Annotated in this window: 58 protein-coding genes and 3 tRNA genes; 34 read left to right on the plus strand and 27 right to left on the minus strand. The window is 38.6% G+C overall.

Features of this window, described 5'->3' with window-relative positions; all coding sequences use genetic code 11:
- A partial coding sequence (locus L1283_RS22335) for a redoxin domain-containing protein (protein ID WP_429626463.1) occupies positions 1–1,321 on the plus strand: 1,321 nt, incomplete at its 5' end.
- 124 nt (positions 1,322–1,445) lie between these two features.
- Here L1283_RS22335 and L1283_RS22340 read toward each other — a convergent pair.
- The 4 genes from L1283_RS22340 to L1283_RS22355 all read right to left on the minus strand — a co-directional run bounded on the left by L1283_RS22340 (position 1,446) and on the right by L1283_RS22355 (position 3,480).
- A complete protein-coding gene (locus L1283_RS22340) occupies positions 1,446–2,075 on the minus strand; it encodes a GNAT family N-acetyltransferase (RefSeq protein ID WP_286848219.1) in 630 nt (209 codons plus the stop codon).
- Positions 2,072–2,617 carry a hypothetical protein gene (locus L1283_RS22345; protein WP_088161565.1) on the minus strand — a complete coding sequence of 182 codons (546 nt, stop codon included), beginning with the start codon at positions 2,615–2,617 and terminating at the stop codon, positions 2,072–2,074. The genes L1283_RS22340 and L1283_RS22345 overlap by 4 nt, the downstream gene beginning before the upstream one ends.
- Positions 2,618–2,619: 2 nt before the next feature.
- Positions 2,620–2,832, minus strand: a complete 213-nt coding sequence (locus L1283_RS22350; protein WP_075992629.1) for a hypothetical protein — start codon at positions 2,830–2,832, stop codon at positions 2,620–2,622.
- Positions 2,833–3,392: 560 nt separating this feature from the next.
- Positions 3,393–3,480, minus strand: a tRNA-Ser gene (locus tag L1283_RS22355).
- A 114-nt stretch (positions 3,481–3,594) separates the two neighbouring features.
- Here L1283_RS22355 and L1283_RS22360 point away from each other — a divergent pair.
- A complete protein-coding gene (locus tag L1283_RS22360) occupies positions 3,595–4,095 on the plus strand; it encodes a GreA/GreB family elongation factor (protein ID WP_088161564.1) in 501 nt (166 codons plus the stop codon).
- Between the two features lie 35 nt (positions 4,096–4,130).
- On the plus strand, positions 4,131–4,682 hold the full coding sequence (locus L1283_RS22365; RefSeq protein WP_157698454.1) for a BON domain-containing protein: 552 nt from the start codon (positions 4,131–4,133) through the stop codon (positions 4,680–4,682).
- 74 nt (positions 4,683–4,756) lie between these two features.
- Here L1283_RS22365 and L1283_RS22370 read toward each other — a convergent pair whose 3' ends face one another.
- The 6 genes from L1283_RS22370 to L1283_RS22395 all read right to left on the minus strand — a co-directional run bounded on the left by L1283_RS22370 (position 4,757) and on the right by L1283_RS22395 (position 11,805).
- Complete coding sequence (locus tag L1283_RS22370; RefSeq protein ID WP_075992627.1) at positions 4,757–5,482, minus strand: tRNA threonylcarbamoyladenosine dehydratase; 726 nt, start codon at positions 5,480–5,482, stop codon at positions 4,757–4,759.
- A gap of 77 nt (positions 5,483–5,559) precedes the next feature.
- Positions 5,560–6,225, minus strand: a complete 666-nt coding sequence (locus tag L1283_RS22375; RefSeq protein ID WP_286848223.1) for a TatD family hydrolase — start codon at positions 6,223–6,225, stop codon at positions 5,560–5,562.
- Positions 6,226–6,287: 62 nt separating this feature from the next.
- Complete coding sequence (locus L1283_RS22380; RefSeq protein ID WP_145330056.1) at positions 6,288–7,574, minus strand: anthranilate synthase component I family protein; 1,287 nt, start codon at positions 7,572–7,574, stop codon at positions 6,288–6,290.
- 3 nt (positions 7,575–7,577) lie between these two features.
- Entirely contained in the window at positions 7,578–8,855 is a 1,278-nt protein-coding gene (locus tag L1283_RS22385) for an adenylosuccinate synthase (RefSeq protein WP_070564133.1), read from the minus strand.
- A 128-nt stretch (positions 8,856–8,983) separates the two neighbouring features.
- Positions 8,984–9,475: a Fur family transcriptional regulator gene (locus L1283_RS22390; RefSeq protein ID WP_075992626.1), complete on the minus strand. Its 492-nt coding sequence runs from the start codon at positions 9,473–9,475 to the stop codon at positions 8,984–8,986.
- Between the two features lie 110 nt (positions 9,476–9,585).
- The gene (locus L1283_RS22395; RefSeq protein ID WP_070564136.1) at positions 9,586–11,805 is read right to left on the minus strand and encodes a RelA/SpoT family protein; all 2,220 of its coding nucleotides are present in this window, start codon (positions 11,803–11,805) and stop codon (positions 9,586–9,588) included.
- A 151-nt stretch (positions 11,806–11,956) separates the two neighbouring features.
- Between L1283_RS22395 and L1283_RS22400 the strand changes: the two genes are divergently transcribed.
- The 3 genes from L1283_RS22400 (at position 11,957) to bshB1 (ending at position 14,006) form a co-directional block, all read left to right on the plus strand.
- Positions 11,957–12,589, plus strand: coding sequence for a DUF4294 domain-containing protein (locus L1283_RS22400; RefSeq protein WP_088161561.1), 633 nt, complete (start codon positions 11,957–11,959; stop codon positions 12,587–12,589).
- A 19-nt stretch (positions 12,590–12,608) separates the two neighbouring features.
- Entirely contained in the window at positions 12,609–13,100 is a 492-nt protein-coding gene (locus L1283_RS22405; RefSeq protein ID WP_075992623.1) for a glutathione peroxidase, read from the plus strand.
- A gap of 174 nt (positions 13,101–13,274) precedes the next feature.
- Positions 13,275–14,006: a bacillithiol biosynthesis deacetylase BshB1 gene (gene bshB1, locus L1283_RS22410; protein ID WP_088161560.1), complete on the plus strand. Its 732-nt coding sequence runs from the start codon at positions 13,275–13,277 to the stop codon at positions 14,004–14,006.
- Between the two features lie 305 nt (positions 14,007–14,311).
- On the opposite strand, the gene L1283_RS22415 is transcribed toward bshB1, so the two are convergent.
- The 4 genes from L1283_RS22415 to L1283_RS22430 are packed head-to-tail and all read right to left on the minus strand — an operon-like array spanning position 14,312 to position 17,738.
- Positions 14,312–15,121: a phosphate ABC transporter ATP-binding protein gene (locus L1283_RS22415; RefSeq protein ID WP_075992621.1), complete on the minus strand. Its 810-nt coding sequence runs from the start codon at positions 15,119–15,121 to the stop codon at positions 14,312–14,314.
- Entirely contained in the window at positions 15,079–15,930 is an 852-nt protein-coding gene (locus tag L1283_RS22420; protein WP_075992620.1) for a PstA family ABC transporter permease, read from the minus strand. Before L1283_RS22420 ends, L1283_RS22415 begins: the two co-directional genes overlap by 43 nt.
- Complete coding sequence (gene pstC / locus L1283_RS22425) at positions 15,923–16,819, minus strand: phosphate ABC transporter permease subunit PstC (protein ID WP_075992619.1); 897 nt, start codon at positions 16,817–16,819, stop codon at positions 15,923–15,925. Before pstC ends, L1283_RS22420 begins: the two co-directional genes overlap by 8 nt.
- 1 nt (position 16,820) lies before the next feature.
- Positions 16,821–17,738 carry a PstS family phosphate ABC transporter substrate-binding protein gene (locus tag L1283_RS22430; protein WP_429626464.1) on the minus strand — a complete coding sequence of 306 codons (918 nt, stop codon included), beginning with the start codon at positions 17,736–17,738 and terminating at the stop codon, positions 16,821–16,823.
- Positions 17,739–17,937: 199 nt separating this feature from the next.
- Between L1283_RS22430 and L1283_RS22435 the strand changes: the two genes are divergently transcribed.
- The 9 genes from L1283_RS22435 (at position 17,938) to L1283_RS22475 (ending at position 26,908) form a co-directional block, all read left to right on the plus strand.
- Complete coding sequence (locus L1283_RS22435) at positions 17,938–20,043, plus strand: HEPN domain-containing protein (protein WP_088161558.1); 2,106 nt, start codon at positions 17,938–17,940, stop codon at positions 20,041–20,043.
- A gap of 12 nt (positions 20,044–20,055) precedes the next feature.
- On the plus strand, positions 20,056–20,814 hold the full coding sequence (gene cobA, locus L1283_RS22440; protein WP_088161557.1) for a uroporphyrinogen-III C-methyltransferase: 759 nt from the start codon (positions 20,056–20,058) through the stop codon (positions 20,812–20,814).
- Between the two features lie 2 nt (positions 20,815–20,816).
- Complete coding sequence (locus tag L1283_RS22445; protein ID WP_088161556.1) at positions 20,817–21,395, plus strand: precorrin-2 dehydrogenase/sirohydrochlorin ferrochelatase family protein; 579 nt, start codon at positions 20,817–20,819, stop codon at positions 21,393–21,395.
- Positions 21,385–22,080, plus strand: coding sequence for a phosphoadenylyl-sulfate reductase (locus tag L1283_RS22450; RefSeq protein WP_286849452.1), 696 nt, complete (start codon positions 21,385–21,387; stop codon positions 22,078–22,080). Before L1283_RS22445 ends, L1283_RS22450 begins: the two co-directional genes overlap by 11 nt.
- Before the next feature lie 59 nt (positions 22,081–22,139).
- Positions 22,140–23,030 carry a sulfate adenylyltransferase subunit CysD gene (gene cysD / locus L1283_RS22455; protein WP_088161554.1) on the plus strand — a complete coding sequence of 297 codons (891 nt, stop codon included), beginning with the start codon at positions 22,140–22,142 and terminating at the stop codon, positions 23,028–23,030.
- A 29-nt stretch (positions 23,031–23,059) separates the two neighbouring features.
- On the plus strand, positions 23,060–24,304 hold the full coding sequence (locus tag L1283_RS22460; RefSeq protein WP_145330062.1) for a sulfate adenylyltransferase subunit 1: 1,245 nt from the start codon (positions 23,060–23,062) through the stop codon (positions 24,302–24,304).
- A gap of 581 nt (positions 24,305–24,885) precedes the next feature.
- The gene (gene gdhA / locus L1283_RS22465; protein WP_075992613.1) at positions 24,886–26,217 is read left to right on the plus strand and encodes an NADP-specific glutamate dehydrogenase; all 1,332 of its coding nucleotides are present in this window, start codon (positions 24,886–24,888) and stop codon (positions 26,215–26,217) included.
- A gap of 102 nt (positions 26,218–26,319) precedes the next feature.
- The gene (locus L1283_RS22470) at positions 26,320–26,565 is read left to right on the plus strand and encodes a hypothetical protein (protein WP_075992612.1); all 246 of its coding nucleotides are present in this window, start codon (positions 26,320–26,322) and stop codon (positions 26,563–26,565) included.
- Positions 26,543–26,908 carry a hypothetical protein gene (locus L1283_RS22475; RefSeq protein ID WP_232475781.1) on the plus strand — a complete coding sequence of 122 codons (366 nt, stop codon included), beginning with the start codon at positions 26,543–26,545 and terminating at the stop codon, positions 26,906–26,908. Before L1283_RS22470 ends, L1283_RS22475 begins: the two co-directional genes overlap by 23 nt.
- Before the next feature lie 28 nt (positions 26,909–26,936).
- Here L1283_RS22475 and L1283_RS22480 read toward each other — a convergent pair whose 3' ends face one another.
- From L1283_RS22480 to L1283_RS22490, 3 genes are all read right to left on the minus strand, one after another.
- Positions 26,937–27,593, minus strand: a complete 657-nt coding sequence (locus tag L1283_RS22480) for an MgtC/SapB family protein (protein WP_075994794.1) — start codon at positions 27,591–27,593, stop codon at positions 26,937–26,939.
- A 63-nt stretch (positions 27,594–27,656) separates the two neighbouring features.
- Complete coding sequence (locus L1283_RS22485; protein ID WP_286849497.1) at positions 27,657–30,026, minus strand: endonuclease MutS2; 2,370 nt, start codon at positions 30,024–30,026, stop codon at positions 27,657–27,659.
- A 21-nt stretch (positions 30,027–30,047) separates the two neighbouring features.
- Positions 30,048–30,818 carry a DUF4296 domain-containing protein gene (locus tag L1283_RS22490; RefSeq protein ID WP_088161551.1) on the minus strand — a complete coding sequence of 257 codons (771 nt, stop codon included), beginning with the start codon at positions 30,816–30,818 and terminating at the stop codon, positions 30,048–30,050.
- Positions 30,819–30,891: 73 nt separating this feature from the next.
- Here L1283_RS22490 and L1283_RS22495 point away from each other — a divergent pair, with 73 nt between their 5' ends.
- The 10 genes from L1283_RS22495 (at position 30,892) to L1283_RS22540 (ending at position 38,832) form a co-directional block, all read left to right on the plus strand.
- On the plus strand, positions 30,892–31,584 hold the full coding sequence (locus tag L1283_RS22495; RefSeq protein WP_145330066.1) for a YggS family pyridoxal phosphate-dependent enzyme: 693 nt from the start codon (positions 30,892–30,894) through the stop codon (positions 31,582–31,584).
- Positions 31,577–32,029 (plus strand): GNAT family N-acetyltransferase, encoded by a 453-nt coding sequence (locus L1283_RS22500; RefSeq protein WP_145330068.1) that lies wholly within the window; start codon positions 31,577–31,579, stop codon positions 32,027–32,029. Before L1283_RS22495 ends, L1283_RS22500 begins: the two co-directional genes overlap by 8 nt.
- Before the next feature lie 63 nt (positions 32,030–32,092).
- Positions 32,093–32,842 (plus strand): DUF3298 and DUF4163 domain-containing protein, encoded by a 750-nt coding sequence (locus tag L1283_RS22505; RefSeq protein ID WP_158638952.1) that lies wholly within the window; start codon positions 32,093–32,095, stop codon positions 32,840–32,842.
- Positions 32,843–32,865: 23 nt separating this feature from the next.
- A complete protein-coding gene (locus tag L1283_RS22510; RefSeq protein ID WP_286849501.1) occupies positions 32,866–34,128 on the plus strand; it encodes an aspartate kinase in 1,263 nt (420 codons plus the stop codon).
- Complete coding sequence (locus L1283_RS22515) at positions 34,129–35,316, plus strand: THUMP-like domain-containing protein (RefSeq protein ID WP_145330074.1); 1,188 nt, start codon at positions 34,129–34,131, stop codon at positions 35,314–35,316.
- 46 nt (positions 35,317–35,362) lie between these two features.
- Entirely contained in the window at positions 35,363–36,352 is a 990-nt protein-coding gene (locus L1283_RS22520; RefSeq protein ID WP_286849503.1) for an LLM class flavin-dependent oxidoreductase, read from the plus strand.
- A 58-nt stretch (positions 36,353–36,410) separates the two neighbouring features.
- Positions 36,411–37,223 carry a hypothetical protein gene (locus tag L1283_RS22525; protein WP_145330076.1) on the plus strand — a complete coding sequence of 271 codons (813 nt, stop codon included), beginning with the start codon at positions 36,411–36,413 and terminating at the stop codon, positions 37,221–37,223.
- 11 nt (positions 37,224–37,234) lie between these two features.
- Positions 37,235–37,891, plus strand: coding sequence for a DUF1345 domain-containing protein (locus tag L1283_RS22530; RefSeq protein ID WP_088161543.1), 657 nt, complete (start codon positions 37,235–37,237; stop codon positions 37,889–37,891).
- A gap of 43 nt (positions 37,892–37,934) precedes the next feature.
- Positions 37,935–38,321, plus strand: coding sequence for a hypothetical protein (locus L1283_RS22535; RefSeq protein ID WP_088161542.1), 387 nt, complete (start codon positions 37,935–37,937; stop codon positions 38,319–38,321).
- Between the two features lie 91 nt (positions 38,322–38,412).
- The gene (locus tag L1283_RS22540; protein ID WP_120335886.1) at positions 38,413–38,832 is read left to right on the plus strand and encodes a c-type cytochrome; all 420 of its coding nucleotides are present in this window, start codon (positions 38,413–38,415) and stop codon (positions 38,830–38,832) included.
- A gap of 207 nt (positions 38,833–39,039) precedes the next feature.
- On the opposite strand, the gene L1283_RS22545 is transcribed toward L1283_RS22540, so the two are convergent.
- Positions 39,040–39,119, minus strand: a tRNA-Leu gene (locus L1283_RS22545).
- A 182-nt stretch (positions 39,120–39,301) separates the two neighbouring features.
- Here L1283_RS22545 and L1283_RS22550 point away from each other — a divergent pair.
- A complete protein-coding gene (locus L1283_RS22550) occupies positions 39,302–40,255 on the plus strand; it encodes an aldo/keto reductase (protein WP_286849507.1) in 954 nt (317 codons plus the stop codon).
- A gap of 244 nt (positions 40,256–40,499) precedes the next feature.
- Here the strand turns inward: L1283_RS22550 and coaD are convergent, their stop codons facing one another.
- The 3 genes from coaD to L1283_RS22565 are packed head-to-tail and all read right to left on the minus strand — an operon-like array spanning position 40,500 to position 42,305.
- Positions 40,500–40,976: a pantetheine-phosphate adenylyltransferase gene (gene coaD / locus L1283_RS22555; protein ID WP_075992599.1), complete on the minus strand. Its 477-nt coding sequence runs from the start codon at positions 40,974–40,976 to the stop codon at positions 40,500–40,502.
- A gap of 1 nt (position 40,977) precedes the next feature.
- Positions 40,978–41,517, minus strand: coding sequence for a 16S rRNA (guanine(966)-N(2))-methyltransferase RsmD (gene rsmD, locus L1283_RS22560; RefSeq protein ID WP_088161540.1), 540 nt, complete (start codon positions 41,515–41,517; stop codon positions 40,978–40,980).
- The gene (locus tag L1283_RS22565) at positions 41,508–42,305 is read right to left on the minus strand and encodes a DUF3822 family protein (RefSeq protein ID WP_088161539.1); all 798 of its coding nucleotides are present in this window, start codon (positions 42,303–42,305) and stop codon (positions 41,508–41,510) included. Before L1283_RS22565 ends, rsmD begins: the two co-directional genes overlap by 10 nt.
- 85 nt (positions 42,306–42,390) lie before the next feature.
- Here L1283_RS22565 and L1283_RS22570 point away from each other — a divergent pair, with 85 nt between their 5' ends.
- From L1283_RS22570 to L1283_RS22580, 3 genes are all read left to right on the plus strand, one after another.
- On the plus strand, positions 42,391–43,815 hold the full coding sequence (locus L1283_RS22570; protein WP_145330083.1) for an ATP-dependent DNA helicase: 1,425 nt from the start codon (positions 42,391–42,393) through the stop codon (positions 43,813–43,815).
- 87 nt (positions 43,816–43,902) lie between these two features.
- Positions 43,903–46,389, plus strand: a complete 2,487-nt coding sequence (locus L1283_RS22575; protein ID WP_312352869.1) for a S9 family peptidase — start codon at positions 43,903–43,905, stop codon at positions 46,387–46,389.
- 7 nt (positions 46,390–46,396) lie between these two features.
- Positions 46,397–46,939 carry a hypothetical protein gene (locus L1283_RS22580; protein ID WP_145330087.1) on the plus strand — a complete coding sequence of 181 codons (543 nt, stop codon included), beginning with the start codon at positions 46,397–46,399 and terminating at the stop codon, positions 46,937–46,939.
- 20 nt (positions 46,940–46,959) lie between these two features.
- Here the strand turns inward: L1283_RS22580 and ruvB are convergent, their stop codons facing one another.
- The 5 genes from ruvB to pdxH all read right to left on the minus strand — a co-directional run bounded on the left by ruvB (position 46,960) and on the right by pdxH (position 51,443).
- Positions 46,960–47,982, minus strand: a complete 1,023-nt coding sequence (gene ruvB / locus L1283_RS22585; protein WP_075992593.1) for a Holliday junction branch migration DNA helicase RuvB — start codon at positions 47,980–47,982, stop codon at positions 46,960–46,962.
- An 11-nt stretch (positions 47,983–47,993) separates the two neighbouring features.
- Positions 47,994–48,731, minus strand: coding sequence for a polyprenol monophosphomannose synthase (locus L1283_RS22590; RefSeq protein ID WP_075994792.1), 738 nt, complete (start codon positions 48,729–48,731; stop codon positions 47,994–47,996).
- Between the two features lie 365 nt (positions 48,732–49,096).
- The gene (locus L1283_RS22595; protein WP_088161534.1) at positions 49,097–50,293 is read right to left on the minus strand and encodes an NADH-quinone oxidoreductase subunit D; all 1,197 of its coding nucleotides are present in this window, start codon (positions 50,291–50,293) and stop codon (positions 49,097–49,099) included.
- Between the two features lie 5 nt (positions 50,294–50,298).
- Positions 50,299–50,787, minus strand: coding sequence for an NADH-quinone oxidoreductase subunit C (locus L1283_RS22600; RefSeq protein ID WP_088161533.1), 489 nt, complete (start codon positions 50,785–50,787; stop codon positions 50,299–50,301).
- 2 nt (positions 50,788–50,789) lie between these two features.
- Positions 50,790–51,443, minus strand: coding sequence for a pyridoxamine 5'-phosphate oxidase (gene pdxH, locus L1283_RS22605; protein ID WP_145330089.1), 654 nt, complete (start codon positions 51,441–51,443; stop codon positions 50,790–50,792).
- Between the two features lie 152 nt (positions 51,444–51,595).
- On the opposite strand from pdxH, the gene L1283_RS22610 reads away from it, so the two are divergent.
- From L1283_RS22610 to L1283_RS22620, 3 genes are all read left to right on the plus strand, one after another.
- Entirely contained in the window at positions 51,596–52,159 is a 564-nt protein-coding gene (locus L1283_RS22610; RefSeq protein ID WP_088161531.1) for a YqgE/AlgH family protein, read from the plus strand.
- A gap of 171 nt (positions 52,160–52,330) precedes the next feature.
- A complete protein-coding gene (htpG, locus tag L1283_RS22615) occupies positions 52,331–54,220 on the plus strand; it encodes a molecular chaperone HtpG (RefSeq protein ID WP_120335893.1) in 1,890 nt (629 codons plus the stop codon).
- A 248-nt stretch (positions 54,221–54,468) separates the two neighbouring features.
- Positions 54,469–54,542 (plus strand) — tRNA-His (locus L1283_RS22620).
- 147 nt (positions 54,543–54,689) lie between these two features.
- Here the strand turns inward: L1283_RS22620 and L1283_RS22625 are convergent.
- Positions 54,690–55,841: a glycoside hydrolase family 130 protein gene (locus L1283_RS22625; protein WP_145330091.1), complete on the minus strand. Its 1,152-nt coding sequence runs from the start codon at positions 55,839–55,841 to the stop codon at positions 54,690–54,692.
- 294 nt (positions 55,842–56,135) lie between these two features.
- Between L1283_RS22625 and L1283_RS22630 the strand changes: the two genes are divergently transcribed.
- Both L1283_RS22630 and rpiA read left to right on the plus strand, forming a co-directional pair.
- Positions 56,136–56,888, plus strand: a complete 753-nt coding sequence (locus tag L1283_RS22630; protein WP_088161529.1) for a DeoR/GlpR family DNA-binding transcription regulator — start codon at positions 56,136–56,138, stop codon at positions 56,886–56,888.
- Between the two features lie 11 nt (positions 56,889–56,899).
- A complete protein-coding gene (gene rpiA / locus L1283_RS22635) occupies positions 56,900–57,631 on the plus strand; it encodes a ribose 5-phosphate isomerase A (protein WP_088161528.1) in 732 nt (243 codons plus the stop codon).
- Positions 57,632–57,671 lie beyond the last annotated feature (40 nt).

The following is a 57,671-nucleotide window of genomic DNA, read 5'->3' on the forward strand; positions in this document are numbered from 1 at the left end:
TAGCATACTTTTGGACTGGATTGTGTATTTATTAGTGCCGAAAATGCTGCACTCCAACTTACCAATTATGCTGCATTCTTATTTACCATTTACAAACGGGCTCAGAACAGAGAAATTGCGTATATTTATGATAGTAAATTACCAGGAAATAGGCTATATTATGAAAATATGGACAGGATTGCTATTAATAGCGGTTTTTATACTTCCTTTCCTCGCTTGTGGACAAAATCCCTATCAGATCAATGGGGTAATACCTCAATTGAAGGACGGTTCCAAAGTATTTTTGATCTACGAAATAGAAGGTAAGTCTGTTGTTGATTCCACTAATTCAAGAGGTGGAAATTTTTCGTTTTCTGGGACGGTAGACTATCCTGTTTCATCGTCGCTATATCTCGATAAAAATCCTTATGTAAATAGACCCTCTCGCAATGAGCAAATGGATTTTTTTCGTTTTTACCTTGAGCCTGTCACTATGCAAATGCAAGCAAGCGACTCCTTGAAAAATATAACGATCAGTGGATCTCAAATTAATCTCGACCAAGATGCTTTTAAAAAGATGCGTAGCTCCGTAGATGATAACTTTACAGCACTTAATAAAGAATTTTATGCACTTTCAGCCAATCAACAAAACGATCCTAAAGTACGGAAGGCTTATATTGATCGGGAAAAAGGATTAATGGATGACCTATATCGTGTTCATTTAGCATTTGCTCGTCAGCATCCATCGTCCTACCTTAGTTTAATCAGTTTATCCTCTGTTGCTGGACAGGAGAAATTTATAGACGAGGTTAAAAGGATATATGCCGATTTAGCTGAGAAGCTCAAAAGCTATCCTTTGGCCAAAGAGATACCCATGCAGTTAGAATCGTCAATCAGGACCAAAGTTGGACAGGTTGCCCCCGATCTCGAACTTCAAACTCAAATGGGTACAAGTCTAAAATTATCTGAATTCCGAGGAAAGTATCTATTGGTAGACTTTTGGGCTAGTTGGTGTGGACCATGCCGCGAAGAAAATCCAAATCTAGTAGCGCTTTACAATAAATACAAAGATTCGGGATTCGAAATCTTAGGAATATCTTTGGATAAAGTAGCTCAACGCGAACAATGGGTCAAAGCAATTGCAGATGATAAGCTGAGCTGGCCACAAGTATCTGATTTAAAAGGTTGGGATAGCCAAGCAGCAAAACGTTATGGCATCAATTCCATACCAGAAAGCTTTTTGTTGGATCCTACAGGAAAAATTGTGTACCGCAACCTCAGGGGGAAAGATTTAGAAGAGAAATTACAGGCGATCTTTTCAGATAAAAGCGATCCTAAATAGCCAGTTTAGTAATATATACAATAAGCTCTATTTAGATTGGGATATTCTTGTTAGGGTCGCGAAACCTAAGTGTGAAACCGACTGAGGGGGGCTGGTAATAAAAATAGACTGATCAAATCGCTCATTAATCTAATCTATAAATAAATTCCTCAATTTCGATTTGGCTTGCATTAGCAAAACCGCGATCTGTACCAACCCTAACAAAACCACAATTTTCCAATACTTTTTGGGAACCGAGATTATCGAAAGCGACGCGCCCATACATAGGGCGGTTTGTTTCAATTGAAAGAAACGCTTTAAGTGCCTTTGTTGCAATTCCACGTCCCCAGAATTTTCGGTCAATCCAATAAGTGATCTCAGCATCACCTTCAATAACAAACTTCGCAATACTTCCTACAATTGTCCCATCAATCAGAATCGTTTGATTGTTTATACTTGGCTCATTGAGAAATTTAGCATACTTCTCAAGGTAAACTTTCTTATCTGAAGAACTACTTGAGGTAAAAGCCGCGAGATAATTTGCTTCTTCATCAAGCTGAAACTGATAATGTATTTCTAAATCCGTGTATACTGTCGGTCTAAGAGTAAGTTGAAAGTTGAGGTCATCCATGCTTTTTATATTCGGTTTATCCCCAAATATAGTAATAAATACTTTTCCTTTAGTCTTCATCGAAGTCAACCGACGACAACTTGAGGAAAAGCCGAACAGTGCTCGAACAAAGATAGAATTTAAGCCAATGTGATGTTCTTTCATTGAGCCCATATGGGGAGATGTGTAGATACCTCGATCTCTGAAACAGCATCCTGGTATTTAAACACAGTTTCAGGTACCATGTCGTTTTCGCTTATATCGACCCCCTTAACAGAGGAAAAGAGATTTAGATGCCTTTTCACAAGCGGAATGGTATGAATATATAAATGAGTTATTTTGTCCGTGCTGGAGTCACAACTAGTACTTTTCTTAGCCTTAGACCTCGCATGGCATATATGCATATTATCGGTGTAAAAAAAGATCATTTCAATCTTATTTTCAGGGTACAAGGCTTTAATATCTTGTAGCATTTGAAGATGCGTCTTATTAACGATATTGATCTCCACAGCAAAATCTTCATCGTTACTTAACAGCAACAACAGTTGTTCCTCAAATCTCCTATATCCATATTTTAAACCAAGTGCAGCATAGCTTTGAACAAAGAGATTAGGGTCAAGTATCTTGATCCCTTCGGGAATGAAATACTGCCCACAAGTACTTTTCCCAATATGAGGAGGACCAGTTATCACATATATTGTTGCCATGATCAGATACTTTGAATTGTCCCATCGCTATGCTCTTCAACCATTTGGCCATCCTTGCTATAAACCAACGGCTGTTCACGGGAAAACAAGTAGGAGCGAATGCTCGTTTGTAATTCTTGCCTCCATTGAATCTTTTCATCCGCAGACATAGTGAATGGGTCTTTTTTCATCTTTCCAGTTTTGACAAGTTGTTCTTCTTGAATTATCCTTTTCATTTAAAAATTAATTAACATTAGCTTATACGATCAATTAAATATAAACATATATTAATATAATATAAAAAAATATTAACACAAAATACGCAGGAAATTTGATAGACCGACTTTAAATTGGCAACATAATCCATTATAAAAATTAACAGACGCTGTATATTCTTTTTATCAAGAAAGTATACAAAAGAATTATACAGTTGATTGTTTAAGTTATATACTGATTTGAATTTTTTAGGGGCTGAAGTCAAAATTTAGACAACTAACTCAGAAAACCGACAAGGTATAAAAAAGTACTTTTCACTCGGGCAACTATTTCGTTTTCTTGAAGATCGTGAACTCAGTTTATTTCTGCATCCTTGGAGAACGTAAAACTTTTTTAAACTCATTAAGCTACCTCAGAATTTCGTATTCATAAACGACTCCCCAGATTTGGCTCTTATTATACGTGGGATTTTGTAAGATGAAATTCTAATAGAACGTTTCCTCCTTTAGTTTGATTTTGGTGCTGGTATAACACTTAAAACAGAAAAACCGTTTTTAACAGTGCTAAAGACGGTTTTTTGCGGAAAGGGAGGGATTCGAACCCTCGATACAGTCATCCCGTATACAGTCTTTCCAGGACTGCTCATTCGACCACTCTGACACCTTTCCGTGTTTCAGTGCACAAATGTAGCAATTTTTTAATTTATTGCAACCTTGTTCGTGTTATTTACCATCGGATTTGTTATATTCTATTGAGAATAAGCGTATTGTTTTTATTTTTTAATGAATAAAACTTATTCCTTATTTTTCGGAATGACAAATAATTATTTCGACATAAAAGGGGCGATCCTCGACATGGCACTAAAACGTACTCAGGAACGTATCACAATGATAGCATCTGCTTTAGAAACAGCAAGAGATTCAAGTAATGACGATACCAAAAGTAGTGCTGGAGACAAATATGAAACTTCGCGTGAAATGATTCAACAGGACATCAATCGCTACCAGAAACAACTCCTGGAAGCCAATAAAGATCTACAGCAGCTAATCAGTATAGAATCATTACCAAATGATGTAATGGATGTAGCCAGATTAGGAACGCTTGTTCAAACCAGTGTTGGTCTATATTTGATCGCCACAAGTATTGGAGCTGTAAAAATAGGGACCAATAATATCTTCGTCATTTCGCCTGCATCTCCAATTGGACAACTACTTATCGGAAAAAAAATAGGTGATAGTTTTGTTTTTAACAACGTTAATCAGAAAGTTATTGCAATCTACTAAGTGATGAAAATACCGAAAAATTAAACAATATGTCGATGCATCTGTTCTTATTTAGTACAGAAACGAAGAATGACATGAAATTGAATAATTTACTTTTAATCTTCTTACTTGGCGCTTTACTGTTTATTCACTCTTGTAGATCGCCCGAATCGGACGAAAAACTAAGATCAAAAATCGAGGCAGCGTTGGAAACTACTGCAGGCATCGAAGTAGATGTCGAGGAAGGGAATGTAACGTTGGATGGACAGATCGGTTCGGATTCGCTCAAGCAGGATATAGAAAACAGAACAAAATTAGCGGGGGGAGAGGGTATCAAATCCATTCACAACAATATCATTGTAAATCTTCCTGAACCAGAAGATGCCCGTGAAAAATATCATGAAATTATGGGCGGCGCGATAGATTCTACCTTAACGAGAGACGTCAATCTTGTTCTGGAAGATTTTCCAACCATTACGGCTCAGGTGAAGGAAGGAATTATAATTGCGACAGGTAATCTTGAAAAATCAAAAATCGATACACTAAAGAAAAGATTAGAGCATATCAAGCCCAAAGGTATTGATATGAAAGGTGTCACCAGTCGCTAAACAACGAAAAGAAGCTATCCATCGATTAACGGGTAGCTTCCTTCATTTGTTCATATGTTTATTTAATACCTAAGTTAAGCATTTTCTATTAGATCTCGTATAGCAACAGAAGCTATTGCCCCACCAAAGGCTGCTGGTAGATATGACATGGTACCATAAGCAGACTTTTTAAAGTTACTCCCATCAGTATATAATAATGAATCCTTGTTTGGAAGTTCAGTTGAAAATGCCACTTTCACTCCATCACGTATACCATGTTTACGCAATTTCTTACGGATATGCTGGGCCAACTTACAATTATAAGATTTACCGATATCAGCAATTTTTATTTTTGTAGGATCAACTTTGCCACCGGCGCCCATTGAACTGACAAATGGTATATTGGCTTCTAATGCTCTCCGAATAAAAAATAGTTTAGGTGTAATACTATCAATAGCTTCCACACAATAATCTGGCGCTAAATCTAGCAAAGCTGGTATTTTTTCCGGAATAATAAAATCCTGTATCACAGTTAAATCTAATTCCGGATTGATCGCCATTAATCTTTCTCGCATAATCTCAGCTTTTGCTTCACCATGATTAGTTGCCAAGGCAGGTAGCTGCCTATTACGATTGGATGGATCTACGGTGTCTCCATCAATAATGGTCATTTTTCCAACACCTGCTCGGCATATAAATTCGGCAGCAAATGATCCAACACCGCCTAATCCCAAAACCATCACATGCGAATTTGCCAATTTTTCAACCGCTGATCGACCTATCAATGCTTCGGTACGTGACAGCCAACTTAAATCTTTCATTTATCTAAATTTGTTTTTTATATTATAATGAAACCTTATAGCTATCCGACAACGTGAATAAACAGACTATGATGGCCTCATTTATTAAATACATTCTTATAATTTTGGTATAAAACCCGCTTTAACTCTTCCAATTCGATCGATCTGATCTGAGCAACGTATCGGTAAAGTGTAGCAATTTCTACGGTCGTATCTGTATCCGTTTCTAGAAACAAATGACTGAGTGAAATATTTTCTAAAAGTTCGTCTTGACTTCCGTTTAAACAATGTTTTCCTATGGAAAGATAATACCCTTGATCGATTAACTGTTGAGCCAAGGTCCAGTTCTTACGATATCCATGAAAAACAACAGCTTCGCTAAAATTCACTTTTTTCAAACAACCAACAATCTCCTGAAAAGCTCGAACACAATGAATGATCAAAGGCTTCCTATACGTTTTAGCCAAGCGAACCTGTTGATCAAACACAAGCTGTTGGTCGGCGAGGGGAGTGGCGATATTTTTGTCCATACCACATTCACCTATGGCTAAAACCTGACTCAGCGCTAATGCATCCACCATGAGTCCCAAATCATGTTCGGTATTCCCATTGATATACCATGGGTGCAAACCTACTGAACAATCCGCTTCAGAAATTATTTCCGAATGGTTCAAAGTGATATTCTTAATGGAAAGAGTAGCACCTTCTTTCACCGGATAATTCCGATGCGTATGTAGATCGATATAGGGAATCTGTGTAGCCAACGAGACAAAGGTCGAAAAAATACTTGAAGCAAAAAATATTCTCTACAAAATTAGTATAGTTTTTATTCTCCCAAGCTAGCATCTAAAGCTTCAAGAATACCAGAAGCCTTCAAAAGACATTCTTGATACTCCTGATCGGCAGCTGCCTGATTGGTAACTGCTCCACCTGTATGAAAGGAAAGGTACCTTTTTTGCTTATTGTAAAGCAATGAACGGATAACGACGTTAAAATCGAATTCATCGCGCATGGTGTCAAAGTAACCGATAGATCCTGCATAGATACCTCTCTTTCGAGCTTCAAGCTGATCGCAAATTTGCATAGCTGCAATTTTGGGAGCACCTGTCATCGAACCTGCAGGAAAGGTATTTCTAAACACATCCACATTGGTGACTTTTGGGTCTTGCATGCAGGTAATAGTTGAAATCATTTGATGCACTTGTTCGAAGGATTGAATCTCAAAAAGGCGAGTAGCCTCAACCGTTCCGGGAAGAGCACTTCGTGTCAAATCATTGCGAACCAAATCAACGATCATCACATTTTCGGCGATCTCTTTTTTTGACCTCAACATATCAGCTATAATCTGTTGGTCCTCTGTTGAATTTGTCCCCCTTTTGGCCGTCCCTTTAATTGGCTGAGAAATTAACTTTCCTTTTCTTTTCGCTAAAAATCGTTCCGGAGAAGCACTCATGATAAAATGATGTCCTACCTTGAAAAATGAACTAAAGGGAGTAGGTGATATGGTATTTAACCGGTGATAAACTTCCATAGGAGCGATATCAGCATCATCAGCAAAAAATTCCTGACAAAGGTTCACTTCATAGATGTCTCCACGCTGAATATGTGCCTGTACATTTTCAAAAGCTTTGACATATTCACACTTTGTCCAACGCGACTTTACCTGTACAGAAATTGGGGTTATCGCAGGAATCTGAGTATCCAAAATGGCCTGATAGATTTTAACAGGATCCTCGGCTTCTATATGCACTTGATCTGCCGTCCATCGAAGCGTAATTGCTGGCACAAAGAAATAAGCTTCTGGAAATTCGAGCTGATCCTTTCCTGTTGTCTTTAATTCTTCTATCTCATTCTTAAGGTCGTAAGATAGAAATCCGGGGATAAACTGAGATTGATGTAATCTCAAAAAAGTGTCGAGCTGGTCAAATACATTTTCATTTGCACGGAAAGAGAATAATGCCTTGACAGCCAGTATCTGTTCAAATTTGCCCCATTGATCCGACATCCCATTACTATTAAAGAAAGAAATTTCATCAAATTGCCCCGACCAATGCAGGGCTTTCTGATGAAATTTATCTTTAGAATCGAGAAGATCAAAACTTTCGATCCGCATAGTTTATTTTGATAAAGCTAATGTTTGTTTACGATCAGGACCTACCGATAGGATCGTGATAGGTACTTCAAGAGCTTTCTCTAAATAAGAAATATAATTTTTTAATGCTTCAGGTATTTCTTGTTCAGACGTTATACCCGTCAAATCTTGTTTCCACCCATCAATTTCTTCTAAGATAGGTTCTGCTTGATGCGTGATGATTTCATAAGGCATATAATCAATCACTTCACCATTATATTTATAATGTGTACATGCGTAGATTTTGTCGAAGGTGTCCAAAACGTCAGCCTTCATCATAATCAAATCTGTCACGCCATTCAGCATAATAGCATATTTTAAAGCCGGAATATCGATCCATCCGGTACGACGAGCACGCCCTGTAGTCGCTCCAAATTCATGACCTAATTGACGTAATTTTTCGCCAGTTTCATCGTGAAGTTCAGTAGGGAAGGGACCGCCACCTACGCGAGTAGCATATGCTTTAAAGATACCATATACCTTACCTATTTTATTTGGTGCGATACCCAGGCCTGTACAAGCTCCGGCTGTTGTGGTATTAGATGAAGTAACAAATGGATAAGAACCAAAATCAACATCCAAAAGCGTACCTTGAGCCCCCTCAGCTAACACACGTTTGCCTTCTTTCAGATATTGATTCACCAAATGCTCTGAATCCACATGCGGGATAGATTTAATGAATTCGATTGCATCTAAAAATGCTTTCTCTTTTTCACTGAAATCAGGTATTTCACCATAGTGCGAAAGAATACTTAGATGTTTTTCTTTCAACTTTTGGTAACGCTCTTGAAAATCTGGAAGTGTTGTATCACCTACACGCAAACCATTTCTACCGGTTTTATCCATGTAAGTTGGACCAATACCTTTCAGAGTGGATCCAATTTTTCCTGCACCCATTTTTGATTCTGAGGCAGCATCCAATAATTGGTGTGTCGGCAGAATAAGGTGTGCTTTACGCGCTAAAACCAAATTGCCTTTACCCACCGGATCAAAACCAGCTGTCTTAAGGTTGTCTAACTCTCTTTTTAAGATAATCGGATCGATAACGACACCATTACCAATAAGATTTAGTGTACCTTCATTGAAGATACCAGATGGAATTGTGTTGAGTACGAATTTCTTGTTATCGAATTCCAACGTGTGTCCGGCGTTAGGGCCGCCTTGGAAACGAGCGATTAAATCGTATTTTGGACAAAATACGTCTACGATTTTACCTTTACCCTCGTCACCCCATTGTAAGCCCAAAAGCACATCAACTTGCATAGCTTTTAAAGTATAGTAATTAAAATGTTATTAATAAAAATAGACTCTATTTAAAAATAAAATGTTCAGGAATTTTTCCCCTGAACATTCCTGAACAAATGTACTATTATATTTAAGAAAATATAAGATTAATTTGAAATAGCTTCGTGAGCGACGGCCTCTTCTTTTTTGTTCTTAAGTTGACAGTCTTGACATACACCATACAAATTGAGTGAGTGGTGCTTAATGTCAAATTTTAAAAGATCTCCCATGAGACTCTGAATTTGGTTGATACGTGGATCACAGAATTCAACAACCTTATTACATTCAATACAGATCACGTGATCGTGTTGTTTGAACCCGTAAGACTTCTCAAATTGTGCCATGTTCCTTCCAAATTGGTGTTTTGTAACCAAATCACAAGAGACCAAAAGTTCTAGGGTATTATAAACTGTAGCACGACTGACACGATATTTCTTGTTCTTCATATGAATATACAAAGACTCTACATCAAAGTGATCAGTACGTGAATAAATCTCTTCCAAAATCGCATAGCGCTCTGGTGTTTTTCTTAGATTTTTATTTTCTAAGTAGGCTTCAAAGATTTTTTTTACAGTTGCAAAATTTTCAGCTTGATTCATAGTAAAAATATTCTTGTACAAATTTACCAATTAAGATTGATATTTCCTCTATTAAAAATAGTGCTTAATAGTAGTCGCCTTAGCGAAATTTTCAATCCAACACTTGGTTATTAATTTTCCGATTCATATCGATTGACACCTGTTATCCCTCTGACTTGCTTTAAATTTCTCATCAAACTTTCAAGCTGAGCAGTATCATTCACATAGACCATAATATTACCATCAAAAATACCTTCGTTACTTGAAATTGACAAGGACCGAATATTAACAGCAAATTCTTGCGAAATAACAGTTGTAAGCTTATTTACTAATCCAACATCATCTATGCCAACGATATGTAAACCTGTCAAAAATGCAGAATCTTTTGTAGAAGCCCAACGTGCTTTTAAAATTCTATAGCCATAATTTGCCATCAGCTTGGAAGCATTTGGACAGCTCGTACGGTGAATTTTTATACCATCATTTACGGTCAAAAATCCAAAGACATCATCACCAGGGATAGGATTACAACAGGGCGCTAGGGTATAATCGACTTTCTGCATATCGTCCCCGATTAAGATCGTGTCGAATTCCTTCTTATTTATCTTTTCAACTAGTCCACCTATGTGGGTATTAAATTGATTTCCTGATGAAGAACTTACATTAATTTCAACTGCTTTTTCATGCGCGACATATTCTCTCAGTTGCCTGATATCAACAATTCCCTTAGCAACATTGTAGAAAAGATCCTGCGAACTGGGGTATTTTAAAAAATTGGCAATTTTGTTAATATTATCCGTATTATAGGTAACTTTTAGCGATTTCAACTTACGTTCCAAAATCTCTTTCCCATCCTCCGCAACTCTTCTCTTTTCCTCTTTTAGAGAAGATCTGATTTTGGATTTGGCTTTTGCAGTCACAACAAAATTCAACCAATCCTCCTTAGGTGACTGCTTGCTTGATGTAATAATCTCTACCTGATCCCCATTTTGCAAAATATGACTTAAAGGAACGAGTTTGTGATTTACTTTGGCGCCAATACAACTTGCCCCAATATCAGAGTGGATCTCAAAGGCAAAATCTAAAGCAGTGGCATTGTTGGGTAGTTGAATCAGTGTTCCTTTGGGAGTGAATATAAAAATCTCATCGGAGAAAAGATTCATCTTAAAATCATCCACAAAATCCATCGCATTCTGATCCGGACTACTTAAGACATCGCGCACCTTTTTGATCCATTGATCCAGGCCGGAATCGGAATTTGATTCTTTATACTTCCAATGTGCTGCGAACCCTTTTTCCGCAATTTCATTCATCCGTTTAGTTCGAATCTGAACTTCGACCCATTGCCCTTTAGGCCCCATTACCGTAGTATGTAAAGACTCATAACCATTCCCTTTTGGAGACGAAATCCAATCCCGAAGACGGTCGGGGTTAGGGCGATACAAATCTGTGACAATAGAATAGACTTTCCAACATTCGGTCTTTTCTTTCTCATCCACAGCATCTATTACAATACGTATAGCAAACAAATCATAAACCTCCTCAAAAGGAATCGATTTTTTTCGCATCTTATTCCAAATAGAGTGGATTGATTTAGGTCGTCCAAATACGGACGCCTTAATACCCTGTTCCTCCAATATCTCTTTGATGGGACCAATAAAATCGCCTATAAATTTTTCGCGCTCGGCTTTTTTCTCATTCAGTTTTCGAGCGATAAATTTATAGGTATCCGGATCGGTAAATTTCATCGAGAGATCTTCCAATTCAGATTTTATCGCATACAGCCCAAGACGATGCGCTAATGGTGCATAAAGGTAACTTGTCTCCGAAGCAATCTTCAACTGCTTATCCCTGGCCATAAATTCCATGGTGCGCATATTGTGCAACCGATCTGCCAATTTAATGAGAATTACACGAACATCGTCAGCCAGTGTGAGCAACATTTTCCTGAAATTCTCCGCTTGCATGGAACTATTTGGATCAAAAATCCCTGAAATCTTGGTAAGCCCATCGATAATTCGGCGAACTTTCTTACCAAACATTTCTTCAATTTCATCCAATGTAACATTGGTATCTTCAACTACATCATGGAGCAAGGCGCATACAATAGATGTTGTTCCTAAGCCAATCTCTTCAGCAGCAATCTGGGCAACAGCAATAGGGTGATAGATATAAGGCTCTCCTGATTTGCGTCGCATCTCTTTATGACTATCCAATGCTAAATCAAATGCCTTTCGGATCTCCTGCTTGTCTCCGCGTTGTAAAGTTGGCTTACAAGCGCGCAACAATGCACGGTAACGTTTCCTAATCTCTTTGTTTTCTGCTTCAATATCAATCACATAATCTTTCATAAACGTTGCAGGTAAATGATGTTTTTTGAGTAAATTTGTGTAATTTAGTTAATGTATTCTTGAATACTATTTTCAAGCTAACTTATTTTGTAATAAATCTACCAAAATATTATAGCATTGACAAATTAAAAAGCGTTATATAATTGCCCAAATGAAGACAATATTATTTTGTTTGCTTTTCCTCACAGGGACTTTGTCCGTATGGGCACAGTCTCAATCACTCACTCTTCCTTTATACGGAGAAGGTGCGCAGGAGACCGTAAACAGTTATATGACAACAACCTTGGCAAACGGAGAGGTGTTACCCTGGTTTCCGATTCCAGAGGTCACTGTCGTGGCCAAAAGAACCTGGTCAAGTGAAGAAGCACGAAGAGAATATCTCCGCTTTAGAAGAAATGTTCTAAAGGTTCTTCCTTATGCGATATATGCGCAAAAAAGATATGATCAGCTAGACAGAGATCTCGCGCTGACTTCGGATAAAAAGGAACATAAAGCATTGGTTGAAAAATGTGAAAGTGACGTAAAACAGATGTTTGACCGAGAAATCAAAAATATGACTATTTCACAAGGCAAAATACTCATTAAATTGATCGATCGTTATACGGGACATACTGGCTATGAAATGGTAAAGGAAATGAAAGGTGGGATTTCCGCTTTTTTCTATCAGGGAGTTGCGAAAATATTCGGTCACAACCTAAAGTCAACTTATGACCCAAAAGAAGACTTTGCCATTGAAAATATCATTAGGGAATTCGAAAAGTCGAGACCTCAACCTGTCATGTGACCAATCAAACCAAAACCAGATGAAAACAGTATACGACTTTGACGCACTTCAGTTTAACGGTAAAAAAAAATCCCTCGCTGACTTTGAAGGTAAAGTTTTACTCATCGTCAATACTGCCAGCCAATGTCTCTTTACCAGACAATTTAAATCGCTCGAAAAACTCTACCAAAAATATAAAGACCAAGGCTTCGAAATTCTGGCATTTCCAGCAAATAACTTTCGTAACCAGGAACCGTTAACCGGCGGTACGCTAGAGACATTCTGCCGGATCAATCAACAGGTGAGTTTCCCTGTTTTTAAGCGTAGCCATGTTATCGGCGAATATACAACACCTCTATACAGTTTTCTGTCGAGCAAAGATCAAAATGGACATATTAACAGTAAACCTTCCTGGAATTTCCACAAATATCTGGTAAACAAAAAAGGAGAGGTCATTGATTTCTATTATCCGACTACTTCGCCATTGTCAAGTAAAATTTGCCGCAATATCGAGCGTCTTTTACAAGAGTAAACTATAAACTGCTTACATTTGCGACAGCTTCCCCACAGCGCAGGCCAAGTCGCATATCGACTTAGGATCAATAACTACGCGGGATTAGTAAAGGCTTTCTGCCAAAACTATCCATCGGTCAATTGGAATGATTTATCATAAAAAGGGAAGCCAATTTAAAGAGAGAAATATTATATGTTAAAATTAGATTTGCTTATCATTGCTGTACATCCAGATGACGCCGAGCTAGGCGCCGGAGGTGTGATGGCAAAATATGTTGCTGAAGGAAAAAAGGTAGGAATTGTTGATTTAACCCAAGGTGAGCTCGGCACACGCGGCACAGCGGAGACCAGAGCACAGGAAGCTAAAGATGCTGCCGAAATATTAGGGCTGGCCGTTAGAGAAAATCTTGGCCTAAGAGATGGTTTCTTTGAAAATGCTGAAAAAGAAAAAATGGCTGTAATAAGGGCCATCCGCAAATACCAACCGGAAATTATCATTACAAATGCCATTACGGATCGTCACCCAGACCACGGAAGAGCCGGACAGATGATCAACGAAGCCTGCTTTCTTGCCGGCTTGAGAAAGGTAGAAACTTTTGATCAGGACAATATTTCTCAGGAGGCCTACCGCCCCCGATTGGTGCTGCAATTTGTACAGGACTATTATATCAAACCTGATGTTGTCATTGATATAACGGATTATTATCACATTAAAGAAAAATCTGTATTAGCTTACAAAACTCAATTTTATACCGGAGAAAATGTAAACCCGGATGAACCACAGACTTATATTTCTAATCCGGATTTCATGGAATCAACTGCTGCTAGAGCGCGAGAATTTGGACGGTACATCCAAGCGAAATATGCGGAAGGGTTTACTTCAAAGAAGATACTTGGCGTTGATGATTTATTTCATCTGAAGTAGAACTTATCTGGTACTATAGTAAAATAAAAGGCGGGATTATTCATGTTTTAACTAGAATCGTCCCGCATAATTCCTGAAACAAAATTTACAAACCGATTTTATGGAAACAATACCAGCGGCATGCTGATTTTACTGGTGTTTATCCCAACAAAACTATCGTCTAGACAATTATCGGGAACACAACCCTCAGAAGAAACTAGACCATTGTTTTTAGCTTCAAAATAAGTCTTCGGCCTTTTCTTTTTATCAGCCGATCTTCTTTGCTTTCTAATAAACTTGACCCGGCGTGGACGTTTCTTAACCTTTTAGGAAATAAATCCTTTTACATACTGTTTTGTGATTTCATTCTGCGGATTCAATAAAACTTGTTCCGTTGGTCCAAACTCAAGAATTTCTCCACCATAGACAAACAAAATATAGTCAGAAACGCGTCGCGCCTGTCGCAATATATGCGTCACCAATACAATGGTATAATCTTTCTTCAATTCAATTAATAATTCCTCAATTTTAGCAGTAGAAAGGGGATCTAATGCAGAGGTCGATTCATCCCCAAGGATAATCTCGGGCTCTACAGCCAAACCTCTTGCAAGACAAAGCCTTTGTTGCTGACCAATGGACAATCCGCTGGCCGAATGTCCAAGTCGATCCTTAACTTCGTCCCATAGAGCCACATTTCGCAATTGCGTCTCTACAATTCTATCCAATTCCTTTTTGCTTCGTGTACCATGTATACGGGGGCCATAAGCCACATTATCATAGATCGACATTGGTAACGGGTAGGGCTTTTGGGATAAGAGGCCCATTTTCTTACGAATATGTGTTACCTCAGCATTTCTACCATAAATATCCTCACCATTAACGAGAACAGAACCCGTTATTTCAACACCCTTGGTATCATCTACCAATCTATTAAGCGTCTTTAAAAGCGTAGTCTTTCCACAACCCGAAGGACCAATAATAGAAGTTACACTATTGTTAGGCAGGGCAAGATTAATGTTTTTGAGTATATGTCGGCCGTCAATATGGACATTAAGATCCTTGATTTCAATGTGTGGATCGCTCAAGGGGTCTGTTATCGACGATTTTTTTGTTTCGATTGAAGGATATGAGTGCATACTACAATAATTAAAATAATGATTGTTAAAACTAAAGCTGAAGCATAAGCGCGACCCTGAACTTCAGGAATAGGACTACTTAACTGAAAAAATATGGCCAATGGCAACGTTGCTGCCGGTTCATCAATATATTTTGGAAGATTATCACTAAAACCAGTTGTCAATAAAACGCCTGCAACATCACCAATAGCACGTCCAAAAGCCAGTAAAATCGCAGTAAGAAGCCCTGTTCGGATGCTCTTTAGCATAACCTTAGCCAATTCCCAGCGTGTCGTCCCTAGCGAAAGAGTGACATTCTTTAGGTCTTCAGGAATGGTTTTGATCAATTCATCCACGGTACGAACCACAATTGGAATGGTCAGCAGTGTCACTGTAATGATACCTCCCAATAGTGATGCTCGAATACCTAAATAAACCATAATCCCAAAACCAACAGCCCCATACACGATAGAAGGTACGCCATACAATACATCAAACAACAGTTTAGAAAGTTGTGTCACTTTTGATTTTGTTCCCAAATAAACATTAAGGTACAACGAAATCGGAATTCCTATAATTGCAGACAAGGCTGTTGCCACACCTGCTAAATAAAGAGAACCCAAAATCGCATTCAAAATCCCACCTTCTTTTCCAATATAAAACCCACCTTTTGGTAACTGACTAACCATCTCCCAACTGAGATAAGGAAGCCCCTTATACAAGATAGTTCCTACGATAAAAAATAGGGAAGCAGTCACAGTTATCCCAGAGAGATGCATAAAACCTTTGGCTACCTTTTCACTCAATAGCCGTCTTTTCGTATTATCCATGCTGAGCTCCTTCCAGTCGTCTCAATATAAGACGAGATATTAAGTTAAAAACAAATATGATTACAAACAGCAGCAACGCGGAGAACATTAATGCAGATTCATAGAGTGGAATTGACATCATTTCCCCAAAATTATTGGCTATTAATGCTGGAATTGGATATCCCGCATCAAATACCGAAGTCGGTACTTTTGCAACATTGCCACAGACCATCAATACCGCAATTGTTTCACCAAAGGCCCTAGATGTTGACAAAACAATTGCAGCCACAATCCCAGGTCTAGCTTTCTTCAGAATAACATGTTTGATGGTGTCCCATTTTGTCGCACCCAAGGATAGCGAAGCCGCTTTTAACTCATAGGGTATCGTTTGAAGCACCTCTACCATAATAGAAATCATAATGGGAAAAATCATCACCGCTAATACAATTCCACCGGCAAGCACAGAATAACCCGATGTAACAACCCCAAAGACGGGAGCTATATACAACTGAATTAAAGGCACAATAAATAACACACCCCAAACACCATAAAGAACCGGTGGTATTGCCGCTAAAATATTGACCAACGGAAACATCATATTCTTTAAGGCATCCGAAGCATATTCAGTCAAATAAACAGCAGTCAGTATACAAAGCGGAATCGCAATAGCAAGAGAAATCAAGGTAACAGCAAGCGTACCTGCAATAAAAGGCAAAAAGCCAAACGACCCTTTCATTGGTGACCAAACCTTGTCGGTTAACAGTTGAAAGATATTACTATATTCAAATAACGGAATCGATTTTATGGTTAAACCAACTGCAATAATCACCACAACTGAAAGTGAAATCAGTAAGAGGAGCAAAGTGGATCGCTTGACCAGTGTATCTTTAACGAGACGAGTATTTAGCATGCTATAACTTATTAAGTTCTTCTTTTATCAGTGTTTCATTTAGTGGGACATAACCATTTTCAAGGAGTTGCGATTGCGCCTGTTTCTGGAGCACAAAAGAAATAAACTCCTTCAACAGAAGGGATTCGGTTTTATTACGCGTTACAAAGGTTAATTCTCTTGAAGGTGGAGCAGGATATTTCACCGTAGCAACGGCCTCAGTCAAATTAGATAGTGTACCATAAAACTGCTCATCATCTTCAACATGTCCATTTTTATTCAGATCCAAAGGAACAACAGCAATACGGTCAAAGACCTTGTTAGTTTTTAGATTATAAACGTAGTTAATGTTATTGAATCCAATCCCATTGATATCATCCTTAATAGCTTGGGCAATCCCGGGGTCACCAAAAATGCCAATACCTTGCAGATCTTCCTGCTTATGACCAAAAAATTTGGCCCATGTTTCAGCTGCTCCAGCGGCATCGGAACGCACATACACGTTGATAGGATCCGCTGTAAACTGAGAATCGATCTCTTTCCAGGTCTTAAACTTTCGATTCACAAAAATATTCAGCAATTCTTCGCGACTCAAACCACGCTTCAAAATAGCAGGATAATTAGGGTTCTCAGGATTAATTGTACAGATAACAGCATCTTTTGCAACAATAATCGGAGCAGCTCCTTTTTTTATTTCTTGCTCATGCAGATCTCTCGACACCATCCCGATATCAACCATCCCTGTAAGAACATCTGCAATCCCTTTTCCAGCACCTCCAGCTGAAATATTGAAGCGAACATTCGGGTGTATTTTTTTAAAATCTTCACTCCAAACCACTGCCAAAGGATAAAGGGCAAATGCACCGGACAAAGAAATATTCCCTTCAAAACCATGTTCCTTGCTGTAACCATTTTTAACTTTCGGCGCACAGGAAGTCATTTTAAATACGATTACACAGCTTAAAATCAGAACTATAAAACACTTTCTCATCATTACACCTAAAAGTCTACAGGTTTTGTATATTAAATTTTATAGGGCAAATATATATTAATTTGGTAGATATTATAGAATATTAAAAAAATATTTTTACATTTGACCTCGAGAAAAGAATACTAAATCAATAGATTTTATTTGTTATATGCAAAGCTTCCGCACAGAATTAGAAAACCCAATCGTGGAAAAGGAAATTATCGAACTTGAAAAAAAGATTCGATTGTTCCATGAGGGCAAAATTGCCGACGAGAAATTTAGATCGTTGCGTTTGGCTAGGGGGGTATATGGACAAAGACAACCTGGAGTTCAAATGGTTCGTATAAAACTTCCATTTGGAAAGGTTACGTTTAAGCAATTGAACAAAATTGCAGCGATATCAGACGAATACGCAAGCCGCAACCTGCACCTGACCACACGTCAAGATATACAGATTCATTACGTTAGTCTTGACCGTACACCAGAACTTTGGTCCAAATTAGCTGAAGACGATATTACATTACGTGAAGCTTGTGGGAATACAGTCCGTAATGTCACCGCGTCTCCAAGTTCAGGAATCGATCCAAAGGAGCCTTTTGATGTTTCGCCATATGCTCAGGCAACTTTTGAATATTTTTTGCGCAATCCAGTATGTGCGGAAATGGGAAGAAAATTCAAAATGTCATTTTCTGCCAGTGATGAAGACACTGCATTTTCCTATATTCATGACCTTGGTTTTATTCCAAAACTAAAAGTTGTCAATGGTGTGGAAACGAGGGGTTTTAAAGTGCTATTGGGTGGGGGATTGGGATCTCAGCCTTTCTTAGCATCAGTAACAAGTGAGTTTCTACCAGAAGATGAACTGATCCCTTATATAGAAGCTACACTTCGTGTCTTTGATCGTTATGGTGAAAGAAATAACCGCAATAAAGCTCGATTCAAATACCTTATTCAGAAATTAGGGTTGGAAGAAGTGCTAAATTTAATTGAAGCCGAAAAAATTGCGACGAAGGTGAAAAGCTATCCGATCGACCGAACCAAAATCGAACAGCCATTACCACCAGATGACAGCCGGCTATCTACTATTGATCTAGATAGCGATTTAAACTATCAGGTCTGGAAGGGCACCAATACATTCGCGCAAAAACAAGATGGATATTATGGTGTTTATGTGCGGGTATCCACGGGGGATATTGGTACAGATAAATCTCGCGCGTTGGTTGCTGGTCTGAACAATTTGGTCGCTGACGATATCCGTATCACGCAAAACCAAAGCTTACTGCTAAAATACGCAACAGAAAAGTCACTGCCACATATCTATCAATTACTTAAATCTTTGGATCTAGCTCAGGTCGGTTTTGATAGTACAGCAGATGTAACAACTTGCCCTGGTACGGACACCTGCAATCTAGGTATCTCAAACAGTACCGAAATGGCTCGGGTTATTGAATCTTATATCGCTGAATTTCACCAAGATTTTGTCTTTAATCGTGATTTAAAAATCAAAATTTCTGGTTGTATGAATTCTTGCGGGCAACATGGTCTGGCACATATTGGCTTTCATGGTAGTTCCGTCAAAGCGGAGGGCAAAGTGGTTCCTGCAGCACAAGTTATGCTTGGCGGTGGAACAATTGGCAATGGTGAAGGGCGTGTTGCAGAGCGTATTATCAAAGTACCAACAAAAAGAGTTCTACATGTTGTCGAATGGGTGCTAAATGATTATAAAAAAAATGCGGAAGCAAATGAAAATTTCCATGCTTACTACGACAGACAAAGTAAGAATTACTTTTATAATCTTTTAAAACCGCTATCGGATCTGACCAATCTTGCTGAAGACGAATTTGTCGACTGGGGGCATGAAGGAACGTTCCAAACGGCAATCGGGGTTGGCGAGTGTGCGGGTGTCGTTATTGACTTGGTTGCTACGTTGATCTATGAGGCGGAAGAAAAGTTACAATGGGCAAATGAAACATTTCAAGAATCCAAATTCTCTGATGCAATTTATCATGCCTATAATGCCTTTGTACAAGCAGCAAAAGCCCTATTATTGGATAAGGGAGTTAGCGCAAGTACACAAAATATCGTAATCAACGAATTCCAAACGCATTTTGTGGAAACAGGTGAATATAATTTTGACCAAACGTTTCCGGAATTAGTCTTACAGATGAGTAAAAATGAACCAACGGAGCATTTTGCAATTAACTATCTTCAGGAAGCAACGAAGTTTATCAATGAAGTCTATCAACGCAAAAATTTAAAACCAGTATTGGTATAGGAGGGAATAGGTATGTCAATAAAAGCAAAAGTAACATTGGTAGGAGCAGGTCCGGGTGACCCGGATCTGATCAGCCTAAAGGGCATCAAAGCAATAGAAAAAGCAGATGTCATTTTATACGATGCCTTGGTGAATGAAGAATTACTGGATTACGCACAGGCTGAATGCATCAAGATATATGTTGGAAAACGAGCAGAACAACTCTCTACTTCACAGGATGAAATTAATCGCCTTTTGGTTGATTATGCCTTAAACTATGGCCATGTGGTCCGTCTAAAAGGTGGTGATCCATTTGTTTTTGGTCGTGGTGGAGAAGAAATTGATTACGTACAACAATACGGTATTGAAACTGCAGTTGTACCGGGTATTTCCTCCGCAATTGGGCTTACCGGACTACAACAACTTCCATTAACTTACCGGGGAATCAGTGAGAGCTTTTGGGTCATCACAGGCTCCAAATCGGATGGCTCACTATCAACAGATCTTTATCTGGCGGCAGAATCCAAGGCCACCGTCGTTGTCTTGATGGGCTATGGAAAATTGGCAGAGATCGTGGAAATTTACCGTCAAAGAAATCTTCACAATTTACCAATAGCCTTGATTCAAAATGGTTCATTGCCTAATGAAAAGGTTGTACTGGGTACTATCGATAATATTCTTGATGAATCAACTGAGAAAAGGGTCGGTGTACCAGCGATTATTGTAATCGGCGAGGTCGTTGCCAAGCATCGTTCATTCCAGAACATTAAAGAAAAAGCTTTAGCTTTATAGATATGAACCAGCTATTTCCAATATTCGTCAAACTAAATCAAATTGACACCTTACTTGTTGGAGGCGGGAAAGTTGCATTGGAAAAATTTCAGGCTTTAATTTCCAATGATCAGAAATTAAGACTCACCATTGTGACTAGGGAAATCATCCCAGAATTTGAGGAACTATTGCAAAATTACGCACAAATTCAGCTCTACATTCGCCCATTTACACCAGATGACCTTACCGACAAACAACTTGTCATTGCAGCAACCAATAACATAGAGCTTAACGAGCAGTTGCGTAATCTAACAACGCAAAATAACATCCTATTTAATGCTGCGGACAAACCCGACTTATGCGACTTCTATCTGGGATCCATTGTAAAAAAAGGCGACCTGAAAATAGCCATTTCCACCAATGGTAAATCACCAACAATTGCCAAAAGGGTGAAAGAACTATTAAATGACCTGCTACCTGAGGAAATTGACGAAACACTGTCACTCATGAGTACTTATCGAGAGCAGCTTAGAGGAGATTTCGAATACAAAGTAAAGCAGTTGAACGAGCATACCAAAAATATATTACGTTATGAACGTTAAGAAAATTAAAGAAATTATTGGCGAAAAAAAAGGAGTGGAGCTCTTACAAACAATAGCATCACTATTTCCTAATGAGGTAGTTTTTTCGACCTCTTTCGGTATTGAGGATCAAGTAATCACGGAATGGATCGGTAAAAATAGTATCAATATCGAAATATTCACGCTGGATACTGGACGACTGTTCAAAGAAACCTATTCCCTGTGGAGCCGTACCTTGGAGCGTTATCAATTGCACATCAAAACCTATACTGCTGATACAACATTGTTGGAAGATTTTATCAGCAGAAAAGGCCCAAATTCCTTCTATGAGTCGGTTGAGAATCGGAAGGAATGTTGTAGGATAAGGAAAATTGAACCTTTACAACGTGCGATTAAAGGAAAAAAAATTTGGGTAACGGGCATCCGATCAGATCAATCCATCAATCGCCACGATATGGACTTTATCGAATACGATGAAGCAAACCAAATCATCAAAATCCATCCTTTATTTGACTGGACTTTTGAGGAAGTAAAAAAGTATTGTAAAGAACAATATATCCCTTACAATATGCTGCACGACAAGGGTTTCCCAAGTATCGGTTGTCAACCTTGTACAAGAGCGGTACAAGAAGGAGAGGACTTCCGCGCTGGTAGATGGTGGTGGGAAGATCAAAGTAAAAAAGAATGTGGTTTGCACGGTGTTTAATCATAAAATAGCGAAGCAGAAACCCAAATTCATTAAATCAAATTTTATTATTTCAGAGAATGGACTATTTAGATCATTTAGAAGCGGAAGCAATATATATTTTAAGAGAGGTAGCCGGACAATTTGAAAAACCAGCGCTATTATTCTCTGGTGGTAAGGACTCGATTACACTTGTTCACTTGGCAAAAAAAGCATTTAGACCGGGTAAATTTCCTTTCCCATTAGTTCACATTGACACTGGTCACAATTTTCCCGAAACAATCACTTTCAGGGATTCTCTGATTGAAGATATAGGAGAAAAACTTATTGTTGGTTATGTTCAAGACAGCATTGATCAAGGGAAAGTTGTTGAACAAAAGGGAAAAAATGCAAGTCGAAATGCCTTGCAGACGGTTACCTTACTCGATACAATCTCAAAACATGGTTTTGACGCTTGTATCGGTGGCGCACGTAGGGACGAAGAAAAAGCCCGTGCCAAGGAAAGAATCTTCTCAGTGCGTGACGAATTTGGACAATGGGATCCCAAACGCCAAAGACCCGAGCTGTGGAGCATCTTTAATGGCAAAATAAATAAAGGTGAAAATGTACGCGTGTTTCCCATTTCAAACTGGACCGAGCTCGATGTTTGGAATTATATTAAACGCGAACAGATCGCATTGCCATCTATCTATTTCAGCCATGAACGGGAGGTTATTACCCGAAATGGGCAATTGATGGCTGCAGCCTCATTCTTAAATATCGATGCAGAGGATAATATAGAACGTAAATCTGTACGTTTCAGAACTGTGGGTGACATGACTTGTACAGCAGCGGTAGATTCAACGGCAACTGAGCTAGATGATATTATCGCTGAGATCAAGGCCTCAACGGTAAGTGAACGTGGCGCCAGAATGGACGATAAGGTATCGGAAGCAGCTATGGAAGAACGCAAAAAACAAGGATACTTTTAATTCAAATCAAATACCTGATATTGACAACAATGAATATATTGAAATTTATAACGGCCGGTTCTGTAGATGATGGTAAAAGTACCTTGATTGGCCGATTACTATACGATACAAACTCCATTTTGGATGACCAATTGGAAGCTATACAACGTGCCAACCGTAAAAATGACGACGGAACAGTAGACTTGGCCATATTGACTGATGGACTTAAAGCTGAACGCGAACAAGGGATAACAATCGACGTAGCATATAAATATTTTCAGACCGAACACCGAAAATATATTATAGCCGATGCTCCAGGACATATCCAATACACCAGAAACATGGTAACTGGCGCGTCCAATTCGGATCTTATAATCATTTTGGTTGACGCACGTAAAGGTGTAATAGAGCAAACAAAACGCCATTCTTTCATTGCTAAATTATTGGCCATGAAACAAGTTTTGGTTTGCATAAACAAGATGGATATGGTCGATTATAGCGCTTCTATTTTCGAACAGATCAAAGCCGATTATTTAACTTTAGCGACCAATCTCGGACTTAAGGATATTGATTTCATACCAGTTTCAGCCTTAAAAGGAGACAATATTGTCCATAAGTCCGAAAGAATGAGTTGGTATGCAGGCGAATCTTTATTGGATTACCTAGAAAATGTGGAAATTCACGAACAGGAAGCAGCCAGCTGGCGGTTTCCCGTCCAATGGGTTGTAAGACCGCAAACAGATGATTTGCACGATTATAGAGGTTATGCAGGCCGCGTACTAGGAGAGGGATTAACGGTTGGTGACCAGGTTATTGTTTATCCAGCAGAAACATATAGTACAATTCAAGCGATTGAATTAAACGGACAACAACTTCAACGGGCTGAAAACGGACAATCTGTTATTGTACACCTCAGTGATGATGTTGATATTAGTCGTGGCGATACCATTACGAGTGTAGAACATCCACCAAAGTTTGAGCGTAATATTCAAGCAAATTTATGTTGGTTCGACAATAAACCTTTGGATACAACACAAGTGTATCTTGTCCAAAGTCACAGTAAATTAACCAAAGTTAAGATCGTAGATGTGTTGTATAAATTTGATATCAATACACAGGAAAAAATATACCACGACCCGATCAAACTAAATGATATTGGTCGAATAACCCTTAAATCTGCAGAGAATCTAGTATTTGATTTACAGCAGGAAAATGCCGCAAATTCTCAAGCCATTGTTATTGATCCGCGGACAAATTTAACAGTCGGCGCATTGATGATCCAAGCTGTCGACTAACAAAGACGATTAATCGTAAATATTCAACCTAAATATTTTTTAAGGAACTCAGACAATGTTTGGGTTCCTTTTATATTTACTGTAGTACAAAAGCAGAGACAATTATTACAACCAACATCCCAGTATTCGGCTTATTATTAAAAACTGTTGATTTACAAAAATACTATTGAATCAATATAAAAGGAGAGTATTCAAAACATCTATTTAACATAATATAAATTATAAATAACTAATATACAAAAAGGATATAGGCCTCCGAGTTAAAACTAAGCTAAAATATTTGCCAAATAATCATAAAAAAGCGTTAGATGTTAGATATTTTATAATTATTAGCTCTATTTCAATCTATTTTATCAAAACAGAATCATTTTCGTTTTTCAATAATAAAAATCGAACAAAATACAGTCAATTTATCACTACACACACATTTCACCAATGAATCGTCTATTTTAAACGAAAAATATAAAATATGAAATTTCATTAAAACAGATTAATATTTGTAAATAATTAACAAATATTGGTTTTTCATTAAAAAATACATAAATTAGTGCCAGCCAAAGGGAAATTTTACTAATTAAAACATGTCAAAAAATTTTAACGAGTTCATCTCAATCGTTGAGAAACGCAATCCAAATGAACCAGAATTCTTACAAGCTGTAAAAGAAGTTACCGAGGATTTATTTCCTTATATTACCGAAAACCATCCTGAATTTTTCGACCAAAAGATTCTTGAAAGACTGACTGAACCAGAGCGGATTATATCCTTCCGTGTAACCTGGTTGGATGATAACCATCAGGTACAGGTAAATCGTGGTTATCGTGTTCAAATGAACAGTTCAATCGGTCCATATAAAGGCGGTCTCCGCTTCGCTCCTTCTGTTAATCAAAGTATTTTAAAATTCCTCGCTTTTGAGCAAGTATTTAAAAACAGCTTAACAGGACTGCCAATTGGTGGTGGTAAAGGAGGCTCTGATTTTGACCCTAAAGGTAAATCAGATAATGAAATTATGCGTTTTTGTCAAAGCTTTATGACTGAACTTTATCGTCATATTGGTGCAGATACAGATGTTCCTGCAGGAGATATTGGCGTTGGTGGACGTGAAATAGGTTTCCTATTTGGTCAATTTAAGCGACTTCAAAACAATTTTACAGGTGTTCTAACAGGTAAAGGTGAATTATGGGGTGGATCATATATTCGTCCTGAAGCTACTGGCTATGGGCTTCTATATTTTGTTGACTGTATATTTAAATATCAAGGAAAATCTTTACAAGGTCAAGTAGCGACAGTATCTGGTGCTGGCAACGTAGCCTTTTACGCTGTTGAAAAAGCCGTTCAACTTGGTGCCAAAGTGATTACAGTTTCAAATAGCTTGGGTACACTTTATGATCCTGATGGTTTTGATGCCGAAAAAATGGCATTTGGGGCTACCTTGGGAAGAAACCTCGATCAATACCCTGCACGTTATCCGAATGCCCAGTTCTTACCTGGTCAAAAGCCTTGGCAATTTAAATGTGATATCGCATTGCCATGTGCAACACAAAATGAATTAGAAGAATCGGATGCTAAAGCGCTTGTAGCAAATGGTTGTATCTGCGTAGCTGAGGGTGCCAATATGCCTTCTACTGCAGAAGCTATTAAAGTTTTTCTAGACGCAAAAATCAGTTTTGCACCCGGTAAAGCCGCGAATGCTGGAGGTGTTGCTGTCAGCGGTTTAGAAATGTCTCAAAACTCAATCCGGACACAATGGTGTACAGAAGAAGTTGACAATCGCTTAAAAATTATTATGGAAAGCATTCACGAAACTTGTTTGAAATATGGCCAAGACAGTGGATTCGTTAATTATTTGAAAGGTGCCAATATTGGTGGTTTCATAAAAGTCGCTAACGCGATGAAAGCACAAGGTATCGTATAACACGCCTTTTTCTAATCATATCATAATCCTGAGCGCTCAAATGCATTGCATTTGGGCGTTTTTTTATATTTTTATGCTAATTTTAAAAAACACGAAATTTACATGAGATTAATAGCTGAACTCCCCCATCCCGATTGCAAGATTTCAATTTTTGGTATGAATCAAAAATTCATTATTAAATTTGAGCAAGGAAACTTAGAACAATCCTATAAAATTGCAGAAATGGATATAATTGGCGGTGTAAATGGGGTATTTGATTTACTCGACGAAGAATTTCTAAAGAGTGTGATCAATCAATTCGCTTCGATGCGCCAATCTTTTAACAATGCTTATAGTAGATACGAATAAAAAATCTATGCTGAACTATATCTATTTTGTGGCATTTTGGGCCTGTCAAATTATTTCATCTATCCTATTTAAACTTGGCGGGGTACATCCGAAGTATAAATGGACAACTTTAATTATTGGAAACATTATTCTTTTATCAGCAAGTTGGTTTCTTGTACAGTTATTTAAAAATGTCTCTCAACCCATCGTAATTGCCTTATGTTCTGGCGGTACGTTTTTGACCGTCCAGTTGGCGATGGCGCTATATTTTAAAAGTTCATTGAGCTGGCAGCAAGTACTAGGTATGTTTGTCATTATTTCAGGCATGGTTTTGATTACTTTTGGAGGTAAAGAAACAACCTAAGCTATGCTGAAATTAGTTATAGATGTGTTTATTTGTTATAGTAAAACTCATCTATAACTAATGAACCTGCCAATTGTTGGTTAAAACGATCTAGATCGGTCATTTTGCCAGAAATATCATACATTACCTCCAACTTACCATTGATCTTTTCAATAACACGTCTAGTAGCTTTAATCTTAAAATCCAATGCCAATTGTTCAAACTCATGTAAGTGATAAAACTCATTGGAACTAAATTTCACGTGTAGAGAACGGATTAGGTAATAACGAGCCAGAAGAATTTCTATCCGCTGAAAAAGCGCGAGTATTACCACCATAAAGACAGCAAAGGAAATGGCATAAACCAGTTGCCCCAATCCGGCAAACATTCCAATACCAGCTGTCGCCCAAATAACGGCCGCCGTTGTGAGACCACTGACCGATAGCTTGCCTTTAAAGATCACACCAGCGCCAATAAAGCCTATACCAGTCACAATATTTGCAGCTACGCGATCCGTACTATTTCCAATAAACAAACAGGAGACAATAGTAAACATCGCCGAACCGAAACAAATAAGTACTACCGTTCGAAATCCAGCAGATTTATTCCTATACTCACGTTCAAAACCAATTAAACTGCCACACAGAATTGAAGTGATCGCGTTTAACAAAGGCTCACTAGTCAAAAAGTTAATAATATTCTCCATACTAAACTTTGCAGAAAGATGAAACATGGAACTCCAAACATTCGCAGCTCCATGCAATATAGGCTATAGATAAGCGTATGTTATACCATCGCCCCCACGATCTTGATGCTCGTCCTCAAAACGGCTTACATGGCTATATTTACGGAGGTAGTCGCGAATAAATTTGCGCAAAATACCATCACCTTTACCATGAATAATTTTTAACGATGGGTAACCTATCATGACGGCCCGATCCAGAACACGTTCTAATTCATTCAGTGCGTCTTCTGTGCGCATGCCTCTTAAATCAAGTTCTGGTTTAAAATCAGCAACACTACCAGAAGACAGTGATTTTGACAGGCTTTTTGCGGACTTCTTCCCTTCCCGACCTTCGAGTTTAACGACATTCTTTCGCTTTTGAACAGTACGCAATTCACCCATGGCAAGAATAAGGTTGTTCTTTGCAATTTCGACAATCTGCGCTTCAGCACCATTATCAATAATCTGCACCCAATCCCCAATATTTAATACAGTGGATTCAGGTGTTTTCTCTTTGACGATTTGCTTTGCTGGTTTTTGCTCTTTGGGGAGAACAGCTTGAAGTGCCTGATCCAAATTGCTGCGCAACTCACGTGTTTTCTCTTTATCCGCTTTTGCAGATTTGATCTGTGCTACGGTATTTTCGATTAACTTATTCGAACTTTTAATAATCTGCTGCGCTTCCTCTTTCGCCTTCTTCAAAATCACGCGCTTATTTTCTTCCAAATAACTTTGCAATTCCAAATACTCCGATTTAATCGACTCCAGTTCCTTCTCGCGCTTATTAATAGCAATTTTTGTATCAAACACCTCTTTCTTCTCTCGTTCAAGATCGATCAATAGTGTATCTACTTTCTTCTGCTGAACACCAATTTTACTTTTAGCAGATTCCAGAATATCCTTACCTAATCCTATTTTCTGCGCGATTTCGAAAGCATAAGAGCTTCCTGGCTTGCCAATTTGAAGGATATACATCGGTTTCATTTCGCGATTGTCAAATAACATTGAAGCATTTTCCAAACCCGTCGTGTTACTAGCAAAAACTTTAAGATTTGAATAGTGTGTTGTCACAACTCCCCTAATTTGCTTTTTGCTAAGTGATTCCAATACAGCCTCAGCAATAGGTCCTCCAAACAAAGGGTCAGTACCCGTTCCAAACTCATCGATCAGTACCAAAGTACGCCCGTTTGCAAATTCCGTGAAATATTTCATCTTGGACAGATGCGCGCTGTATGTACTTAAATCACTTTCAATGGATTGATCGTCGCCTATATCTGCAAATATTTGCTTAAAAACACCGACTTTACTTGTCGGTTCCGCTGGTATTAATAAGCCCGATTGCACCATGATTTGCAACAGGCCAACCGTTTTCATACATACAGATTTCCCTCCTGCATTCGGTCCTGAGACAACAATAATGCGTTGAATATTATCGATTTGAATATTCAACGGAACAACAGTATGATGCTGATTCAGCAATAGAAGCGGGTGTCGACCATTGACCAAATTAATCTCGGCCTCCTTCGATAACTCCGGCATCTCCGCCTCAATATCCAAAGCAAAAAGTGCTTTCGCACGCACAAAATCTACTTTGGTCAATAGGCTATGATAGGAAAGCAATAGCGGAATATGTGGTCGGACCTTGTCCGTTAGCTCCACTAAAATACGGATGACCTCACGTCTACGTTCAAACTCTAAATCCCTAATCTTATTATTTAACTGAAATACTTCTTCAGGTTCTATATAAGCTGTTTGTCCTGTAGCTGATTCATCATGAATCAAACCTTTGAGCTTTCTTTTATTTTCCGCAAGAATAGGAATACAGAGCCTTCCATCCCGTATCGTCAGATTCCCGTCCGCTGTCCAGCCACTGTCCTGTGCGCTCTTAAAGATACTATTGATACGTTTAAGTGCCTCCTGTTCCGCTCGTTGAATCTGTTGGGTTATTTCCAACAATAATCGAGAAGCATTATTTTTAAGCTTTCCACGTTCATCAATGATCATTTCAATATCGCGAATAATTCCCTTCTCGATCGGTAAATGTTCAAATAATACCTCTAGATTGGGATAGAGTCCCTCCCGTTCATTAAAATAACGAATAATCGCGTAGACAGTCTTGAGGGATAATAATACCCGAAAGAATTCATCCTCGAATAAAAATGTCCCCTCTACCCGAGCTTTCTCAATAATAGATCGAAGCGGAAAGAAATTTTCAACCGGAAATGCGCCATCATTCAATAGAAGATCCTTAAACTCGCTGGTTTGTCTTAGAAACCGGTCGATTTGGTCAAACCGAGTTTGAGGTTGAATTTTTTCAACCAACTCACGCCCCGACTCGCTTAGGCATTTTTGTTTTATTTTATCTTTTATCTCGGAAAACCCGAGTTTATCAATTGCATTTATTGGATATACCATAGAAATTATATTCTTTGATGGTTAAAGTTTCGTCGGCGGCTTGATATGCTGCGGCGGCGTAAGAATTGGTCTTTTTTCCAATTCATTTGTTGGTAATTGTGGCTCCACATGCTTTTGTGTCACAACAGTATCCTTGACTGAAGTACCAGGTGTTTTCAGTTGGGAAGCTGTATCTTTCTGTGGAGAAGGTGATTCAATTGGTAAATTTGAATTACCGACCGACAACTGGTTCATGAGATAGCCATTCAAGCTTATACCAGTCTTTGTTTGAACACTGGTATTAAACAAGGAAGAAGCTTCCCTAAAGTTGAATTTCGTCTTATTTGGCAGATAATGGATAAGTGCTGCAATTCGTTCCTGATAAGCCTGTTGTGCACGCATAACACGATTGGTACTATCTTGAAGACGCATATTCTGGATTGAATCACGCGTTCGAATTGAATCTTGTTTTTTCCGTTCTATATCTGCATAAATCTTATTTTCCTTCGTTAAATTATCCTCCACTTTTTTATAAATCGCAGACATTACTTCAGCATCCTTACCATAATAGTCTAAGTTCTTTCGAAAAGAAATCGAATCCAATCCATATTTATCAAAGGTCACTTGATACAAAGGCAACATCACTTTACGTGCACTATCAATGGGTAAAATATTAAGATAAGAGTCTGTCAGCTGAATTTCTGTCAAGGCATCCACAAACTTACTTTGAGAGATAATATCTTTCTCCCCAGTTCCGACACAAGAACCAAATAAAAAAATCACTGCAAGTAGATTCAGTATTAATCGTAGCATTTCGTAGTTTTGTACAAATTTACAAAAAGCACCGACATTTGGCACTTTTTACATCATCAAAACTATATCGGAAATGAGTATTGCTAGTAATTTAGAAACGTTAAGATTGGAAACCGAGGCTGTTGGGGTACAACTTGTAGCAGTTTCAAAAACAAAATCCAATTCGGACATTATGGAAGCCTATGAGGCAGGACAACGTATCTTTGGTGAGAATCATGTTCAAGAATTAGTAGAGAAAGCAGCGCTTTTACCTAAAGATATTCAGTGGCATATGATTGGCCACCTTCAAACAAATAAGGTTAAATATATTACACCATTCATCAGCTTAATTGCGTCAGTTGATTCATTAAAATTATTAAAGGAGATTAACAAACATGCTCAGAAAGCGAAGCGTACAATCGACTGTTTGTTGCAAGTATATATTGCAGAAGAAGAAACAAAATTTGGTTTCGACCATGCCGAGCTAGTTGAGCTTCTTCGCGACGACGAGTTTCTCGAATTAAAAAATATTCGAATTTGTGGCTTAATGGGCATAGCATCCAATACGGATAAAGAAAAAGTCATTAAGGCTGAATTCTATGAGTTAAAAATGTTATTCGATGGAATTAAGACAAGTTTTTACCGGAAAGAAGAATATTTCTGTATTCTCTCCATGGGGATGTCTTCAGACTATAAGCTGGCGATTGAAGAAGGTTCAACAATGGTACGCATCGGAAGCACAATATTTGGTAAAAGAGTAATTAAGCACTTCAAAAACAATGATTAAAGCAACCATACGAGAGGCTATCGACAATGATTGCCCACAAATGCTTGAGCTGATTAAAGAATTGGCTATTTTTGAAAAAGCACCAGACGAAGTCACAGTATCACTTGAAGAATTTAAAGATGCAGGCTTTGGAAAGAATTCCGTTTGGGGCGCATTCGTTGCTGAAGTGGATGGCGAAATTGTCGGAATTTCATTATATTATGTCCGATATTCAACGTGGAAAGGCAGAAGACTCTATTTGGAGGATCTGATTGTCACCGAAAGCATGCGAGGTTTAGGGATAGGAAAACTGCTTTTTGATAAAACTTTAGCTTACGGCAAACAATGTGGATTCCATGGCATGGTATGGCAAGTCCTCGATTGGAATGAACCCGCTATAAAGTTTTATGAAAAATATAAAGCAAACTTTGATGCCGAATGGATCAATGTGTCAATCACTTATTAAATAACGGAGATAATCTATTCAATGCGATTTTACTTTTCTTTAATAATATTAGTTATCAGCTGTTTGCTATCTGCTTGCGATGACCACAAAAAGGCCGCTATAGCGGCACAGCTCACGGACACACTCTCCTATAGTCAAAAAAGCATAGATGAGCATAGCAATTATTTTCTTAAAGAAGATGATCGATTGGACACAACGTATTTTCGCGCAAAATACCCTGTTTTTCAAGAAGATAAAATTAATGAACTTATCACCAATATTGTTCATCTCGAAGGCGACACAAGTATGCAGGAGGCCGCCCATCGTTTTATTAATTCTTACAATGAATATGTGGAGGATAATAACGGCAAATCCACTGCAACCTGGAACCGGGATCTACAGGTCGATGTGATCGCCAATACTCCTGTTTTTTTGGGACTAAGAACAAAGCAGGACGAATACACGGGCGGTGCACATGGGGACCACTTCACCCTCTATTCAAACTTCGATAGACAGTCAAACAAACAGATTATGATTGATGACATTATTCAGAAAGAGAATAAAGATAAATTTGTCAAAATCGCTGAGCAATATTTCCGCAAACAAGAAGGGTTAAGCGCGGACGATTCTTTAAGTGGAAAGTATTTTTTTGAAGATGGTAGGTTTTCGCTCGCAGATAATTTTACGTTTGAAAAGGACGATATTCTATTTTATTATAACGTGTATGAGATCAAATCCTATGCAGAGGGAAATACAGAATTACGTATTCCCTACACGACATTCAAACATTTGATTTCTGACAAAGGATTACATTATATCAATAGTATCAATTAGCAATCAACTAAACTAATAAATAAATGCAGGTTTTTAAATTTGGGGGCGCATCAGTAAAGGATGCAGAAAGTGTCAGAAATTCAGCGCGGATTATTTCAAAATACAAGGGCGAAGCCTTGTTAGTTGTCATATCAGCGATGGGAAAGACAACAAACCTTCTAGAAAAATTGACCAAAGAATATTTTAACAATACTGGCAACCAATTTCAGACATTGGAAGAGGCCAAAGAATTTCACTTTCATATTCTTCGAGAATTATTTCCTGACGCTGAACACCCTATATTTGACGAGATTTCTAACTGCTTTGTGGAGATCGAGTGGATTTTAGAGGAGGAACCTCAAGATTCATATGATTATCTTTTCGATCAAATTGTATCGATGGGTGAACTTATCTCGACAAAGATTGTGGCAGCTTATGTTGCTTTTATTGGTGAAAAGGTAAAATGGCTCGATGCGCGTGATTATATATTCACAGACAATACGTATCGCGAAGCAGTTGTAGACTGGAATAAAACTGAAGAAAAAATTCGCACGGAGTTGCCTGCAATACTTGACGAATATATCGTGATTACGCAAGGTTTTTTGGGATCTACCTCTGAAAATTTCACAACTACTTTGGGTCGTGAAGGCTCCGATTATTCGGCTGCGATCTTTGCTTCTTGTTTGAATGCTGAAAATGTAACGATTTGGAAGGATGTTCCTGGTGTACTTAATGCCGATCCAAAATGGTTTGAGAAAACCGAGCTAATTCCCGAGTTATCCTATACAGATGCCATCGAACTCACTTATTATGGTGCCACGGTCATTCACCCTAAAACCATCAAACCATTACAGAATAAGAAAATCGCATTGAACGTACGTTCCTTTGTCGACCCCGATTCTCCGGGTACTATGATAAAAAGTACGAATCAAACATTACCTGTCCCTTCTTTCATATTCAAGGTAAATCAAATTTTTGTTTCAATCTCTCCAAGGGACTTTTCTTTTATCGTGGAAGATAATTTAAGAGATATCTTCAATCTATTCTACGAGCATCGTATCAAAATCAATATGATGCACAACACAGCTATCAATTTCACCGTTGCAGTAGATGATACAGGAAAAAATCTGGTGGACTTAATCAATGAGCTGGAGCAAAGGTTCAAAGTCAAACATGAATCCGGACTCGAACTTATTACAATTCGTTATTACAATCAAGAAACAATTGATCGCGTTTTGGTTGATAAGCAAGTTATTAGTGAATTAAAGGATACATATACCTGTCAGCTTCTCGTAAAGAAAATATAAATGAATACATTGATCCTTCAAGAGGAGATTCAACAGTTTTTAGATAAAAACGCACTTGAGTCCCCTACTAAAATTGCATTAAAAAAATCTCCTTTTGAAGGAATATTGTCTTCCGAGCTTGCCGCACAACTCGACGGAAGACAACGGGCGAGCGCAAAAATTCCCTTATGGGCGGAAACGCCAGGGATCTATTTTCCTGCCAAGCTTAACTTGGAGCAATGTTCTTCGGAAACAACGGCAGTATTCAAAAGTTCACTGATTAAAAAAGGTACACGCTTGATTGATGCCACCAGTGGCTTTGGGGTAGATAGCTTTTACTTCTCAAAACAGGCTGCACAGGTTACGTCTTGCGAACTAAATCCTGATTTGGCAGCGATCACAAAACATAATGCCGCTGTATTGAAAGCAGATAACCTTCAGATCATTGCCGCTAACGGTGTTGATTACATTCTCAATGATCCAATCAAACAATTTGATTACATCTATTTAGATCCTTCGAGAAGAATTCAAAACAAAAAAGTCTTTTTATTGGATGAATGTGAACCTAATTTAGTGCAATTGCAGGATGACTTTTTTCAACGCAGCAACACCATCATTAGCAAACTTGCACCACTATTGGATATCTCTTCTGCCATACAACAGCTTAGACATGTAAAAGATGTTTATGTTGTATCCTCACAAAATGACTGCAAAGAGCTTATTTTCGTGCAAGAAAAAGATTATGAAGGTGACGCCGTCGTTCATGCCATCAGATTATATCACGGACAGCAACAAGTTATCTCCTTCACCTATGAAAGTGAGCGCGCTCTCGTCAATGAATATAGCGAACCACTATCCTATTTATATGAACCAGATGTTGCTCTCTCCAAAGCCGGGGCCTTTAAAACGGTTGGCCAATTATTTAACATCAAAAAACTTCATAAAAACACGCATCTCTACACTTCCGATCAAAAGATCGAAAACTTTCCTGGTAAAACATTCATCGTAAAACAGGTAGAATCCTTTTCTGATTTCAAGAAAAACAAGAAATCATTGCAATCAGGGATAATTGCCAAAAATTTCCCGCTCAAAACAGAAGAGATTAAAAAGAAATTTAAAATCAAGGACGTTGGGAACTCCTTTTCTTTTTTTACGACAACCCTAAATGATCAATTTAGTGTCATACATACACAGCGAATGCTAGAATAGACATTTTCATTACAATTGTCGAAAATCTTCTCCGTAATTTTAATGTATGGATAAAATAGCATTATCAGCATTGGATTTGGCTCCGATCAAAAAAGGGGAGCATACAGCGAGCGCATTGGCTCGTACTGTTAAGATTGCCCGACATGTAGAAAAATTAGATTTTAAAAGAATATGGGTGGCCGAACATCATAATATGGAATATATTGCCAGTTCAGCAACTTCACTCCTAATACAACATATCGCATCAAATACCAGTTCTATTCGCGTGGGTTCTGGTGGGATCATGTTGCCAAATCATGCTCCTTTAGTCATTGCAGAGCAATTTGGAACCTTAGAGACCTTATTTCCAGGGCGTATTGACCTCGGTTTAGGACGTGCACCAGGCACTGATCAATTGACCGCAATGGCTTTACGTAGAAACAACTTGAATACAGCATTTCAATTTCCTCAAGAGGTAAAAGACTTACAGCGCTACTTCAGTGCAGACAACTATGACGCAAAAGTACGTGCATTTCCAGGAGAAGGACTGGATATCCCACTTTATATCCTCGGGTCAAGTACCGATAGTGCCTATTTAGCCGCTAGTCTAGGTCTTCCTTATGCTTTTGCAACGCATTTTGCTCCAGCTCAGTTTGCCTCAGCAAGCATGATCTATCATCAAAATTTTGTTCCTTCTAATGCCTTGGAAAAGCCATATTTCATTTCTTGTGTAAATGTTATTGCTGCCGATAGTACCGAAGAAGCCAATTTTTTGGCAACAAGCTTCTATAATCTATTCGCCGGTATTGTGACAAATACCAGAAGGCCACTTTCAGAACCTAGTCAGGAAGTTATCTATAAAGGCATTCCGGCGATAGAACAGGCCGTGCAAAGTATGGCTTCCTGTGCATTTATCGGCGATGGCACTAAAATTCTTCCGGAAATCGAAAAATTCGTAAACGATCACAAAGTGGACGAGATCATGGCTACTTCCTATATCTTTGATGATGAAAAGTGTCTCCATTCGTTATCATTGTTGAAAGAAATACTCGCTTAAGGATCCAAGCTACTTTATATACGGTGAATTTTATATATTTAAACAAAATTCACCGTATATGAATATTTCCATTAACATTAGCCTGATCCTGGGATTATTTTTCCTGCAGGCATGTACAAACTCCTCTACAAAACAGCACAGAAATTTACCTGATACAGCAAACACTTCGGATAGTTTAGCCCTATCAACTAGCGATAGCACTACATCGTTCGTTTCTCCTAAAAGTGATTCTTCACAAGGACAGATTTTTCTAGTGCGCAGCTATCGTATATGGGAAAAGAACGATCCTACAACAGTATTAAACAAAGAATGGTATGATCTCTATGAAGAGAATGGTCAATATTATTTAGGTAAAGCCGATTATGAGGTCAAGGACGGTTTTGACGATTGCGCACAAGTAGTGACTAAAAGCGTTGAATCACGAAGAAATTCATTGTTATTCTTGAAACTCAAGGGGCTTAAAGCTGGTGCTGTGGAACATGTTAAAATAAGTCACTCCGAAGTCTGGCCAAAAGAATCCGTTGCATATTCTTTCAATAACCAAAAGATCGAGCTTAAGGGCTCGGGAACTATCAAATCCACAGAAGTACAAACAGATGAAAAAGGGCACGAAAAGGTGTTTCATGAGGTTACCAATTACAAGCTGCTTTATATTCCAAGTAATCGAAATAAAGAGAAAATACTTTTTCAGGTTGACCAATATGACCACGTATTTATGTCGACTCTATTCGTTGGGGATATCGACCGAGATGGTGCATTAGATTTTATTTTTTCCAATCCAAAAAATTATGAGGAAGAAGCTATGCTACTATTTCTGTCCAATAACGGCAACCCATTGATGTTTGAAGCAGAAGAACAATTTGACTGTTAATTGAACCTGAAATGGAAAAAATGAGCTACTACCTGCATCGGATGCAATCCATCCATAGGGCACTGATTTCGGTCTTTTTCTTTCTGTTGATCTACCTGCTCTCGCCGATCAAAAGCCTTCCGCTGCTTAATTTAATGTTATGCTGGTTTGGATTTTGTGTATCCTATATTTCTATATCCTGGTACACATTCTACACAATGCCGATTGCTTCCATTGCCAGGAAAGCACAGCAAGAGGATGGTAGCCGTCTCTTCGTGTCGTTATTTATCATCCTAGTGACCATAGGCTGTTTTGTTTCGGTATTGATGATTATTATATCAAGTAAGGATAAACAGTTAAATGACGCGTATATTATCATTATTTGCATGTTAGCCATGCTGTCCTCCTGGGGATTGGTCCATACCATATATACCTTTCATTACGCCCGTTTATACTATGAAAATAAAGCTGCCGGAACTGGACTGGAATTTCCGGGAGACGACAAGCCCGATTATTTGGATTTTGCTTATTTTTCATTTGTGATGGGATGCACCTTTCAGGTTTCTGACGTTGGAATCTCTTCAAAAAAGATACGAAGAGTAGCGCTATTCCATGGCCTCCTCTCCTTTGCTTTAAATACATTTGTCGTTGCATTGACGATAAATATCATTTCTGGATTAATCAATTGAGTTTTCGATCAAAAAGTCTTATTTTAGAGCAAAAATTACACACATGAAATTGTTCATCCCTTTAGCTGCGCTCAGTTTATCTATTATTCTAATCACCTCATGTGCAAAAAAAGATAACACAGGGGACGGATCTGCAGGGGCTTCCGGCAGCTTTATAGGCCGTGTTCAATATCAGGATAATTCATTGGATGTGGATCGGGATAATCGTTTGATACGTGTTTTACAAGTGAGCGGAAACACCTATAAAATTGAATTTTATACAGGCATTCCGAATATTACAGACTTTGTATTAAATAAAACAAATGATAGCACCTGGGTCTCTTCCGACACCACCGGCTTAAAAAACGTGACGATTGAGGGGAAAATGCTGACAATTAACTACCAGTCCAATAGTCAAAGCTGGAACGTTACGGATGCAGTACGTAAATAATAATCAATCTAAATTGTCATATTAACTTCATTTTCTATTTGAAAATTATCGCTTTCTCCCTATATTTAGTTAAGCATAAAGGAAAAGAGAAATGAAACAAATAAATAAATTAGGTACGATTGCATCGGTGTTGGCTATTGCGCTTGCTTTGAGTGCATTCAGTTTCCAACAGGAAAAACCTAAGGAAGAACCAAAACCAACCAATCTAAAAGTTCTTCCCAAGAATATCTCCCACGATGAATTGATTTCCACCATGAAGGAATTTAACGTTGCATTGGGCGTAAAATGTGGTTTCTGTCATGCACCATCAAAAGAGGATCCTAAAAAAATGGATTTTGCAAGTGACGATAACCACAAAAAAGAAATTGGACGAGCGATGATTAAGATGACCCAAAAGATAAACAAAAAGTATTTTAATCGTAGTTGGGATAGCTCGCCTGCCAAAGCTATTTCCTGCAAAACCTGTCATGGCGGAAAAGAAGAACCAGAAATGGTCTTAGCAAAAAACTAATCAAACCACATATTCATGTAACACCATAATACACTGTATTGTGGTGTTTTTTATTTCTAATACATTTTAATGGAGAAAGCTAAAAAGTAGAAGAATAAAGCCATTAGTTTTGGAAATGAATAAGGAACCACGCAAAACTACCTTAAACTAAGTATAAAAAGCAGTAAGTAAGTAAATAAAAAAAGCTTCCCGATTGAGAAGCTTTAGTACCCGGAGCCGGAGTCGAACCGGCACGGTTTCCCACTGGTGTTTGAGACCAGCGCGTCTACCAATTCCGCCATCCGGGCATATCCGTTTGGGATGATGCAAAAGTAAGCAAAGTTTTTATTATTCCAAATCACCATAACGCGCATTTTTAAAACTCGCTGAAAATGAATGAGAAAATTTTAAAAAAACTTTTCAATGCCCTATCAATTGATTGAAAATGGCCTTTTTTACGTAATTTTAATCAGTAAACAATCAAATGATCATGGAAAAAGTAAAACTCGGAAACAGTGAAATTGAATTCAAACCTCTTGTCTTTGGTGGAAATGTATTTGGCTGGACCGTCGATGAGAAACAGTCTTTCGCCCTGTTAGATGCTTTTATCGATATGGGATTCAGTCTTATTGATACATCCAACAACTATTCACATTGGGTCCCGGGTCACAGTGGGTCCGAATCAGAAACAATCATTGGCAAATGGATCAGCAAAAGAGATATTCGCGATAAAATTCAGATTGCAACAAAAGTCGGCGGACGTCGAATAGACAATAGTAAACCTAATCTTAAAAAAGAGTATATTATTAAATCTGTGGAAGATTCACTCCTGCGATTGAACGTAGACACAATCGATCTTTATCAATCTCATCACGATGATCTGACAACTGGAATCGATGAAACACTGGAGGCTTATCATCACCTGATCCAGAATGGAAAAATAAAATGGATCGGTGCTTCAAACCTAAGTCCAGAACGTATTTCAGAATCCCTCCAAATGGCCGAAGACCACAATTTACCATATTATATCGCTATCCAACCTGAATATAACCTTTACGACCGTATGAAATACGAAGAGCAGTATGAACAATTGGCCATTGATAATCATTTGGGCGTAATCAGTTACTATTCACTTGCCAGTGGCTTCCTATCGGGCAAATACCGATCTATTGAAGACATCAAAGAGACTAAGCGTTACGATGCATTAAAAGACAAATTTAACGCGCGTGGCCTGCGCATTTTAGATGTGTTGGCTGAGATAGCACATACACAACAAGCTAGTATGTCAGCTATCGCCTTAGCCTGGAGTCTACACAGGCCTTCAGTTACGGCGCCTATTGTAAGTGCAACCAGTATCCAACAGCTCGAGGAACTCAGTAGAGCTGTAGAAATCAAACTGACGCCGAAAGAATGTTTTCTCTTGGACAAAGCAAGCTCTTACTAGACTAAAAGCAAGGGAAAAACAATTTAACACACTGAAAATAAGAATATTAAAAACACTTCAATTGCATTACCAAATAATATTTGGCCACACAGCATACAAGAAAGTGAAATGACCTTAATTTAAGAAAACATATTAGTTAGATAACGAATATAAGTTCTTGTTTTTCAGTTATAAAAAATGGCCAACAAAATATTATTCTGTTAGCCATTTTCGTTAAATATCGCTTTTCCTATACTTAGGTAACTTATCTTATTTTTTCATTCAACAAAGATAGAATAGAAACAGGCACCATCGCACTGATATCTCCTCCATTAAACCACACGTCTCTAACAATGGATGAAGAAATATGAGCCTTTCCAGATCTACTCATTAAAAAATAGCTTTCAACATCATTATTGAGCAACAAATTATTTTGAGCAACAGCATTTTCAAATTCAAAATCATTGGTATTTCGGAGCCCACGCAATATAAAACGTGCTTTAACTTGCTTACAGAAATCTACTGTAAGACCTTTATATTTATGCACCTCAACCCTACTTACGTCGTTAAAAACACGGCTAATTGAATCTACCCGCTCGTCGTGATCTAACATTCCTTTTTTATTGGCGTTATAGCCCACTGCAATAATAATTTTATCAAATAGCGGCATTGCTCTCTCAACAAGATCTTGATGAGCTAAAGTAAAGGGATCAAAAGAGCCCGGAAAAACAGCAATTTTCATATTAGATAGTCTTAGCGTAAAAGGAAAATGATGAATACCCGTATTTTCTAGTTTCTATAAAATTTGGATGATCTTCCATCTGTCTTGTTGACGGATGCTCAACAACAAGGAGCCCATGTTCATGCAACAATTCCTTTTCAAAAATTAATTTTGGCAATTGTGGCAATTTAGGAATATCATAAGGTGGGTCTGCAAAAATAAAATCATAGGTATTCTTACAGCTGGCAATAAACTTAAATACATCGGCTTTCCTTGCTTTAATTTGCTCCAGTTTCATCCTCCCGGCTGTTTCATTGATATATTGCACGCATTTGAAATGAAGATCTATTGCATCTACTGATTCCACATCCCGCGATGCGAGCTCAAAACTAATATTCCCTGTTCCCGCAAAAAGATCCAGACACTTTAAACGATCAAAATCCAGTCGGTTCTGTAAAATATTAAACAGCGCTTCCTTAGCGATATCCGTGGTTGGCCTCACAGGTAAATTGGTCGGTGGATTCAGCCTTAAACCACCTAAACGACCTCCGATTATTCGCATAGTATAGAATCAAACAATACATTATATGGGGCCAAATTTGACTCGATCTCGCTATCCGCCAATACGACTTTTGTCTTCAAATCCAATATTTCGATATCACCCGCATAAGTAGAGATACGTTTATAATAGGATTCATTTGGAATTTCTCCTGAAAGGAGCACTTTATTGATGGAGTCCCCTAGATTGAATTGTGTTAAAATATTAAGCACATAGTAGCTGATATCATCTAGATTATGAATTTCAAAACTATTATAAAGCTGGAAAACACCATTTTTAAAAAGATAAAAATCAACTGTATTGTCAGCTACAAAATGAAGCCCCAATACACTCCCCCTAATGGATACACGCTCCTGCGCACGGTCAAGTACAACCGCAAATTCTGGAAGTATAACAGCATCAGGAAACAACCGCTTCCACCTATTCAATAAAAGACCATCAAACTGATATACAGCAACTAAATTAAGATTATCTAAAGAATAGCTAAATGTATTTTCAAGATCAGTTGTGCCTAAAAACTGTAGGTAATCACTGATGTTTTCACTCAGAAAAAATTCTTTTGGAATAAACGTAAAAGTTTGATGTGGTATCACAACGCGGACAAATCGAAACGGAAGGCTCATAATTCGTGTGGCATCCAAAATTGGCTCCTCTGAAGGATACTCGATCAAAATCGGTGCGATCGACTTTTTATCAACCACCGCCAAGACATCCTTCTGAAAGCCAGCCTTGACCAAAAGATTGTACTCCGGTAAATAATGAATATTAAATTGTTTTGAAATATAATTCATTCGCTGAATTGTAAAAATTAAAACTTCTTAGAGCAAAAATAGCTTTTTCTAGAGGATAAGACAAACCTTTTAAATAACTTTGAGGGTGTTCATCAAAAATCTGTTAATACAGCAATTCCCTTGGCAAGCCACCGAACAGCAGTTGGAGGCTTTCGAATTATTGCAAGAATTTCTTCTCGCTTTTGACAAACAATCCTGCTTTGTACTTAGAGGATATGCGGGTACAGGAAAAACAACATTAATTTCTGCGCTGGTTAAAGTGCTGCCTGCATTGCGGAAAAAGGCTGTTCTGCTGGCACCGACCGGCAGGGCTGCAAAAGTGATCACCTATTATTCGGGACGCAAAGCACTTACAATCCATAAGAAAATATACCGTAAAAAATCTGCTGTTTCTTTTCAGCTCGATTTCACCTTGGCGGAGAACCTGCATGAAGACACTTTATTTATCATCGATGAAGCCTCAATGATATCCAATGCTTCCGTGAATGCGTTTTCGGCAAGCCTTTTGGACGACTTGATCCGTTATGTGCAATCTGGGAAGAACTGTACCCTATTATTTGTTGGAGATACGGCTCAATTACCTCCTGTAGGACTCCTGGATAGCCCTGCCTTAAACCCAAGCTATCTCGAAAGTGAATTTCACCTTTGCGTTTATCCTTTTGAGCTAACCACGGTTGTCCGCCAATCCAAAGACTCCGGTATATTGTACAATGCAACCAAAATACGCGAAGAGATAACCTCGGCAGAGGAAGAACAAGACGACTTCCCTTTTCCAAAGTTCATAACAAAAGGATTTAAAGATCTTTACAGAATGACAGGTGAACGGTTAATCGAAGGTATAAACTATGCATATGACAAATATGGACTCGAAAATACAATGATTATCTGCCGTTCAAATCGATCTGCAAATTTATACAACCAAAATATAAGGAACAGGATTTTGTTCCGGGACGAGGAGCTCACCGGCGGAGATTATATTATGGTTGTAAAAAACAACTACTTCTGGTTACAGGAAAACAACATGGGTGATGGATTTATTGCAAATGGCGATATGGCCAAAGTGCGAAAAGTAAGTAACATCCACGATCAGCATGGATTTCGATTTGCAGATGTCACGCTTGAATTTGTAGACATTGACGAAATAGAACCCATCACCTGCCGCGTTATCCTAGACAGCCTTTATACAGACAGCCCCAATCTGCCCTATGAAACCCATAAAGCACTCTACGAAGAGATTGCCTTGGATTATGCCGACATCATGGATAAGAAGGACAGGCTCGAAGCAATCAAAAAAGACCCCTATTATAATGCGCTTCAGATTAAATTTGCATTTGCAATTACCTGTCATAAAGCACAAGGCGGCCAATGGCCAATCGTGTTTGTCGACCAGGGGTATATAAACGATGATATGTTGGATCTTGAATTCTTAAGATGGCTGTACACTGGGGTTACCCGAGCAACAAAGGAACTTTTTCTGGTCAATTTCAATGAAAACTTCTATCCATCATAGGATTATTACACGAATCATTCGCAAAAGAACCTAATAATGGATATTTTTACGTTCGGAACCATTATTATACAATTATCTATATTATTAATGCATAAGTACTACTTAATCTTGGCGGCGAGCTTATTGCCCTATGTTAGCACTGCACAACAGGCGAAAGAAACGCCTATAAAGCCCAATTATCAGCTGGCTGCAAAATTCTCCCCTGAAAAATTAAAGAAAATGATTTTTTCGACTAGCATCAAACCAAATTGGATCAATTTTTCCGATCGCTTTTGGTATGATTACGCAAGTCCACAAGGAAGAAACTGGTACATTGTAAACCCTGCACTAAAAAAGAAAGAACTTCTTTTCAATAATGACAACCTCGCCGCTCAAATTACTAAAATAGTTAAAAATCCTGTTGATGCCCAACATCTGGAATTACAGGGGCTTCGATTTACCAAGGATGAGAAAAAATTAAGGTTTCAGGTTCAGAGTACCAAAGACACCGTAAAATCCAAAGATGAAATACAAAAGCTCAAGAATAAGTCCGATACGACTAAAAAGAAACTATTTTATCTGGAATATGACTTAGCTGCACAGTCTGTCGTTGAAATAAGTGACTCAACAAAAGTAAAATCACCATTGGGCTGGGCGACATTCTCCCCTGACACCAATACAGTCTATTTTGCGAAAGATTACAACTTGTATTGGATGGACAAACCCAACTACCTTAAAGCGGTAAAGAATGAAAAAGATAGCACCATTGTAGAGCACCAGATAACAAAAGACGGTGTACAATATTATGCTTGGGGCGGTGATGAATACAGCACAACTACAGGTGAGGAAAAAGACAAAGACAATGACCCAAAACGTAAACGAGTATGGATCAGCTGGTCGCCGGATGGACGTTATTTCACCTTGACCAGAAAGGACAACCGTTCTCTAAAACCCTTATGGGTAATCAATAATGTTGGCTCAGCCAGGCCGACACTTGAAACCTATAAATACCAAATGCCGGGCGAAGTCGATTCGACGGAAACTGAACTTTATATCTTCGATGCAGCAGCAAAATCTCCACGCCGCATCAATATATCCGCGTTTAAAAATCAGACCATCTCTACCTGGACAAAAACTCCGGATAAAAATTCTTATAAAGAGGATTATTTTATCAACTACTGGTTAGGCAATAACGAAGAGTTTTACATTTCACGCTCTAGCCGTGACCTCAAACGGATTGATCTCCTAAAAGTCAATATAAATGGTACGGTAAAAAATATTATCCAGGAGCGTTCCAATGTATATTTGGATGTTCAAAAACCATTCCTTATCGAAAACAAAAAGCAATTGGTCCATTGGTCAGAAAGAGATGGCTGGGGTCACTACTACCTTTACGACACGAATGGAAAATTGATTAATCAAATTACAAAAGGTGCCTTTCATACGGAGGAAATTACCGGTTTAGACCCTGCTTCAGGAACACTATACTTTACAGCATCGGGCCGTGAGAAAAACGAAGACCCTTATTATCTACATCAGTACAGTGTCAATACAAATGGCTCCGGAATTAAATTATTAAATCCGGGAAACTTTGATCACCAAGTGGAAATGAGCGAATCTTCCCGATATTTTATCAATAATTCCTCCAGAGTAAACACGACTCCTGAATCGGTCTTATACAATAGCAATGGACAGAAAGTAATGACACTGGAAAAAACAGATCTATCCTTACTATTTGCTGCAGGGTACAAATTCCCGGAACCTTTTAAAGTAAAAGCCGGAGATGGTACCACGGATCTTTATGGAGTCATGTATAAACCATTTGACTTTGACAGTACCAGAACTTACCCCATTGTGGAATATGTATATCCAGGGCCCCAAACCGAGGCTGTCAATAAATCCTTTGGAAGAAGCATGGACAGAATCGACAGGCTAGCTCAGTTTGGATTTATCGTCATCACAGTCGGCAACCGTGGCGGACATCCTTCACGTTCACAATGGTATCATACCTATGGCTATGGCAATCTGCGTGACTATGGTTTGGAAGATAAAAAAGTCGCTGCGGAACAGCTTGCAGATCGCTATAAATACATCGACATCAACCGCGTTGGTATAACCGGCCACTCCGGAGGTGGATTTATGTCTACAGCCGCAATGCTTGTTTACCCTGATTTCTTTAAAGTCGCGGTATCTGGTGCAGGAAACCATGAAAATCAGATCTACAACCGCTGGTGGAGTGAGCGCCATCATGGGGTAACAGAAAAAGTATCCGCTAAAGGCGATACAACATTCTCCTACCAAATCAATAAAAATACAGAGCTCGCAAAAAACCTAAAAGGTAGACTACTTATCGCTACCGGAGATATTGACAACAATGTGCACCCGGCAAATTCCATTCGCATGGTAGACGCATTGATAAAGGCTAACAAAAGATTTGATTTCCTGCTATTACCTGGACAAAGACATGGCTTTGGCGATATGACTGAGTATTTCTTCTGGAAAATGGGCGATTACTTTAGCCAATATCTGTTGGGTGATTCCAAGATGAACGAAGTTGACATGACTGAAATGAATCGAGAAAAGCCACAAAAATAACGGTTACATGACCTACAATGAAAAATTAGCATTTTTATCCGTTACCTTGAGATCTTTCGAGGTAACGGATTTTTCTTTGGATATTCTTCAAGGAATAACCCTGGCCGATCTGCTGAACATCTCCTTAGAGAAGGACAAAAAGATTGCCTTTCGCGCCGCCTGGGTATTTGAAACCATCGTTTTAAAGAATACAACATTGCTAAAATCTGTTCTCCCGCAGTTCTTGGACAATTTAAAAAAACAAAAAAACTGGAGCTGCCTTAGAAGCTACACTAAAATTCTGCTATTTTTGACATCGAAAAAAAACAAAGAATATACGCTTCAAAATGAGATAGAAGAAGAAATTATCGAGTATTCCTCCCAATGGATGATTGAACCTACATGTCCTGTCGCTGTACTGGTCAACTGCCTGGACATCTTAAATAACTTGCGAAAGAAGCACCCTTGGATATATGAGGAATTACAGGCCCAGATAAGCTATTTTCAACGGACAAAACCTAGTCCGGCCTTAATGAGCCGGACTAATAAAATTATTCAGCAGAAAAATTAAAATATACTTTTCACTCGCGCTTAAAACAATGTATTTCCTTTCGAGAGGTTGGCACGGCCCAAATGCTTATAAGCAGCCTCGGTACACTCGCGTCCCCTCGACGTCCGCATAATGTATCCTTCTTGAATCAGAAAAGGTTCATAGACTTCCTCAATCGTACCTTCATCCTCCCCAACTGCTGTGGCTACGGTCTTTAATCCTACTGGACCACCTTTGAATTTGTCGATAATGGTCGTTAAGATTTTGTTGTCCATCTCGTCTAAACCATTTTCATCCACATTAAGCGCATGCAAAGCGTACTTAGCGATTTCTTTATCGATGCTCCCATTGCCCTTTATCTGTGCAAAATCCCTTGTACGACGCAGTAAAGCATTGGCTATCCGGGGCGTCCCTCTGCTCCTTCGCGCAATCTCATAGGCACCTTCATCAGAAATCGGTGTGTTTAAGATATGAGCCGAGCGCAGCACAATAGTTGTCAGCAGCTTTGCATCATAATATTGTAAGCGTGAATTAATTCCAAAACGAGCACGCAAGGGGGCTGTCAAAAGACCTGAACGCGTTGTGGCCCCTATCAAGGTAAACGGATTCAGGGATATCTGAACAGACCGCGCATTTGGTCCCGTTTCCAACATAATGTCAATTTTGAAATCTTCCATTGCCGAATAGAGATATTCCTCTACTAAAGGGCTTAAACGGTGGATCTCGTCGATAAACAAAACATCCCCTTCTTCGAGATTTGTCAATAATCCTGCTAAATCACCCGGTTTATCCAATACAGGTCCAGAAGTAATTTTGATACCAACCCCCATCTCATTAGCAATGATATGGGATAAGGTTGTCTTTCCTAAGCCAGGGGGGCCATGCAGCAAAACGTGATCCAGCGCCTCTCCTCTCAGCCTAGCTGCCTTCACAAAAATATTGAGGTTTTCTAATATTTTAGCCTGTCCCGTAAAATCTTCAAAAGCCTGAGGCCGCAATGCCCGTTCAATATCACGATCTGTATTGCTCAGACGTTCTGGGTTTGGATCTAAATTCTCGTTCATTGTGGCAATATTTAATTTCTCTTGTAGCGCTTTCCGATACTTCCTAATTTCAATTGGATCACTCCAAAAAAAGCTTCCTTAAAGATACTTGTGCTCATCTTTGATGTACCTTCGGTCCGGTCTGTGAATATAATGGGTACTTCAACCACATTAAAGCCATATTTTATGGCTGTGAATTTCATCTCAATCTGAAAAGCATAGCCTACAAATTTAATCTTTTCAAGTGGGATTGTCTTGAGGACTTCCCTGGAGAAACAAACAAACCCCGCAGTAGCATCCTGAATAGCTATTCCCGTTATAAAACGAACATATACCGAAGCGAAATAGGACATCAGCACACGGCTCATCGGCCAATTGACAACATTCACGCCCTTGATATAACGCGAACCTATGCTCATGTCTGCACCATCCACACAAGCCTGCCGTAAGCGAAGCAGATCCTCTGGATTGTGGCTGAAATCCGCATCCATTTCGAAAATATATTGGTAATGTTCGCGGGATAGTGCCCATTTAAATCCATGGATATATGCTGTTCCTAACCCCAGCTTCCCAGTTCGCTCTTCGATAAACAAACGGCCAGTAAATTCATTAGCCTGTAAATTCTTGATGATGGTAGCCGTCCCATCGGGAGAACCATCATCTACAATTAAAATATCAAATGCCTGTGATAAGGAAAAAACTTTGCGAATGATTTTTTCAATATTTTCCTTTTCATTATATGTTGGAATGATAACTAAACTATCCGTCACTTTTTTATATTTAAGACCAGTAAAGGTAATCATTTACGTTAAATTCTAGTACAGGAATTCGATGAAATCTACAGGATAATCAACAATACTCGGGAGAAAAGACAGTAAATCCTTCAAGCTCAAACCAACACATCGACATCATAAATAAGCGGCATCAATAAGTTACACCCTTATAAAAAAGAGAAGCCCGTTACTTTGGGAGTAACGAGCTTTCATTAACCAATTATAAACTTAAATTATGAGACTGCAAATATGATGAAAATTGCTTTCATTTACAAATTTATTTGCGTTTTCATGCAACATTTTCAATACAATCTCTATTTTATTTTGCTAAATCGTTTATAAAACACGCACACTACCGCAATCTAACGATCCACCTCCCCCAAAACGATATCAATCGACCCAAGGATCGCTATCAAATCAGCGATCAGCACCCCTTTTCCGAGTTCTGAAATCACCGAAAGGTTATTAAAACTTGGTCCCCTTGATTTTACACGTAATGGAATATCTGATTTATCTTTTGTGACAAAATAAAACCCTAATTCTCCTTTCGGATTTTCAGCACGGACATAGTAGTCCTGCGCTTTCAAATTCACTTTCTTCGGAACCAAAGCTCGCGGATCAAATTCGGCTGTACGTGTAAAGTCTTTCTGTAATCGTTCAAGACATTGTTCAACAATGCGAACAGATTCCTTGACCTCATCTACCCTAACTTTATAACGATCCCAGCAATCACCAAGTGTCCCCATTTCACCTTTTCCCACAGGTATCTCAAAATCAATTTCTGGGTAAACAGAATAGCCATCTATTCGTCTCAAATCCCATTTTATTCCCGAAGCACGCAGCATAGGCCCCGATACACCATAATTTATGGCAACATCAGCAGGAAGTACGCCTATTTTAGCTGTACGAGAGATAAATATTTGATTCTGTGTCAATATTTCATCAAGTTCGACCAATTTGGGTTTGAAATACGCAATAAATTCCGTACAGCGCTCTTCAAAGCCAACAGGCAAATCATAAAATAAACCTCCTACCCAGATATAGTTGTACAACATCCTGGAACCTGAGGCCCATTCCAACATATTCATGATATGTTCACGATCCCTAAAACACCACAGAAATGGCGTTGTTGCGCCGATATCAATACCATATGTACCAATAGCAATTAGATGGGATGCCATCCGGTTGAGTTCACAGACCAAAACCCGAATGTACTCAATTCTCTTAGGTATTTTACTGTCGAGTCCAAGCATACGTTCAACCCCCATTACGAAAGCATGGCTATTGTTCATCGAAGCTAGATAGTCCAGGCGATCAGTAAATGGAATTGTTTTTGCATAATTCAACGATTCAGCATGCTTATCAAAACAACGATGCAGATAACCCAAGTGTGGAACAACCTCTTTCACGATTTCTCCGTCTGTAATCAGTTGTAACCGAAGTACACCATGCGTCGAAGGATGCTGAGGTCCCATATTCAACACCATTTCCTGGCTTGAGATCTCTGTAAGGTGTTTTTCATAGCGTATTAATGCTTCATTATATTTTGGATTCGCCATTTTTATCAATTAATATGAATGCCATGATATTTTTCTGCTTCCTCATAATCCTTTCGTAAAGGATAACCTTCCCAATCGTCAGGCAGCAAAATCCGTCTAAGGTCCGGATGTCCCTCAAAATATATCCCCATAAGGTCAAATGCTTCACGTTCATGCCAGTCTGCCGTACGCCACACCGAAGTAAGCGAAGGAATCTCAGGTAGTTCATTCAGCGAACGATTACCCGGCAACTCAACTTTTAAGACCAAACCGTGTTGATAAGGCAAGGAATTTAGATGGTAAACAATAGCAAAATGCGTTTCATAATCCACTGCAGTTAGGTTGCTTAAAAAATCAAAGTACAAGCCTTCTGTATCCCTCAGAAATAAACAAACGGCAACAATATCTGCTTTATCAATAAAAAGTGCTGGCTGCAGCCCATTCCGATCTTCTTTAAGGATAATTTGACTTCCAAATTTGGAAACAAGCATCGATTTAATTTCGTCAAATGTCATATTTATGGAGCTATGCGCGTAATCTTCCAGGAATCCGACACTTTTTTATAGACCATACGATCATGTAGCCGACTTGCACGCCCTTGCCAAAACTCGAAATAAATCGGTTTCAATAGATAACCACCCCAATGTGATGGTCTCGGTACAGAATCGTTTCCATAATATTGATTCTCGAGTTCCTCCACCCTATTTTCCAAAAAATTACGGTTAGGGATTTCGTGACTCTGTGGGGATGCTAGCGCACCAATACGGCTTGCTTTTGGCCGCGATTGGAAATATTCATCCGAATCGGCCTCACTTACAAAATCAATAACACCTTCGATCCGGACCTGCCTTTGTAGTTCAGGCCAAAAAAACAACAATGCAACATGCGGATTAGCTTTCATGTCTTCCCCTTTACGACTTTCATAGTTTGTAAAAAAGACCAGTCCTTCTGCTACGATGTCCTTCAATAAAACAACTCGCGAGGACGGCAATTGATGTGAAGAAACCGTTGAAAGTACCATAGCATTGGGCTCGATTACCTCACTGTGAATAGCCTCATCAAACCATTTTTTAAACTGGTGGACTGGATCACGATCCACATCCGATTCAGATAGGCTACCTAATACGTAATCCTGTCTGATTGCTGCAATATCTTTATGTTGAATGGACATAGAAACCTGTTTTTATATCCTACAAACTTACTAAAATCATTGCTTTTTCTCTATAAAGTTAGTAGAAATTGACAAAATCCTAATTTTGGCACAAATCTCGCATAGATTGAATAAAAAAGATTAAATTCAATAAATAATTAAATTCGCGCTATATGTTTACCGAACTAGACCCACAAAAAGGAAGTTTATTGATTTCCGAGCCTTTTATGCTAGACCCCAGATTCCTCAGGTCCGTGATATTGTTATGTGAATACAATACCGAAGGTTCACTCGGATTTGTTCTAAATAATCAAACCAATGTTCGTATAGGCCAATTATTGGAATCTATACCGGATTGCAATTTCCCGATCTACGTCGGTGGCCCGGTTGCTCAGGAAAGCCTTTTTTTTGTACATAGCCGTTTCGATTTACTGTTGAGTGGCGAAGAAGTGGCTCCTGGAATCTATTTTGGCGGCGATGAAGAGAAGCTTATCGAAGCCATACAAACCGGTAGCATAAAACCTGACGAATTAAAATTCTTTATCGGATATTCTGGATGGTCTGCAGGTCAATTAGACGGCGAAATCAAAGAAAATAGCTGGGCTGTACAAAACAAATACCATCATCAGCTCATTTTTGAAGGTAACGGTGAATTGTTGTGGAAGGATGCCATCATTGGACTTGGTCCCAAATATGCACATGTCGCCAATTTCCCTCAGAGCCCAGGCCTAAATTAGTATTAGGGAACATGCTCTCGCTGGCAGTTTACTTATAGAGCCCTTAAATTCACCGAATGAGCCTATGACAAAATAGGCTGTTTCCTGCCATCATGTCCTATAAAGACGATTTGGAACACTGATTGTATGTTTTAAACAAATCATAAAATTAAAAATAGCGACATACAAATTATGAATCCAGAAAAAGGTAGTATTTCAATTCACACGGAGAACATATTTCCCGTAATCAAAAAGTTCTTATATTCTGATAATGAAATTTTCTTGCGTGAACTGGTATCTAATGCAGTTGATGCTTCTCAAAAAATCAAACGCCTGGCATCTTTGGGTCAATACCAAGGTGAAACAGGTGAATTGATTGTAGACGTAAAATTTGATGAAGCTGCCAAGACCATCACTATTTCCGACAATGGTATTGGTATGACAGCAGATGAAATAAAAAAATACATCAACCAGATCGCTTTCTCAGGAGCAACAGAGTTCATGGAAAAATTCAAAGAGGCAAATGATGCAAATGAAATCATTGGCCGCTTTGGTTTAGGCTTCTATTCCGCATTTATGGTAGCCGATACGGTAGAAATCCAATCCTTATCTTATCAGGATGGAGCAGAACCTGCTCATTGGACTTGCGATGGTAGTACATCTTACGAAATTTCTACAGGTACAAGAAGCACCCGCGGAACAGATGTCATCTTGCATATTAACGAAGAATCAACTGAATTTTTAAGCCAGGCACGCTTACAGGACATTTTAGATAAGTATGCTAAATTTCTTCCTGTTTCAATTCGTTTTGGTACCAAGACAAATTCTGAACCAGATGGTGAAGACGAAGAAGGAAAACCAAAATACAAATCTGTAGAGGTAGATAATATCATCAACAATACCAATCCGGCCTGGACAAAATCGCCGTCTGAATTAAAAGACGAGGATTATCTAGCCTTCTACCGCGAACTCTATCCCTACTCAATGGATGAACCATTGTTTTGGATTCACCTCAATGTAGACTACCCATTCAACCTGACAGGTATCCTCTACTTCCCTAAAGTTAAAAATGAACTGGAGATCCAACGCAATAAAATTAAGCTCTATTCTAGACAAGTGTTCATCACCGACGAAGTGAAAGATATTGTTCCTGAATTCTTGATGTTACTTCATGGGGTAATTGATTCGCCGGATATTCCATTAAACGTATCCCGTTCATTTTTACAGGCAGACAGTAACGTTAAAAAAATCAACAGTTATATCACCAAAAAGGTGGCCGACAAATTGAACGAAATATTTAAGACTGATCGTAAGGGATTTGAAGAGAAATGGACGGATATCGGTTTATTTATCAAATACGGTATGCTAAGCGATGAAAAATTTGCTGAAAAAGCAAATGACTTCTGTTTAGTAAAAAACACAGGTAACCAAAGTTTCACCATTAAGGAGTATTACGAAAAGGTCAAAGATATCCAGGTAGATAAAGATGGAAACATTGTTTATTTATATACACATGATGCTGCTCAACAAGATGGTTTCATCCAAACTGCATTAAATAAGGGGTATGATGTTTTGATGCTCGATGGACCACTGGATACGCACTTTGCAGCTTATTTGGAGCAAAAAGGCGGTGAAAAGGTACAGCTGAAGCGTGTAGATGCTGACGTTATCGATAAATTGATCCAAAAAGACGAAAAGGTCGAACTTGCCCTCTCGGAAGAAGAATCTAAAAAAGCACTAGCGGTTTTTGAAAAAGCAATCTCCCGTCAAGACATGAAAGTTGAGGTTGATGCATTAAATGAAGGCGATTTGCCTGTGTCGGTAACAATTGATGAATTTATGCGCCGAATGAAAGATATGGCCAAGACTGGTGGTGGTATGAATTTTTATGGTTCATTGCCCGATAATTATAAAGTAACTGTCAATGGGAACCATCCGCTGATCAAAAGAATTTTATCGTCATCGGACGAAGAAGGTTCAAAACTAGCAAAACAGGCTTTTGATTTAGCGCTCTTGTCCAGAGGTTTATTGTCAGGAGCAGATCTAACGTCTTTCGTGAAGAGAAGTGTAGAAATGATCTAATCATATTTCTTTTAACAAAAAATGCGGTTTCTATGGTAGGAACCGCATTTTTTGTTAAAATATCGGAAGCAAATGACAAATTTAGACAAGCGAAATGCACATCAACATCGAAACGTAACCATATCGATGTTTTTTATTAAAATTTAATAAACTAATCTTCACCTAGTTGGCATTAAACGCTGTTTTTTTTCAATCAAATATTTGGAGGGAATAGGGTTTAATCGTACTTTTGTATCATCAAAATCACGGTAGGTATAGCTCAGTTGGTTAGAGCACTAGATTGTGGTTCTAGGGGTCGTCGGTTCGAGCCCGATTACTTACCCAAAAAGGCAGATCAAATGATCTGCCTTTTTTTAATTTTGCGAATTCAACCCATACAGCCCCCTTCAAAATTGCTCCATCAATCTTTAATTAATATAAAATTCAGACTCAATACTGTTTTCATGCTATACAAACAGATTTACACCGATTAGGGTAAGGGGTCCATGACGGAAGGATTTCCTGGGTCATAAATGCCCACAGCAACTCTGGAGTCAGCACAGCCATAATATAAAAACCATTTTTGTTTAAAAAAGACCAATCCTTCAATAAAAACCGTACCATCGATATATTGCCCACTTTTTTCGAAAGATTCCATGGGACGCAAAAACGGAACATCCATTCGAGCCAATACGCTTGTCGGATCTCGTGAATCAAATAAAACCTGCCCAGCGGAATAAGTATTTTTATTAAAGCGCTTATCTCCTTTTTCAGCATGATTCTTACCATTGTACAACAATACAATTCCTTTATCAGTCAAAACTGCCGGGGGACCACACTCCGTCAATGAACTATCAAAATAACCATCCCTTGGCGAAATAAAAGCGATCAATGCCCCCTTTTTATCTGTTACGGGCTCCCAGTCAATCAAATTATCAGATGTGGCGCCATACACACCATGTTCCCCCCAGTACAACCAATATTTCCCATTGATTTTAGCTATGACCTGTCTGTTACCTTTCATTACTGTCACAATAGAAGCTGATTTGTGCGGTTCATCAACAAGAGTGGGCCTGTTTTTCGATTTTTTAAAAATGGGACCATACTTAGTCCAGTGTTTCAGATCAGTGGATATTGCTAAACCTAAGCGTGGCACCTTTCGATTCCATTGGGTATAAAATAGCACAAAACGCCCGTCCTCCGTCTGTGCTAAGCGGGGATCTTCCGTCCCACCGGGCCACTCGTTATCCTGCTGCTCATCGGGAGCTGGATAGAATACCGGTGTTTTCAGTCGTTCAAAATGAATACCGTCAGCACTAGCTGCTAATCCCAGTCGGGAGGTCCGGTGGCCAATAGCCTTCCCTGTCCGATCTTCTGCACGATAAATGACATAAACACTATCTCCCCTTACCACTGCAGCAGGATTAAAAGTGTCGTTGTCCTCCCATCGAATCTCCTTCTTCAGAATTGGATCATAAAATACCGAACTCGTATCAGGCTCAATAATTGGATTGATACCTTTGGGCCGCTCAAAGCCTCCTAATACCCATTGTTCTTTCTTAAGCTTTCCGCCAGGCTGTACGTTACAGCCACATAAAAAGACGAACACTATAGAACCTGCAATTTTAACGATAACATTCATGTTTTATTTGATCTCCCATACTTAAGATGCAAACCTGTAAAGGCGAAAATTAGAATTGGTTACAACAGAAAGGTGAGCGAATCTGCCCCCCCGATCATTCACAAATATAACGCTATTTGAAAGAAATAGATGGCACAAAAACAAGTTCATCAAAAATTGAATTGGAAGCCACCCTAGAAAACTAATAAACAATTTATCGATAAACAACTCGTTATGTTGCAATATATTGCAACATAACAACAAATATAAGGTTAAATATTGCAACATATAGCATAAAAGCGCTATATTTATAGCATGATATCCAAAGAGGAACGCCACGATTTTATATTGGTTAAAATCAAAAAGGAAAGAAAATTAGCGATGGTAGACTTAGCAGCTGAACTTGGTGTCTCTGAACATACCGTCCGACGTGATCTTAAAGAGTTATCCGACGCCGGCTTGCTTCGCGCTATTCGGGGTGGCGCCACGCTACGTTCAAACATGCCATTCGATATATACGACCGAAACAACCTTGATGTTATGGAGAAACAATCCATAGCAGAAAAATCGATCACACTATTGAAAAATCATCAAGTTGTCTTTTTCGATGGCGGCACAACAACACAGACAATTGCAGGAAATATTCCCGATAGCCTAACCCTTACTGTTGTTACACATAGTCTCCCAATAGCTAATATACTTGCCAACTTCCCAAACATCACCTTGATTTTTGCTGGTGGCACTTTCTGCAAATCATCACTTACTATGCAAGGACAGCAAACGATCTCCACATTTGAAGACATATACGCGGATATCAGCTTCATAGGTGTATGTAGCCTGGATCTCCACCGCGGACTTACATCAAGAACACACGAAGAAGCAGCTATCAAAAAAGTACTGTGTAAAAATTCAATGAACATTGTTGCTGCCACAACAAGCAATAAGCTTGATACCTTGGCTTCTTTCCTGACATGCCCCATCTCTGATATCAGTTATTTAATTACAGAAAAGGATCCTTTTGACCGCATTTTACAGCCTTATGCCGCACAAGGTATTACAATCTTATAAGTTTACCGTTTATGAACAATCTCAAACAGGAAGCTGCCAAAGCTGCTCTTCAACTATTAAAACCCGATCAGCTCATTGGACTAGGTGTTGGATCAACAATAGCTTATTTCATTGAATTAATCGCCAGCAGTATCAGCTTTAAATCCAGCTTAAAATTTACATCACCTTCCTTGGAAACCAAAACGCTGCTCCAAGAGAATGGACTTATTTGTGTTGATAACAGTATCCTAACAACGCTGGACTATTATTTTGACAGCTGTGATCAGGTCGACATTCATTTAAATGCATTCAAAAGTGGCGGTGGCGTGCACACGGGTGAGAAGATTATGGCGAATATGGCGCAGCAGTTTATTCTCTTGGTCGATGGCTCAAAGATGGTCGAAAAACTTAGCACAAAGCATCCGTTATGTGTTGAAATTATACCAGAAGCTTGGCTATCGGTACGTGAAAATCTAAAATCAAGTTATTTTACAACGATATCCGACATTGTATTACGAAAATCTGAACAAAAATCGGGGCCTCTCCTTTCTGAGAGAGGTAATTTCCTGGCAGATATTTATTTTTCTAAACTGCCCGATATTTTTGATTTGAATAAGCAAATCAAACTCATTATAGGGGTTGTAGAACATTCACTTTTTTATCAGCTGTGTTCGGCATGTCTTTTGGCAACAGAAGACGGCGTAACACATTTATTTGCAAACAACCTTGGAGAATCAGACACGGATAAGATTGTCACGCAATAGCATTAAAGTTTATATTGAAGTCTAACAACCAACAAGACAA

The sequence above is a fragment of the Sphingobacterium sp. HSC-15S19 genome (genome assembly GCF_050433745.1).
Lineage (GTDB): Bacteria > Bacteroidota > Bacteroidia > Sphingobacteriales > Sphingobacteriaceae > Sphingobacterium > Sphingobacterium siyangense.

What these genes read in the sequence shown, in the direction of transcription:
- L1283_RS22495 (WP_145330066.1), top strand. Translation starts at nt 30,892, where the DNA reads ATGAGTATTGCTAGTAATTTAGAAACGTTAAGATTGGAAACCGAGGCT.
- bshB1 (WP_088161560.1), top strand. Translation starts at nt 13,275, where the DNA reads ATGTTAAAATTAGATTTGCTTATCATTGCTGTACATCCAGATGACGCC.
- L1283_RS22525 (WP_145330076.1), top strand. Translation starts at nt 36,411, where the DNA reads ATGAATATTTCCATTAACATTAGCCTGATCCTGGGATTATTTTTCCTG.
- L1283_RS22450 (WP_286849452.1), top strand. Translation starts at nt 21,385, where the DNA reads ATGAACGTTAAGAAAATTAAAGAAATTATTGGCGAAAAAAAAGGAGTG.
- htpG (WP_120335893.1), top strand. Translation starts at nt 52,331, where the DNA reads ATGAATCCAGAAAAAGGTAGTATTTCAATTCACACGGAGAACATATTT.
- ruvB (WP_075992593.1), bottom strand. Translation starts at nt 47,982, where the DNA reads ATGAACGAGAATTTAGATCCAAACCCAGAACGTCTGAGCAATACAGAT.
- L1283_RS22500 (WP_145330068.1), top strand. Translation starts at nt 31,577, where the DNA reads ATGATTAAAGCAACCATACGAGAGGCTATCGACAATGATTGCCCACAA.
- L1283_RS22430 (WP_429626464.1), bottom strand. Translation starts at nt 17,738, where the DNA reads ATGACTTCCTGTGCGCCGAAAGTTAAAAATGGTTACAGCAAGGAACAT.
- L1283_RS22575 (WP_312352869.1), top strand. Translation starts at nt 43,903, where the DNA reads ATGCATAAGTACTACTTAATCTTGGCGGCGAGCTTATTGCCCTATGTT.
- rsmD (WP_088161540.1), bottom strand. Translation starts at nt 41,517, where the DNA reads ATGCGAATAATCGGAGGTCGTTTAGGTGGTTTAAGGCTGAATCCACCG.
- L1283_RS22490 (WP_088161551.1), bottom strand. Translation starts at nt 30,818, where the DNA reads ATGCTACGATTAATACTGAATCTACTTGCAGTGATTTTTTTATTTGGT.
- pdxH (WP_145330089.1), bottom strand. Translation starts at nt 51,443, where the DNA reads ATGTCCATTCAACATAAAGATATTGCAGCAATCAGACAGGATTACGTA.
- L1283_RS22480 (WP_075994794.1), bottom strand. Translation starts at nt 27,593, where the DNA reads ATGGAGAATATTATTAACTTTTTGACTAGTGAGCCTTTGTTAAACGCG.
- L1283_RS22485 (WP_286849497.1), bottom strand. Translation starts at nt 30,026, where the DNA reads ATGGTATATCCAATAAATGCAATTGATAAACTCGGGTTTTCCGAGATA.
- L1283_RS22340 (WP_286848219.1), bottom strand. Translation starts at nt 2,075, where the DNA reads ATGAAAGAACATCACATTGGCTTAAATTCTATCTTTGTTCGAGCACTG.
- L1283_RS22405 (WP_075992623.1), top strand. Translation starts at nt 12,609, where the DNA reads ATGAAAACAGTATACGACTTTGACGCACTTCAGTTTAACGGTAAAAAA.
- L1283_RS22365 (WP_157698454.1), top strand. Translation starts at nt 4,131, where the DNA reads ATGCATCTGTTCTTATTTAGTACAGAAACGAAGAATGACATGAAATTG.
- L1283_RS22530 (WP_088161543.1), top strand. Translation starts at nt 37,235, where the DNA reads ATGGAAAAAATGAGCTACTACCTGCATCGGATGCAATCCATCCATAGG.
- L1283_RS22345 (WP_088161565.1), bottom strand. Translation starts at nt 2,617, where the DNA reads ATGGCAACAATATATGTGATAACTGGTCCTCCTCATATTGGGAAAAGT.
- L1283_RS22520 (WP_286849503.1), top strand. Translation starts at nt 35,363, where the DNA reads ATGGATAAAATAGCATTATCAGCATTGGATTTGGCTCCGATCAAAAAA.
- L1283_RS22390 (WP_075992626.1), bottom strand. Translation starts at nt 9,475, where the DNA reads ATGAATCAAGCTGAAAATTTTGCAACTGTAAAAAAAATCTTTGAAGCC.
- L1283_RS22420 (WP_075992620.1), bottom strand. Translation starts at nt 15,930, where the DNA reads ATGGATAATACGAAAAGACGGCTATTGAGTGAAAAGGTAGCCAAAGGT.
- L1283_RS22630 (WP_088161529.1), top strand. Translation starts at nt 56,136, where the DNA reads ATGATATCCAAAGAGGAACGCCACGATTTTATATTGGTTAAAATCAAA.
- L1283_RS22510 (WP_286849501.1), top strand. Translation starts at nt 32,866, where the DNA reads ATGCAGGTTTTTAAATTTGGGGGCGCATCAGTAAAGGATGCAGAAAGT.
- L1283_RS22460 (WP_145330062.1), top strand. Translation starts at nt 23,060, where the DNA reads ATGAATATATTGAAATTTATAACGGCCGGTTCTGTAGATGATGGTAAA.
- L1283_RS22350 (WP_075992629.1), bottom strand. Translation starts at nt 2,832, where the DNA reads ATGAAAAGGATAATTCAAGAAGAACAACTTGTCAAAACTGGAAAGATG.
- L1283_RS22475 (WP_232475781.1), top strand. Translation starts at nt 26,543, where the DNA reads ATGCTTATAGTAGATACGAATAAAAAATCTATGCTGAACTATATCTAT.
- gdhA (WP_075992613.1), top strand. Translation starts at nt 24,886, where the DNA reads ATGTCAAAAAATTTTAACGAGTTCATCTCAATCGTTGAGAAACGCAAT.
- L1283_RS22385 (WP_070564133.1), bottom strand. Translation starts at nt 8,855, where the DNA reads ATGCAAGTTGATGTGCTTTTGGGCTTACAATGGGGTGACGAGGGTAAA.
- rpiA (WP_088161528.1), top strand. Translation starts at nt 56,900, where the DNA reads ATGAACAATCTCAAACAGGAAGCTGCCAAAGCTGCTCTTCAACTATTA.
- L1283_RS22435 (WP_088161558.1), top strand. Translation starts at nt 17,938, where the DNA reads ATGCAAAGCTTCCGCACAGAATTAGAAAACCCAATCGTGGAAAAGGAA.
- L1283_RS22540 (WP_120335886.1), top strand. Translation starts at nt 38,413, where the DNA reads ATGAAACAAATAAATAAATTAGGTACGATTGCATCGGTGTTGGCTATT.
- L1283_RS22415 (WP_075992621.1), bottom strand. Translation starts at nt 15,121, where the DNA reads ATGCACTCATATCCTTCAATCGAAACAAAAAAATCGTCGATAACAGAC.
- L1283_RS22370 (WP_075992627.1), bottom strand. Translation starts at nt 5,482, where the DNA reads ATGAAAGATTTAAGTTGGCTGTCACGTACCGAAGCATTGATAGGTCGA.
- L1283_RS22535 (WP_088161542.1), top strand. Translation starts at nt 37,935, where the DNA reads ATGAAATTGTTCATCCCTTTAGCTGCGCTCAGTTTATCTATTATTCTA.
- L1283_RS22400 (WP_088161561.1), top strand. Translation starts at nt 11,957, where the DNA reads ATGAAGACAATATTATTTTGTTTGCTTTTCCTCACAGGGACTTTGTCC.
- L1283_RS22595 (WP_088161534.1), bottom strand. Translation starts at nt 50,293, where the DNA reads ATGGCGAATCCAAAATATAATGAAGCATTAATACGCTATGAAAAACAC.
- cysD (WP_088161554.1), top strand. Translation starts at nt 22,140, where the DNA reads ATGGACTATTTAGATCATTTAGAAGCGGAAGCAATATATATTTTAAGA.
- L1283_RS22580 (WP_145330087.1), top strand. Translation starts at nt 46,397, where the DNA reads ATGACCTACAATGAAAAATTAGCATTTTTATCCGTTACCTTGAGATCT.
- L1283_RS22360 (WP_088161564.1), top strand. Translation starts at nt 3,595, where the DNA reads ATGAATAAAACTTATTCCTTATTTTTCGGAATGACAAATAATTATTTC.
- cobA (WP_088161557.1), top strand. Translation starts at nt 20,056, where the DNA reads ATGTCAATAAAAGCAAAAGTAACATTGGTAGGAGCAGGTCCGGGTGAC.
- L1283_RS22565 (WP_088161539.1), bottom strand. Translation starts at nt 42,305, where the DNA reads ATGAATTATATTTCAAAACAATTTAATATTCATTATTTACCGGAGTAC.
- L1283_RS22470 (WP_075992612.1), top strand. Translation starts at nt 26,320, where the DNA reads ATGAGATTAATAGCTGAACTCCCCCATCCCGATTGCAAGATTTCAATT.
- L1283_RS22550 (WP_286849507.1), top strand. Translation starts at nt 39,302, where the DNA reads ATGGAAAAAGTAAAACTCGGAAACAGTGAAATTGAATTCAAACCTCTT.
- L1283_RS22395 (WP_070564136.1), bottom strand. Translation starts at nt 11,805, where the DNA reads ATGAAAGATTATGTGATTGATATTGAAGCAGAAAACAAAGAGATTAGG.
- coaD (WP_075992599.1), bottom strand. Translation starts at nt 40,976, where the DNA reads ATGAAAATTGCTGTTTTTCCGGGCTCTTTTGATCCCTTTACTTTAGCT.
- pstC (WP_075992619.1), bottom strand. Translation starts at nt 16,819, where the DNA reads ATGCTAAATACTCGTCTCGTTAAAGATACACTGGTCAAGCGATCCACT.
- L1283_RS22600 (WP_088161533.1), bottom strand. Translation starts at nt 50,787, where the DNA reads ATGACATTTGACGAAATTAAATCGATGCTTGTTTCCAAATTTGGAAGT.
- L1283_RS22380 (WP_145330056.1), bottom strand. Translation starts at nt 7,574, where the DNA reads ATGCGGATCGAAAGTTTTGATCTTCTCGATTCTAAAGATAAATTTCAT.
- L1283_RS22625 (WP_145330091.1), bottom strand. Translation starts at nt 55,841, where the DNA reads ATGAATGTTATCGTTAAAATTGCAGGTTCTATAGTGTTCGTCTTTTTA.
- L1283_RS22445 (WP_088161556.1), top strand. Translation starts at nt 20,817, where the DNA reads ATGAACCAGCTATTTCCAATATTCGTCAAACTAAATCAAATTGACACC.
- L1283_RS22610 (WP_088161531.1), top strand. Translation starts at nt 51,596, where the DNA reads ATGTTTACCGAACTAGACCCACAAAAAGGAAGTTTATTGATTTCCGAG.
- L1283_RS22515 (WP_145330074.1), top strand. Translation starts at nt 34,129, where the DNA reads ATGAATACATTGATCCTTCAAGAGGAGATTCAACAGTTTTTAGATAAA.